The sequence below is a fragment of the Flectobacillus roseus genome, from assembly GCF_030056595.1.
Classification (GTDB): Bacteria; Bacteroidota; Bacteroidia; order Cytophagales; family Spirosomataceae; genus Flectobacillus; species Flectobacillus roseus.
This window is the reverse complement of the sequence record NZ_JASHIF010000002.1, coordinates 749,728-807,398: the sequence shown is the minus strand read 5'-3', so window position 1 is coordinate 807,398 and position 57,671 is coordinate 749,728. Positions and strand designations below refer to the sequence as shown.

The following is a 57,671-nucleotide window of genomic DNA, read 5'->3' as shown; positions in this document are numbered from 1 at the left end:
TAACTAAACCCTAACCCCTCTTTCAGTATAAATCTAGTAAAATGCTCTTTTGAGAAAAACTAGATCTAATATTGAAGGATGATGAAAAAACAATTAATGCTCCTAGGACTTCTGGGAATGACTTACCTCTCTTCTTATGCACAGAAAATTAATCGTAAAGCGGTTGTCGAACGACACACTGTTTCTGTTGCCTCATTTGACACATTAGCCTCACTCTCAGTCGGAAATGGTCGATTTGCCTTTACCGTTGATGCCACTGGACTCCAGAGTTTTCCCAAATATTATACCAATGGTGTACCGCTTGGTACACAATCTGTTTGGGGTTGGCACTCTTTTCCCAATAAAGAGAATGTCAAATTCGAGGAAACTTTAAAGGAATATACACTCAATGGACGCAAGGTTACTTACAGCGTGCAAGGAGCTAAAAATGCCAAGAGCAAGGAAGCAATTAACTATTATCGTGAAAACCCTCATCGATTACAGCTTGGGAATCTTGGTTTTATATTCAAGAAAAAAGATGGTAGCAATGCACAGATAACAGATATTGTGGTTCAAAACCAGCAATTAAATCCCTACACTGGGCAAATTACCAGTCATTTTACCTTGGAAGGTCAGCCCGTGACTGTGCTTACGGTTTGCGACCCAAATCAGGATATCGTTTCGGTAAATATTCAATCTGCTTTATTGAAAACTGGGCAAATTCAGGTTTTTCTAAAATTTCCTTTCCCTAGTAATCAATTTTTGGATAGCGGTACAAATTACAAAAATCCAGACCAACACCAATCAGCCATTGTGTCAGCTCAAAGTCAATCGGCAGTAGTAAAACATCAGTTAGATGCAGACCAGTATTTTGTCAGATTAGACTGGAGTAAAAATGCGACTATCGCAAGCCAACAAGCTCATGAGTTTATTTTAACGCCTAAAGTTGGAGATGGTACTTGGGAATTTTCAGCCAATTTTTCAGAAAAAAAACCTACGACAGCAAGTCATTTCCCTGCTATTAACCAACGTAATATCTCGGCTTGGAAAAGCTTTTGGAATAGCGGTGGCGCAATCGATTTTGAAGGAAGTACAGATGTCCGTGCAAAAGAGTTAGAACGAAGAATTGTGCTTTCTCAATACTTAACCAAAATACAGTGTGCTAACGAACAGCCTCCTCAAGAAACAGGATTAACGTACAACTCTTGGTATGGAAAACCGCACCTAGAAATGCACTGGTGGCATGGAATACATTTTGCCTTATGGGGAAGAGTAGATTTACTTGAAAAAAGTTTGGATTGGTATACAAAAGTGTATCCAAATGCTGTAGGAATAGCCAAACGTCAAGGCTACGATGGAGCAAGATGGCAAAAAATGACCAATCCTGCTGGAGAAGAATCTCCGTCATCGGTTGGAGCATTTTTGATTTGGCAGCAACCTCATTTTATCTATTTTGCAGAGCTAGTTCGTCGTCAGAAACCCACGAAAGCAACCTTACAAAAATACAGTAAATTGGTATTTGCTACAGCAGATTTTATGGCATCATATCCGCATTGGGATGAAGAAAATAAACGATATATTCTAGGAAAAGGGCTTATCCCAGCGCAAGAAAGATTTAATCCAGAAGAAACGTTCAATCCTACCTATGAATTAGTCTACTGGCATTGGGCCTTGAAAGTTGCACAAGATTGGCGCAAAGCTATGGGTTTGAAACCCAACGAAAAGTATGATAAAATCCTTCAAAATTTATCAAAACTACCTGTAAAAGATGGCGTATATCTAGCCACCGAATCGGCACAAGACTCTTATACTAATCCTAAATTTTTGACAGATCACCCTTCGGTTTTGGGAGCTTTGGGTATGCTTCCGCCAACACCAATGCTCGATATGCCGACAATGCAACGTACTTTTGACAAGGTTTGGGATGTATGGCAATGGCATGATACATGGGGTTGGGATTTCCCAATGGTTGCCATGACTGCCGCGCGCCTAGGACGACCAGAAAAAGCCATTGACGGATTGATGATGCATATCAGAACCAATACTTATTTGCCAAATGGACACAACTTTCAGGACGAACGTCTACGTTTGTATTTGCCTGGAAACGGTGGTTTACTCGCAACGATCGCCATGATGTGTAACAGAGATGATTTACCAGCTGGTAAAACTTCGTTTCCAACCAATGGACAATGGAAGGTAAAATGGGAAGGTTTCAAAAAAATGCCATAGGAAGTATGAGGCATTCCTAATTGAGTGAATTGAGATTGAGTGAATGAGTGATTATTATAAAATTTGTATTCTAGCAGTAGAGACGCAATGACTGCGTCTCAAGCAGAGTCAGACATCAGATAGTAGTATCCAAAAAGCGGTCGAAAATTGTTTTTCGACCGCTTTTTAATGAAGCCGTTTTACTGTTTGTCACGGGTGAATAAATTCACCCACTAATTGGAATCTTCAGTCATGAGCTAGGCATGTAGTTAATTATCACACCAAATACCCGTTAAGCCTCAAGCATCTTTTTTTCCTCAAAATAACAATAACGCCCTCGTTAGACGTAAAACATTGCGTCTCTGCAAGTAAAATACATATTCAAAATAATCACTCATTCGCCTAATCACCAAACCACTCAATAAGGAATGACTCATGTATATCCCCGATAGCACATCTAATTGGCTGTCTGGGTGTATTTTAGACAAAAATTTGTACTTTAAAAAGTTATTAATTAGAATCAAAAAACATTATTGAATTATTCCAAGATTTTTCATCACTAACAGGATGAAGCATGATGGTTATAGATTGGATTTCTAGTTATTTTACACCGAAAATACAAGTAAAGTATTACCAAACCATCGAAATACAAGCTGAATAATAACCTTTTAAAAACCAATTTAATCCTATGGGAAAACATATACCTTTAATGAATAACAAGTCAATTAATTTACTACATACAAACAAGCAAATCTCTTTGGTTTGACGTGTAACCACCCTTTAGCTTCCTTTTAATAAATTTCTGTGATGAATATATCTGCTGTTTCTTAGTTACGCAAAAGTAAATCTACGGCAATTGTGTCATTATAACACTATTTAATTACACCTAATAATTTTAACCCTTAATGCTGGTGCTAACTGCCCGTCAGTGCCTATGCCAGCCAATCATTCAAGAATTATACAGTAAACTAATAAATCCGATAGAATTAATCTATTAAATCAGTAAATCTCAAATTAAACAATAACGCATGATGCATCGATACTCTATTCGCTACTGGCTGGTACTGAGTGTGCTCATCAGTACTTTTCTAGGTAGTTGTACCAAAGAAGAGTTGGATATCTACAAACGTCCTGAGACACTAGAACCTCCTATTTATCAAGTGCTCACCAAGAGAGGCAACTTCAAAACCTTATTGGGAGTCATAGATAAAAGTGGTTACCAACGTACACTATCTAGTGCAGGTTACTGGACTTTTTTTGCTCCAAATGATGACGCTTTCAACAAGTATTTTACCTCAGCTGGTCTTAGTCTCAACGCTTTAGATTCAACAAAAGCCCGTGAAATTGTTCAGGGCTTATTGGTATTTAATGCTTTTGACAAAAACCGCTTGGCAGATTATCAGGCACCCACTGGATGGCAAGACTCACGTGCATTTAGACGAAAAACCGCCTATTACACTGGATTTTACGATGAAAAATCGTTTGATGGAAATTCATTCAAGTCTGTAGCAACTAACCGTCAAAACGGCAGTTACATTGTTGGAGACAACAACAACAAACATATTTCTTATTTTACAGATGAGTATTTGAGTGCTCGTGGTCTTACTGCCGCCGACTACAATTATTTTTATCCCAATGTAAACTACAGTGGTTTTAACGTAATGAACTCTAAGGTGGTAAATGCTGATATTTTTGCTGAAAATGGTATGATTCACGAAATTGATGACGTTCCTACAGTACAACCTTCCATTGATGAGTATATCAGAAACAAACCTGAGTATAGTGTATTCCGTAACCTCATCGAAAAATATGCAGCTACCTACGGATTAAATGATGCGATGACTATCAAATACGCCAACCTGACAGGCAAAGGAGATAAGATTTACGTAAAAAACTACAACAAACAGGCTAGTTCAAGTAAGTATTTAACATTCGCACCCAATTGTGAAAATTTTTCAAAAATCGCTGAAAATGATGCTCAGTTAGATATGTGGAGTATTTTCGTCCCTACTAACGATGTACTGACGCCTTACATAAACAGTGTGTTATTGGAGAACTACAAATCTTTAGATGCGATGCCTCCAGGTATCATCATCGATTTGATCAATGCGCATTTGTTTCCATCAACTGTTTGGCCAACAAAATTTCAAAACTCCTTCAATGCTTTGGGAGAGGAAGCGCGTTTTAATGCAAATGCTAACGTAGTAGAAAAGAAAATCTTGAGTAACGCCATGTTCTACGGAACAAATAAAGTTCAAGAATCTAACCTTTTCTCATCAGTATATTCAAAATCATACTTAGATCCAAAATACTCGATGATGACTCGAATTTTGGATATGGACTGGAAAAATACGATCCTGAACCCGAGAGTAAACTATGTTTTATTCATGATTAGCGATGACCTGTTCAAGGCAGCAGGGTACGATTATGATATATCGAAATCTGTAGCTAACGTTGCTAACAGTGAATGGGGTTATACAGCGCCGGGCACAACAACTCGTACATCAGGAACTTCGATTTTGGCTAACCTTCAGCGAATTGTAGCTACTTCGGTGGTTTATACACCAAACAAAGAATTGGACAACCTTTCTGGATCTGGCGTCATTGATGCCATCAACGGTGAATATATCCGATTTGATGGAAACAAAGTATATTCAACTGGTACTAAAACTGCACCTTTATCGGTATTAGGTAGTAAAACAGCTTCTAACGGAAAAGTATATTATACCAATGGAGTTTTAAACTTCGCACCTGCAAATACTACTGTTGCTGATCCAATCGGGAAAGATTTATCAAACTTAGCCCCTACCCTAAATTCGGACTTTGGATACTTTTTCGAATACTTGAAAAACTCGTCCTTATATACTGCTGCCACTTTTGCCATTTCAAATGTAAGTGAAGGTACTTTCTACACACTGTTTATTCCTAACAATGCGGCTATTCAGGCAGCGGTGAATGATGGTGTTTTGCCTGGTACAGGAACAGGTGCAACAAAGACGCCAGTATATAACCCAACTAGTTTATTGGATAAGAAAAAAGTAGAAGATTTTATCAACTACCATATTTTGAACAAAAAGGCTGTGGCAACAGACGGTAAAGAATCAGGTGCGATGGAAACGCTCCTAAAAGATGCGAACGGCGATGCCGTGAATGTCACTGTTTTGAACAGCAAAGGTGCAATGAGTTTATCAGATGCTAAGTTGCGTAAGGCCACAGTGATTGTCAACAAAAGCAACAACTTGTCGAACCGCGCAGTGATTCACTTGATAGACAATTACCTAAAGTCGAACTAATTCTCCAACCAAACTTACATAGTGAATAGCTATGTTCACAGCCAATGAAAATATTAACCAAAATACTCTTAATATGTGGCTTGGTGCTGACAGGAGTTAGCTGGAGCCATGCCCAATCCCCCAACCTATTTACGGTTCGAGGGAAAGTTGTTGAAGCGAAGGATAGTTCGGCGGTAATCGGTGTAACTGTTGCTGAGCTTGATAGAGATAACCGTATCGTCAAAGGTGTTACTACCGATGTTGAGGGCAACTTCGTTATCAGAGTTTCAAACCAGAATAATACCCTTTCATTTTCAAGTATTGGTTTCAAAACTCAAAAAGTAGCCATCAAGGGTCGTAGCAATATCAAAATCTGGATGGAATCTAGTTCGGCAGACTTAGATGAAGTTGTTGTTACAGCCAAACCAACAGATAATGGTTTGATGACGGTTTCTGAGAGAAATACGACCATTGCTGTGGCAAAAATCGATGCAAAGGTATTGGAAGATATGCAAGGAACCTCTATCGACCAAATGCTTCAAGGACGTTTGGCAGGGGTAGATATTACAGCTGCCTCTGGTGACCCAGGTACAGGGATGCAAATTCGTATTCGTGGTACTTCATCTATCAACTCTTCTGTCGACCCGATGATTGTAGTTGATGGTATGCCTTACGAAACATCCATTCCGTCTGACTTCAATTTCGGTACTGCTGACGAAATGGGTTATGCTTCACTTTTGAACCTTGCTCCTTCGGATATCAAAAATATTGCCGTGTTAAAAGATGCGGCTGCTACTGCAATGTGGGGCTCACGTGCTGCCAATGGAGTTGTGGTTATTAATACCAAACGTGGTGCCATTGGAACACCGAAAGTAACTTACACTTTTAAAGGCTCTATTTCAAAGCAACCAAATGCCATTCCAATGCTTTCGGGTGATCAATATTCGATGTTGATTCCTGAATCATATATGAATAGAAACGGGATTCCTTTGAATACCCAAAACATCAAAGAATTCCAGTATGACCCTAACGATCCATATTGGTATAACAACTATAGTCAGAATGTCAATTGGGTAGATGCTATCACACAGTTGGGATATTCTCAAGACCATAACGTATCGATTATGGGTGGTGGTGAGAAAGCTAAATATTATGCATCAACAGGTTATTTTAACCAAGTAGGTACCACGATTGGAACGGGATTAGATCGTATCAATACTCGTATCAACTTGGACTATAACGTTTCAAATAGAATCCGTTTTAAAACTGACCTTTCTTTTACGCACTCTGTAAACAATCGTAACTATGTGTCTTCTTTGACAGGTAATAAAGATTTGGTTCGCTCGGTAGCTTACAGTAAAATGCCAAACATGAGTATCTATGAATACAACGACTTGGGACAATTGACAGGAAACTTTTTCTCTCCATTGACCAACATTCAAGGTACTTTTACAGGTTTGACCAATGCCACTTATAACCCTGTTGCCATGGTAAAATCTGCTAAAAACATTATTACTTCAGAACGTATTATTCCTCACTTTCAAGTGCAATATGACCTTGCGCCGGGTAGATGGGTAGCTACTTTTGATGTCCAGTTTGACATCAATAACAACAAGACAAGCTCGTTTTTGCCACAGGTAGCCACTGGACAAGCTTTTACGAGTTCTTTTGTAAACGTAGCGACAGATGGCGATGCGGATGGTTTTGCGGTAACTACCAAGTCGACTTTGATTTATACCCCAAAAATCAAAAACACCAAGCATGATTTCACTTCGCTTTGGGCATTGAATACCTCTGATGTAAAATCGGTTTGGCAAGAATCCTATGTAACCAATACCGCTTCTTCGGATTTGACAGATGCTTCAAACCCTGCACGTTTGACTACTTCCAGATTAGCTTCTGGGGTTTCACAAACGCGTAATGTAGGTTTACTTTGGAATGTTCACTACGGATTTTTAGACCGCTATATCATTGATTTGGGTCTTAGAGGAGATGGTAACTCACGCTTTGGCCCAGACTATCGCTATGGTTTGTTCCCAAGTATTTCGGCCAAATGGATTCTTTCCGACGAACCATTTATGCGTCCTTTAGAACATATTTTTGAGCACCTTGGTATCCGTGCTAGTTACGGTCAAAGTGGTAATGCACCTCGCTATGACTATTTGTATTATGGAAAATACAATACTTTGGGTTGGTCATATTTAGGAGATGCAGCTGTAGTTCCACAAACCATGCAATTAAACAATCTTCGTTGGGAAAGAATCATTGGCCGCAACCTAGGGGTAAACATTATTACTTCGAAAAGAAAGCTAACGTTAGATGCTGAATTTTACCAAAACAGTACTAAAGACTTATTCTTCGAAAACTTACAAATTCCTGCTTACACAGGTTTTAGTAACGTCCAAATGAACGTTGGTACAATGGATAACATGGGTTGGGAATTGAACTTGATGTACAATCCATACAAAACCAAAGACTGGAGTGTTGATTTCAATTTCAACATCGCTCGCAATATCAATGTAATTCGTGAAATTTCTGATTTGTATCCTCGTACAGGTGGTAATGCTACCTTGAACGGCGCTTATTTGACGTATATGCAAGTAAACAATCCGTTTGGATCTTTTTATGGATACCGCTATTTAGGTGTTTATAAAGACAAAGCCTCTACAGTAGCCAAAGGCAAAAGTGGCGAACCAATCGTAACACCAGATGGACAATCAGTATACATGAGATTCAATTATCCAAATACTGATTATACTTTCCAACCAGGTGATGCCATGTATGAAGATGTCAATAAAGATGGTAATATCAACTACATGGACTTAGTATACTTGGGTAACTCAAACCCTGCTTTCACGGGTGGTTTTGGAGGAAGTGTTTCTTACAAATCTTTCAAATTGACTACATTCTTCAACTTCCGTAGTGATTATGATGTAGTAAATGCTACCAGAATGAATACAACCAATATGTATGGTTTTGGAAATCAAAGTACCGAAGTATTGGCACGTTGGAGAAAAGAAGGAGATGTTACGATGGTTCCTAGAGCATTATACAACTCTGGTTATAACTGGTTAGGTTCGAGTCGTTATGTAGAGGATGCTTCATTTGTTCGTTTCCGTACGGCAACTTTCAGCTATACATTCCCTAAACAAGTATTGAAGACTTTACACTTTACAGCGCTTCGTGCTTACGCAACGGTAGAAAACTTGATTACTTGGACAAAATACACAGGTCAAGACCCAGAAGTTCAAATGAGAGGTAGTGATCCATTCAGAGTAGCAACGGATAACTCGATGACACCTCCTGCCAAAACTGTTACATTTGGTTTTGCAGCAACATTCTAGTGTAGATTCAACCCTTTATTATATAGAAAAATGTTGAAAAAAGTATTTATACAAACCATCGCCCTGAGCGCTCTTTTGCTAACTACCTCGTGTGATAGTTGGTTGGAATTGCGACCGCAAGACGGTATTGTTCAAGATCGATTCTGGAACAATAAAGAACAGGTTGCGTCAGCAGTTGGCGGTATTTATGCATCAGTGATTGATGCACTTCCAGAAAAGGCTTTTGTTTTGGGCGAAATTCGTGCTGATATGATTAGTCCTTCATTTCGTATCACAAACAACGAATTGGATATTCTCAACTCAAACATTTTGCCGACGAATGCTTTGACAGACTGGAGAGATTTTTACAGAATTATTAACTACTGTAACACGGTTATTTCATTCGCTCCAGCCGTACTTGATAAGGACAAAACCTATACAACTGAGGCGCTAAAAGCTCATGTGGCAGAAGCTAAAGCCATCCGTGCATGGATGTACTTTTACATCGTCCGCTTGTATGGAGATGCTCCTTTGAAAATCACTGCAACCAGTAGCGATGATGAAATTGTTCCTATTGCCAAGTCGACTCAAAAAGAAATTCTAGCTCAAATCGAGAAAGACTTACTCGAAGCGGAGCCTGATGCCCCAACTACCTACGGTACGAAGGAAAAAGATCATAGTCGTGTGACAAAATACATGATAAACACCCTTCAAGCTGATGTGTATTTGTGGATGGAAAAACCAACAGAAGCATTGGCAGCAACTAATAAAGTGATTAGTAGCGCCAAATTTGGTTTGGTTTCTAACCCTGCTACTCGTAGCAATGCTTGGTTCAGTACGGTCCGTTCAGGTAACTCAAATGAAGGGATCTTTGAATTGGCTTTCGGTAGTGATTACACCATTCGATTTGGTATTACCAACTATCCAATGTATGCCATTTTTGGACTAGGAAACTCTTCTACCTACAGACGCTACCAAGCTTCGGCATATGTAAATGAAGAAATCTTTACGGAAGATTTACTTGACCCGACCAACTACGACACACGTGCTGATGAGTCTTCATTGACCATGACGACTGGAGTTATTAGAAAATATGATCGTGCGGCTGGTGAAACCCCGTTTAATGTAGTAATGTATCGCTATGCGGATGTTTTATTGATGAAAGCCGAGGCTTTAGCTATGTTAAATAGAGGAACTGAAGCCCTCGCCATTGTTAAACAAATCCGTACAAGAGCATGGGCTATTGTTCAAACAGAACAGTCTCCAGACCCTGCCAATATCGATGGCGCTGGTGGAGTACTCGACTATATCTTAGAGGAAAGAGCTCGTGAATTTGCCTTTGAAGGAAAGCGTTGGTTTGATGTATTAAGAAATGCCAAACGTGCCAACTACAAACGAATCGATTTGTTAGTCAACCTTACGGCAAGAAGTGTTCCTTCTGAACGTCAGCAATCAGCCATAGCAAAAATCAAGGACCCCAACAGCCATTATTTACCGATTTACCAATACGAAATTCAAACGAATAAATTATTGGTTCAAAACCCATTTTATAAATAATGCGTCTGTCACTCACAAAAAACTCCATTGAGATTATGAAAAATATCATACAATCAATTTCGGCATTTATCCTAACTCTCACGTTAGGAATCGGCCTGTGGGGATGTGCAGATATTACTATCGTAGAAACAACCACTGGCGATGCCAACCTTTATAGTTACCTCCTTAAGTATCCTGATAAGTATGGAGACTTTGCCAAAATTGTAGAAAAAGCAGGATATGATAGTTTCCTAGATGCCTATGGTGCTTATACTATGTTTGCACCCAACAATCAGGCAGTACAGAAATACTTGACAGCTGCTGGTAAACAAGCGGCAAGCTTAACAAAAGAGGAAGCTCAAGGTATTGTAAAACTCCATGTCATCAGAGATACCTTGACAACAAGTTCGTTCAAAGATGGAAAACTACCTTTAGTAACCATGTACGGACAATATTTACTGTCTGGTGTTAGTAACTCTGCTGCTGGCTCGAGTTATACCTTGAACCGTCAGGCGAATGTTATTGAAACCAACATTAAGGCAGGTAACGGGATGTTACATGCAGTTGACGCTGTGTTGACACCAGCCACTAAATCAATTGCAGAATTAGTAACAAGTAATTCAAACTATTCCATCTTCGCACAAGCACTCAAGGAAACTGGCTATTATGACAGCTTGAACGTATTGAACGACAATTTGGATAAAAGATTTACGACCTTAATTGCTGAATCGAATACGATTTTGAGTAAAGCAGGTTATACAGATTTTGCCAAATTAAAAGCAAGATTCTCGCAGACAGGTAACCCAAAACTTAAAACTGACAGTTTGAACATTTACGTTGCTTATCACATCTTGGTTGGTGCCAAATACCTTGGAGATATTATTACCGCAACTTCACATTTGACTAAAGTTAGTACTGAGCCAACTGTAGTTAGTTCAAAACTAGACGGTCAAACGATTCTTTTGAATGATGATGTATTTAATGGAGTTCGCGAGCCGGGTATTGAATTGGTTCGTTCAGAAAGTGATAATACTGCCACCAATGGCGTAGTACATGCTGCCTCGGGACATTATAATATCAAATTGCGTCTTCCAACAAGAATTGACTGGGATGTATGTGATTTTCCTGAAATGAAAAAACTTTCAGCTTATTATGGAAAGAAAACCTACAGCTTCCCTGTGGGTACCGTAATACAAGATATCCAATGGGCCAATTCAGGCTTTCCTCCAACCTATGTAATCGATGCCACTGCTGCAAAAAAAGATTATTTGCAAGTTCCTATGGGTGTGCCTAGCCGTAACCTTTGGTTAGATATGAAAACCCCAATTATTCCAAAGGGTCGCTACAAAGTGTGGATGTGTTACCGTCGTCAACGTACCTCAAACAGTTTTACAATTACTTGTACAGGTGCCATCGATGGTGAGGTATTAACAAGACCATTCTTGTTTATAGACCAAGTGCCAACACTCGGTGCTGGAGAATTAGAATCATTAGGTTGGAAAATCTATATGTCACCAGGTACGGACATCAATGCCGCTGGTAGATTATTGGGAACTGTGGACATCAAAACTACTGACAGACACATGTTTAGATTGCAAGCCATCAATGGTACGCATTCACCAAACAACATCGACATGATTCAGTTTATCCCGATTTCTCAAAATCAGATTTCTCCACGTCATTTGCCAGATGGCTCTCTGGTTAGCAATTAATTTTTCAACACTTTAACTTGTAAAAAAATGCGTTTAAAAAATATATATATCCTTTTTCTCATGGTTTGGAGCTTGGGGATGGTCGCCTGCAAAAATTGGGATGACCGTCTAGTTTCTCCAAGCGACTCATTAGGGAAAAATCTCTTTGAGCAAATTAGCGCACAAAGTACTCTGAGCACGTTTAAGGATTTACTCATCAAAACGGGCTATGATAAAGTGTTGAGTTCTTCGAACAATTATACCGTTTTTGCACCAAGCAATGATGCTTTGAATGGATTGAGCACAACTATTTTAAATGATACTTCACAATTGAAAGCTTTTGTAGGGAATCATATTGCCCTCATGAGCCACAATGTTCCAGTAAGTGATGCTGCTTCTGAATCTTTACAAATGGTAAATGGCAAGTATTACACATTGAACAAAACAACTTTGGGAACAGCCACGATTGCTTCTGCAAATACTTTCGCGAGTAATGGCGTTTTACATACGCTTTCTCAATCTATTGCGGTATTGCCTTCTTTGTGGAAATACATCAACACAAATCAAACGGGCTCACTACAAAATACAGCAATTGCCAACTTGACTTTTCAGGTTTTCAATGCGAATAAAGCCACTATTGATAGTATTAGCTCAACTACAGGTCAACCCATTTATCGCGCTGGTACAGGATTAGAAACGGTAAATGCCTTTACCCAAAATGTATATGACCTCAATTTGGAATCTAAAAAGTACACCTACTTTCAGTTGAAGGATGCATCATTTTTGGCTGAGGTAGAGAAGTTGAAACCATACTTCAAAACAAGTACTACAGATAGTACCTACCGTCAATCAGCTTTTGCGACAATCAAAGATTTAGTATTTGAAGGAAACTATTCAATCGACCAAATTCCATCTGTATTAAAATCAAAATTTGGCGTAAATGTTACCATCGATAAATCATCGATTAGTCAAACGGTAAAAGTGAGTAATGGTGTCGTGTATGTGTTGGACAAAATCACAGTTATTCCAACGGAGAAGTTCCCTACCCTAGTCGTCGAAGGAGAAAACTTTGTAGAGCGTATGCCTGTTTCAATAGGTTCGGCCGTCATTGCAGTTCGTAACCGTTTGAATCCTGTGACTAACCTTATCTCAAACTCTGTATCAGTTATCGGTCATGGTAACTCAGGTTTTTGGTTACGCTATCAGCTCAACGATGTACCATCTATCAAATACAAAGTGTATTGGGTGGTGATCAATGACTTGTATAACTCCAATACCGCAGTAGCCGAAACTGCAGGTTTTGCCATTAACCAAAAATTAGCGATGGCGTCTTTGAGTGCAACCACTTTTGCCTATCCGGCTGCAGCACTTCCTGTAAAAACTTACACTGAACAGTTGCTAGGTGAATATACGGTAAACTCTTTCGGAAAGCTTAATATGTACTTGGTTGCCAACGGTACCAATGCCATGAGTCTGGACTATATCAAATTAGTTCCTTCATTTTAAAAGGAACTAACTCATTTGACGATAACGACATTTATCCATGAAATATATCAAAAATCCATTCGCAGCAATTCCCAAAGTGACCCTCATGACACTGACGGTTTATGGGACTATGCTTGCACATTTCGATGCTGTTGCACAGGAAAAAAAGCCCACGGAGGTGGTAAAAGTACATGTGCAATACAAAACCCAAATTAACGGGGTAGTTCTTAGCACTGCTACAGGAAAACCTGTACTTGGGGCTCGAGTTTTTTACAAAAACATGACCTCTACAATCACTGGAGAGGATGGTAAGTTTACGTTGACAGTTCCAAGTTCGTCTGTAGCGGTCAACGTGGAATGCCCAGGTTTTGCCTCTGTCGAGATACCTGTGGCAAAAAGATCCAAGTTTAACGTGTACCTGCAAGATGTATTGGGAACAGAGAGTAATATCACCCTCCCAACGGGTACTATTTCTGAGCAACGTTCTTTGGGAGCAGTCGCTTCCTCTGCTGCGGCAGAAGCATGGTCTCAGCTTACCGAATCTGCGGATACCTATATGCAAGGTAGAATCGCAGGCTTGAATAGCACACGCTTCTCAGGGTCAACTAATATTGGTTCGTTTTTCACGATTCGTGGTTACAACTCTCTTCAAGCAAGCAATCGTCCTTTGATTGTGGTTGACAACGTTATTTATGATTCTGGTATTTACGGAAACTCCTTAAATAGCAATTATTTCGACAACCCTTTGAGCTATATCGACATCAGAGATATTAGCAATATTTCGGTTTTGAAAGATGCTTCAGCAGCGGCATTATACGGTACGAAAGGTGCGAATGGTGTAATCATGATTACGACCTCTAGAGCTAAAGAATTAGGAACTAAAATCGACTTTGCACTTTACGGAGGCGTCAATATGGCTCCAAAAGGCTTGCCAGTAATGGGCGTAAATGGCTACAAAAGCTATCTTTCCGATTTGTTGTCAAGTCAGGGATTGAATAGCAATCAGATTTCGGCATTGCCATATATGAATGATAATATTTCAAACTCTGAATATTACACCTATCATAATAATACCGATTGGCAAAAGAAAGTATATGCAAGTAGCCCGTTAACCAATATGTTTTTGAAGGTAACAGGCGGTGATAACATTGCCAAATATGCCCTTTCTGTCAACTATTTGAGTAATAAAAATGGCGTAATTGGTTCGACTCTAGAGAAATACAGCACTCGTTTCAATGCTGACATGAACCTGAGCCGTAAACTAACTGCTGCTGCCAATTTGAGTTTTGCCTACAACGAAGCCGAAACTAAGGATTTTGGATTTGCTTCTAAAACTAACCCAATTTATCTAGCATTGGTAAAGGCTCCATTTTTGACGGACTATCGTGTATCATCTCAAGGGATTTTTTCTCCTGATTATGCAGATCATGATGTTTTCAATGTTGGCAACCCGATTGTAGCGGCTAAAAACACTTTGGGAGGCAATAAAGCATATCGCTTTTTTGGAGTATTAGATTTCAAATATGCTGTGAATGACAACTTAAAAATAGGAACTAATATTGCTGTTACTTTTGACAAAATCAAAGAAAACAGATTCATTCCTAATTATGGTTTAGTAGCTGACACTTTGAAAAACACTTTGGCTCTCAACCAGCTGAGCTCACAAACCAAACGCCTTTTCAATATTTCAAATGAAACTTTTGTGAGTTATGATAAAACTTTCAAAAATGTTCATGAATTATCGGCTCGTTTAGGGGTAAGATTTATCAGTTCACGAGTAGAACAAGATAAGTTATTGGCATATAACTCTGCTACTGACCAATTGATTAGTGTTGGAAATGGATTGGTATTGTACAACAATATTGAAGGAGGAATTGGAACGTATAACTGGCTGAATACCTATGGCTCGGTAAACTACTCCTATTCTGACAAATATTTCTTGGGCTTGAACGTAGGAATGGATGCTTCTTCAAGATTTGGAAAAGAAGCTTCAACCTTCAAAGTGGGAGGAACTCCAATCGCTATTATGCCATCGCTTTCAGCAGCATGGTTGCTTTCAGCTGAGCCATTTTTAGCTAATGGTCCATTTGATTTATTAAAACTTCGTGGTTCGATTGGTCGAGTTGGAAATGATGACATTGGTAACTATTCTTCAAAACAGTTTTACGTAGGTCAAAACCTTTTGGGTTTACAAGGATTGGTTCGCGGAAATATTGCGAATCCAAGTTTGAAATGGGAAACTGTGGCGAAATCTAACTTAGGCTTAGATCTAGCTGTGTTGAAAGAAAGAATCAGTTTGAGTGTGGATGTTTTCCAAAACAAAACCTCAGATATGATTGTAGCTGAAGTGCTTCCTACAACGGCTGGTTTGGGATATGCCTTAACGAATAGCGGCGCTATGACGACCAAAGGTTTTGAGGCGAGCATCAATTTCAAGGTTTTAAACAAATCTTCAGTAAAATGGGATTTGGGCGTAAACCTTGCACACGCCAAGTCTACAATCGACCAATTACCTAACGGCAACGCTGACATCGTTACTAATATCGGAGCTGGAAATATTGTTACTCGTGTAGGCGATGCTCCCAACTCTTTCTTCGGAATCATCTACAAAGGAGTATATGCAACTGATGCTGAAGCAGCTGCTGAAGGTTTACAAACTCGTTTACCAGATGGAACACTTCGTGCTTTCCAAGGCGGTGATGCAAGATTCGCTGACCTAAACGGTGATAAAATTATCGATGATAAAGACCGTACCATTTTAGGTAATCCAAATCCTACAATTTATGGTGGTATCACCAACAGAGTTGTGTACAAAAACTGGACTTTGGATGCTTTGGTAAGTTTTGTTTCTGGTAATGATGTGTACAACTACACTCGTCGCAACATCGAGTCGGGAGACTCTTACAACAACCAATCACGTGCTGTGGAAGGTCGTTGGAGAGGCAATGGTCAGGTGACAAATATCCCAAGAGCTACCTATGGCGACCCATTGCAAAATAGCCGTTTCTCAAGTAGGTGGATTGAAGATGGTTCTTATATCCGTCTTCGCTCGGTGGGCTTATCGTACAATTTCAATGTTGACAAGGGTATTATAAAATACTTAACGGTGTATGCTAATGCCAACAATGTACTGACATTCACCAAATACTTGGGTTATGACCCTGAGTTTAGTGCTACCAATTCTGTGATTGGTCAGGGAGTTGACAATACGCTTGAACCGATTCAAAAATCTTTCAATTTGGGCGTGAAACTCGGTTTGTAGCCTTAATATCTTTCGGGAAAATTTTAATTTGACAAAAAATGAAATCAACGATAAGAAAAATAACGCTGAACATTGGACTAGCTACTGGTGTGCTTTTGGGTATGTCAGGTTGTCAGAAAATGTTCGATTTGGCACCAGAGGAAGCATTAAGTACCAAACAGATGTATCGTGACATTTATGATGCAGATGCTGCCATTATTGGTCTTTATGGTAAATTCTCTACTCTAGCAAAACAATATGTAATTCTCAATGAATTGCGTGGAGATTTGTTGGATGTAACAACCAATGCTGACTTGTCTTTACGAGAAATCAATGCTCATGCCGTTTCTGAAACCAACGAATATGCCAACCCTAGAGCCTATTATGAGGTAATTTTGAACTGTAATGATATTTTGAAAAACTTCAAAATCATGCTAGATCAAAACAAAATCAAACGCGCAGAATATTACCAACGTTCGGCGGATGTATTGGCTCTTCGTAGTTGGATTTATCTTCAGTTGGGTATCCACTATGGTAGCGTCCCATACGTGACTGAAAGTGTAGAAACAGTAGATGATGTTAAAGCTTTGGCAACGAAATCTCGTTTGCCATTGGCAGAAATTGTTAAACAGTTAATTAAAGAATTAGAAGCTATTCCTTCTAGCTACCTCGACCCGTACACCTTGGATAACACGCTGGTTTCGGCCAACGTGGATGGATATTCTCCGACAACTTTCTTCATTGAAAAACACTTGTTGTTGGGAGATTTATACCTTTGGGATCAGCAATATACCAAGGCGGCATCGATGTACAAGTATATCATGACAACCTCTGACCGTTTGGGTTTTGAAGCAACAGATATAAATGTTTGGTATCATTTGTACAAAATTACAAGAGGTCAAATTTCTTCAGGAATGGGTCCTATCGCCGTAAGTTACAACTCTGATATCAACGATATCAATAACTTATTGGATAACAATACAACTGGCTGGCGCTCAATTTTTGCACGTGACCGTTCGAATACCAACTACAACAGTACCTCAAACACTTCGAGTATTTCTCGTGATCCTGAGTGGTTATGGTTGTTGCCGTTCGACAGTAAGTTTTTACCAGAAAATCCTTTTGTAGAATTGTTCTCAAATGTTGGAGGAAAATATTTATTACAACCCTCAAAAGCGGCAATTGATTATTGGAATGGACAAACACAAACCAACAATTTTGCTTACGATGCACGTGGCGTAATGTCTTACAAAAACATCAATGGCAATCCAGTCGTGTTCAAATATTTGTACAATTTTATGAACCCAAACTCTTCTGGCTCTATTTACTCATTAGTTGGAAAAAGTTTGCAAGAGAAAAACGGACGTTGGTTTTTGAACCGTGCTGCCAATGTACACTTAAAATTTGCTGAAGCTGCCAACCGTGATGGTCGTCGTAAGTTGGCTTATGCCTTGGTGAACGCAGGCGTTGCGAGCACGTACAACAATACTGCCATCTCGGACAAAACCAACTTGATGAATACATTCGATTCACCTCCGTATGATTTTGATGCTCGTAATGGCGACGCTCCTACTCGCTATCGCTCATCATGGCACTTGGCAACAGGGATTCGTGGACGTGCGATGGTCAAAAGTAATACCGTAGAAGGTGACAGTACTTTGGCTATTGAAAACTCTATCATTCAAGAAGGCGCTTTGGAATTAGCATTTGAAGGACACCGTTGGGGAGATTTGGTTCGTGTGGCTCTCAGAAGAAATGACCCTTCATTTCTAGCAAATAAGGTTTACGATAAACTTCGCAAATCGAATAATCCAAATGCAGAAGCTGTTAGATCTCGATTGATGAACAAGGATAATTGGTTTCTTCCATTCAAAATTCAGTAGTTGTTGATTGTTATTCGTTAACAGTATATCTGTTAGTTTGGAATGCATAATAACTACTAGTTGAAAGGCTCAATATTATTTACATCTAAACCTAATTACCAACCCTAAATAAAAAGCCCCCATTCACGTAATGTGCTTGGGGGTATTTTTTTTGAGTACTGTTTTGCCTAGTCCAAGTCTAAGTCTTGAACTAGTAATCTATTACCTTTCCGCCCTTGTTGGTGTTTTTCACCAACAAGACTCGCGTCAGCAAATCGCCCAACTTAACTATCTTCAAAATAATCAGTTAAGACACCAAACTCTTGATGTTCATATGGTTTGTTGCTAACTCAAAACTCGTTGGAGATAACTCCAACGAGGGCAAAATGCAATATCATTTCTCAAAAATCTCTTTCAAATTATGTAGCCCCGTTGCCAAATCTCCACCAATTTTTTTATCCATTCTTAAAAAAACTAAGAGCAAATTGAACGGGTATTTCATTTTGCCATGAAATTGCCAGTAGACTTTGGTTTGAGATTCTCCACTATTTTTGACGATCATCTGGGCGGTAGCCTCTCCTTTGAAGGGTTTCAAAAACCGTAATTCTGAAACAATTTTTACATTTTCTTCTATTTCCAAAATCTCTTGTTCTCCACTCCCTACATTCTTCATAGGACTATCCCATGCCGATACAAAACCCACTTGACCATCGGAGCCTTTGTAGGTTTTGGTCATATTGGGGTCCATTTTGGCCCAAACAGAAAAGTGGTCTTGATTTTTGAGCAATTTCAGATACGAAAAAACCGATTCAAGGGGTTTTTGTATGATTACCGAGCGAGAAACGGTGTATTCGGTTTTCATCAACAAAGCAAGACCTAGCCAAAGTGCAAAGAAACTGGCCACGCCAATCAGGATAGTAGTTAAGGTTTCCATAAAGCAATTAACATTTTGGTGAAAAGCTATAATACAATCAAAAGAGGTTTGAGGTTATGCCTATTTACTCGGTTAGCATAACAATGCTTAAATTGATTATTTTAAATTATATCTCAAAGCAAAATTCTTATTTTTTATACCTTCCACAAAACCAGAAAGGTCATGATGATTACCATGACCTTTGCTTATTTGCACCAATATGAAAATCCATTTGGACTTTCCCCCACCAGAGGTGAGGGAATTGCCCTTACATAATTTATTTAATAGTAAAGTTTCCAACACTCACCCACGTATGGGTAGGTTTGTCATATTTTAAAGTACTATCTGGCCATTGAATGTATTGATTCATGCCCAAATACTCCTCTATATTTCCTCTTTCAATTAATTTATTAAAAAGAAATTGCCCTTTTTCTTTTACCTCCTCCTCTTTCATGTGTGGGGTATTTACAATTTCTTCAAACTCAGTAATCTTATGTGTTTCTGGGTCTAATTTCATTTTCCCTAATACACCTCTTCGGTACACTGGACTCGACCCTACTGGTCTAATCATAAAAAAGTAAGCATATCCATTATCGGCCTCGAAGTAATTTTGTAGATAAAAACTAGGTAAACTTTTGATGTAGAAAGGTCTGTATTTAGCATCAAACTTGGTTTGATTATTGGAATATGGCGCAGGAACATAAACATAGGTAATCATATCTGTCAGTAAAGAATCTCTTTCACTTTCAGAGAAATACTGTAAAGGCTCTTTCTTGGAACCGCATTGTGTGAAGAATAGAAGGATAAATGTGAAGGCAAATAAATGTTTCATATTGGTTTTTGTTTAAATCATCCCGAGTCAAAGTGTTTGACTCGGGATGTACTTTATTATTTTTCAGAAATTTGAATCTTTCTTAATTCCAAATTATTTGATATAAACAACTGATTGTGGAGTAAATTCAGTCCAACCTGCTGTCCAATCTGTATCTTTGAATGCACCAACGTAGTCAGTTTTGTCAAAGAATGAAGGAAGAGTTGAAGGCAAATTGAAACCGATTAATGTTTCAGCTGTACCAGTTGTCAAAGTAAATGTAGGACGACCAGTAGACCACAATGTTGTGCTGATACCAGTTTTAGAGAAATCAGTCAAGATTTTGTTACCTGATTGAGCCTTGAACCAGTCAGTTGGAGTCTGAGTACCAATCAAAATTGCAGGAGCAGCAGTAGTTTGTTCTGTATCAGATACTGGGAAACCTTTAGGGTTTGTAGCAGCACCAGTTCCCCAGTTGTTAGTACCCCAGTTAGCAACACCAGCCAATACGATGTTTTGCAATACGATGTCACCTTTTGCGGCGTTACCTTTTGCATCACCTCTTTGGCTATCGATATAGATACCGAAAGGATAACCTGTGAAGAATGAGTTATAGATTTTCAATTTGTTGTTACGACGCAATTGAGCACCATTTTGGAACAAAGTAGAGATTGAAGTCTCAGCATTTCCTTTAGCACCGATGATTGACATGTTAGCAAAAATCGCTGAAGTATAAGGCGTGTTATTTGAACCGTTAGCATCGTTGTCAACTTCGAAACCGTTAGAACCTGATTGGTCAGCTTGAGTAGTACCACGAATACCGATACCGTATTGAACATAACCTGAGAAACCGTTATCGTTATCAAAGTCATCATCCAAGCCTTTGTAAGCTACTAAGTGTTTACAGTTTACTGTACCACCAAACCACTCGAAAGAGTCATCCAAACCAAATGATGCCTGAACGTAGTCGATTGTAGTTCCGTTACCTACAGAACCCATTGTCAAAGAGTTAACCTCTTGGTTCGGGTTGATTGGAACACCAGCGTATTCGATACGAACATATTTCAATGAACCAGAGTTATCTGCTGCATCTGAACCACCGTGGAAACCACCGTAACCACCTTCTAATTGTCTGTCGTTACCGTTATCTGGCAAGTTGTTTGGAGCTTTACCACAAATGATAATACCACCCCAGTCACCAGCTTCACGTTCACCTACGCTTCTTTCTGAAGTAAATACGATAGGGTTTGTAGCAGTTCCGTTTGCGATTAATTTAGAGCCACGTTGAACCAACAAAGCACCCTTAGTAGCACGGTCACCAATAACTACTGTACCAGCAGGGATAGTCAATGTAGCCGTTTTAGTGATACTTCCGAAAGTAGTTTCTTCACCTACTCTAACAAAACCAACCAATTTGTAGATTTTTGTAGCATCCCAAGTGATATTACCTTCTAATGTACCTTTTACCTCAACAATAGTTTTTGGTGGAACAGCAGTAACAGTAACTGGTAAAGTTGTCAAAGTTGAGTTTTGGTTTTTCATATCAGTTACCAAAACTGTAAAGTTTACTACTGAGTTTGCAGAAAGGTTGTCGATTTGGTAATCTTTTGCGTACTCGAAAGTTTTCTCTCCATTTTTTGTTACTACATCAAACGCAGCACCGTTTTTCAATACAGTGATAGTTTTGATACCTTCTGGAGCGTTGATAGAAGCTTTCAATTGAACTGTAGTACCAGGAGTACCAGCCAAGTTAGAAGCCACAGTTAAAGTTGGAGCTGGTCCAATTTCTTCGTCTTTTTTACAAGCGTTTGTCAAAACAGCCATTGAGAGCATTAAGGCAAATACCTTAACTGCATTCATTTTGAAGAGTCTCATTTTTGGTAAAATTAATTGTTTAAAATTGAATGATTTATAATGGCAAACAAGTAATGCCGCCAGTGTTTCAAAAGGGCATACCACCAATATCTAGGGAAAGAAGGTAAGAATGCCAGAAAAAAAATTCGAACTTTTGCTATCGGTACTCAGGTAAAAAACTCATATCTCCTCCTGAATACCGATAGTTTACAGCCGATTACTATTTAATTGTATAAACTACACCCAGTGAGTAAACACTGCCTGGTTTGTAAGATTGAATAATCTGGTCTTCGTTTTTATCAAACTTATTATCCTGATTTCCATCTTGTAAGATGTAATTTGTCTGGTTTAGGATGTCGGTAATACCACCTTTGATGATCAAGTTTTTACCAATACCTTTTGAGAAAGTTAAGTCAACAACATTTCTTGGCATTTCGTACCAGTCTGGATAGGCAAATCCGTAGTTGTTACCTACTGCATAGATACGTTTTCCGATTACGTTGAATAACAAGTTTACTTGTAAATTCTTCTTGGTATCGTTGTAATTCAAACCTGCATTGATGATGTAAGGTGATTGACCTTGCAAAGGACGATTATCAGATTGAGTAGACGCTGTAGAAGGATTCAACGACACACGGCTATGAATAAACGCAGCGTTAAACACTAAGTTAAGTTTTTGAATAAATGGAGATTTTGACACATTTTCCAATGATTTTCTTGCCTCTAATTCAATACCTGCACTGTATGCACTCTTGGCGTTATCAAAACTCAAGTTAGGGTTTGAACCACTAGCAAATACAACCTCGATTGGAGTTTCGAAGTATTTGTAAAATGCGGCAATACTCAATACTTCTGCTGGTGTAGGATAGTACTCATATCTGAAATCCACATTGTGAATATTAGCATTCTTCAACTGAGGATTACCTGAAATATTACGATTGTTTACGAAATCATAGAATGAAAACGGTGCAACTTCTCTAAACTCAGGACGGTTGATGGTTTTTCCGTATGCTAGACGCAACAAAGCTTTTTCAGAAAAGTTATACGTCATGTTTACAGATGGAAGCAATGATGTCTGGGTATTATTATAATTCAATGGTGCGCCTACTAAGTCAAATGAATTCAATTTCTGCGCGTTGTTTTCTACTCTCAAACCTGCAATTACGTTGAATTTCTTCGTTAAAGAATAGTTTCCTGAGATATACGCAGCGTACAAATGGTTGTTAGCGGTGTAAGAGTCATTAGGGTTGGTTTGTTCGTCTATTTTTACACCATTGGTACTGTTGATATTTTGTGGGGCGAAAATTTCCTCGATAGGTAAATTACCAATGTTGAATAACGAACTGTTAGCTTGTACGTAAGCTAAGTTACGAGCTTTAAAGGTACGTTCTTTACTTTCGGCATAAACACCTGCCTTCAACTCTAGCTCTTTGTTCTCTTCTGCTTTAGCACCTTTTTGCAAGATAACTTTTTGTACCAAATTCACTCCTCCAGTGATAGCATTTTCGTCCATGATAATATTGGTACGACCTAAGTTGAAGGTTTGAGCCGCTCCTTGTGGTACTAACAAATTTCTTTGTCCGTTCGACACATTATATCTAAAACGCTTGTAATCAGGCTGATCACGGAAAGATTGATTATAACCAACAACCCAGTCAACTTGTGTATTCTTATTATTGAATTGGTGCTTACCAACCAATTGTCCAGTATAAATACCACGGTAGATTTGATCAAATGAACGGATATTCCAATCTGTACCGTTGTCGAAACCAAGACGATCTACAAACTGAGAATTACTCATTTGGTTAAACAAGTTCTTGAATTCAATCGTATGGTTTTCACCAAATTTCACTGCCCAGTTGTGCATTACGCCCAAACGAATAGCATTGCTGTATTGCGTATCTTGAAAGTTAAAAATCGGGTCTGGCTCTCCAGTACTCTGAATACGGCTATATCCGTAATCGTTGCGAGCCATATTATAAAGCGTTCTTGTATTTGAGTAGTTGATCGCCGTAATATTACCAATTCTGTATTTTTCTTTTTCAATTTTGAATGCACCTGTCAAAGTAAATCTCAGATCAGGTAAGGCTGTAGATTGAACAGGAGTCCAGTTGTTTTTAAGAGATTGACCAATTTGTTGCAAACGAGTTGGGTTTGCACTAATCAACTCTTGACGGTTAGCTGGGAAGAATTTTGGTAAATCGCTGTAACCATCGTTGAAACCTGTCCAGTAACTTGAACCATGTTGTGGAGAAAAGAAGTTTTTTCCAGTTGTACCATCTCTGTAACCTCCTCCAAAATCAATGGTAATACTATTTTGTTCAGGAATTGATTTTGTAAAAATTTTCACAACACCCCCTGCAAATTCGCCAGGAAGTTCAGCAGCAGGGCTTTTGAATACCAAAATACGGTCAATTTGGTTAGAAGGAATGATATCAAATGAAAATGATCTAACGTCAGTCTCCATAGATGGCGTAAACGTGTTATTCAACATTACACTGTTGTAACGCTCGTTTAGACCTCTAATATTGATAAATCTGTCTCCAAAAATCGTTACACCAGGTACACGTTTCACTACCTCAGCAGCGTTACGGTCAAGTGTTTTTCCGATTTGAGCAGAAGAAATACCACTTACGATTTGTTGTGCTGCCTTAATTTCTGAAATTACTGAAATTTCGGTGTTTGTAAGTTTCTGTCCAACAACCTTTACCTCGCTTAAGGTTGAGCCTTCTTCTTGAAGTAAAACATTTACTTCTGTTACCTTCTCAGCTAAAACTTGAACCTTCTCAATCACCTTAACATTAAAACCAACAAACGAAACCTTCAACGTGTATGTACCAACTGGAACTCTATTCAAGGAAAAGAATCCATTGATATCAGCCGCAGCCCCTTTGTTTTGTCCTTCAATGATTACGGTTGCTCCTACAAGATCCTCTTTGGTAACGGCGTCTTTGATGGTACCACGAATAGTACCAAATTGTTGGGCAAGCGAAAAAGTAAAACTAGATAAGAATAACAGTGCAGTAAAAAGTAATTTGTGCCTCATATTGGAATTGATTAAGAAACGATTTTGGGTTGAGTGGTTTATTCCTGCGTTTCTATTTGAATGATGGCACAAAAGTAAGTCGGTCATTTAACCGCAATATTACCTACCGATTAAACATAATTGAACTTATTATTACGGATATATTATCAATATTAAATAAATGTCAAGCCAATTGAGTGAACAGGGAAACTCATTTATCAGCTCTTAAAATTCGCTTTGAACGTTAGGACTTGATAATAACTTACAAAAGTCTGAAAACAAACTACAAAAACCCTAGAAAGTGGCATCATCCGTTTGCATCAATTATTTACCGTTAAAAAGAAAATACCTTTTCAGGGCATTTTTAGACCTCTTTATCCCTAAATTTGAAAAAAAATTAAACAGACAAAATGGAATTATTGCATCACATCCTTGGAGATGATTTAGGAAAAGCATTTTTGATTATTGGAAACCTTGTACTAATTGAAAGCTTATTATCAGTAGATAACGCCGCTGTTTTGGCAACCATGGTGATGGACTTGCCTAAAGAACAAAGAGAAAAAGCCTTAAAATATGGTATCATTGGAGCCTACATATTCCGTGGTATTTGCTTATTGTTTGCGGCTATGCTCGTGAAAGTTTGGTGGTTAAAACCTCTAGGCGGACTCTATCTCTTGTATTTGTGCTATGATTATTTCAAAACAGAGAAAACTCCGGAGCATGAGGATGATACCTTAAATAAAAAAGAAAATTGGGTTTATAAACATACCATCGGTCGCTTCGGTATCTTCTGGTCAACTGTTATCATGGTCGAAGTGATGGATTTGGCATTTTCGATTGATAACGTCTTTGCTGCAGTAGCCTTTACAGATAACATCTATCTTATTTGGATTGGGGTATTTATCGGAATTTTGGCAATGCGATTTGTAGCTCAGGCATTTGTACGCTTGATGGAGCGATATCCTTTCCTCGAAACTTCGGCTTTTGTAGTAATTGGTGTGCTAGGATTAAAATTGGCGCTTTCAGCCGTATGTCATTTGTACCCAGACAATGCATTCTGTCATTTTATGGAAGGCGAAACTGCCGATTCTTATATTTCTATATTGACTGTAGCCATTTTTGCGATTCCGATCATTACTTCTTCTGTGTTTAATTTCCCTAAACATGAAAAGTAAAAGTTGAGTCATCTTTAATTTAGCGATTGAGTGATTATTTTTAATAGGTATTTTACTAGTAGAGACGCAATAATTGCGTCTTAATAATTATCATTTGAAAAATAGTATCAAACATGATTCATCCCGAATTATCGGATTGGGGTTATTCTTCAAGTTTTCAACAAAAAAGCGGTCGGAAAATATTTTCCGACCGCTTTTTTGTTGCTACCATACTAGATTTCACTCGGTTTTAGACGCAATCATTGCGTCTCTAATGCTAGTATAACAATTTTAACATAATCACTCATTCGCTAAATCACTCAATCGCTAAATTAAGGAATGCCTCATATTTCCACGTTATGAGTATTTTTTTAAAAAATTGACTTTTGACAACAGTTAAATAACTTAAATCAAACATTTATGGCATTGCCCAAGTCAAACGAAACAACGAAATCCTATTTAATCCCTTTTATATTAATAACAGTATTATTTTTTCTGTGGGGATTTGCACACAATCTCAACCCAATTTTGATTCCACATCTAAAGAAAGCTTGTCAACTTACCGACCTTCAGTCAGCCTTTATTGATTCTGCCTTTTTTGTTGGATATTTTGTGATGGCCATACCAGCGGGTTTGGTGATGAACAAATACGGTTATAAATCAGGAATCATTCTTGGTCTTTTGATTTTTGCTGGAGGAGCATTTTTATTTTACCCAGCCGCAGGAACACGCACGTATGGCTTATTCCTTTTTGCATTGTTTATCATCGCCAGTGGTTTGACATTCCTCGAAACGGCAGCAAATCCTTACGTAACAGTTTTGGGTGATGAGCATACAGCGACGCAGCGATTAAATTTATCTCAATCCTTCAATGGTTTGGCGGCTTCATTGGCGCCATTAGCCGGTAAGTTCTTTATTTTGACTGACACAACCATTTCAGAAGAGCAGTTAAAGACTATGTCGAGCAGCGAGATAGATGCACTTTTGACACACGAAGCACAAAGCGTTCAAATCCCATATATCGTTATTGGATTAGTGGTTTTGAGCGTGGCTGCGATTTTATGGAAAACGAATTTACCAGAAATCAAAGAAAGTTCAGACGAAAATAGCGCAACAGAAAAAGGCAGTATTTTCAAGCAAACCAACTTAATGTTGGGCGTTTTGGCGCAATTCTTTTATGTTGGAGCACAGGTTTGTGTATCGAGTTTCTTTATTCGTTTCTTGGGTAAAACAGCAGGAATTGGAGAAAAAGAAGCTGCTGGCTATTTGGCTTTTGCCTTATTGTGTTTCATGTTAGGACGCTTTTTGGGTACATTCTTGATGAAATATATTGCCCCAAATCGTTTGTTGGCAGTTTATAGTATTTTCAATATTGGTCTTTTGGCTGTTGCCATTATGATTGGTGGATTTACCTCTATCTATGCATTGATTGGCGTTGAGTTCTTCATGTCGATTATGTTCCCAACAATTTTCTCCTTGAGTATTCAGGGTTTAGGTTCTCAAACCAAATTGGGTTCATCTTTAGTGATTATGTCGATTGTTGGAGGCGCTATTTTCCCTGTAATCATGGGACGTATTTCTGATATTAGCTCAATTCAAACAGCTTACATCGTTCCATTGGCATGTTTTGTTGTAGTGCTTTTCTTTGCGTTGAAAACAAAATCATCGAAGGGTGCCATTGCAAATGTAGGACACTAATAATTGTAGATTTGGGATGTTTGATTTTGGATTTAAAATTTTCCAAGAACGATCTTAAAAATCTGAGATTAAAATTCAAGCTTAGGTACAGACCAAATTAATAATAAACTTTTGACTACTTTACACGATTTGTCGTCGTGTTGACAAACATAAAATAGTAAAACATGAATAAGAGATTTGCCTTGGCGCTTGATTTAGTGAACGATGAGCAGTTGATAGCTGAGTACGAAAAATATCATGAAGCGGTTTGGCCAGAAATATTGCAAAGTATTGCTGGTGCTGGAATTACCCAAATGGAAATTTATCGTCTGGGCAACCGCCTGTTTATGATCATTGAAGTGGATGATTCTTTTTCATTCGAAAGAAAAGGACAAATGGATGCCGAAAATCGCAAAGTTCAAGAATGGGAAAAATTGATGTGGAAATATCAAGATGCATTACCCATGGCACAACCTGGCGAAAAATGGTTGCTCATGGACAAGATTTTTGATTTGAAGGCGCAGTTATCTCAATAATCGAAAATCATTTTATTTTACAAAAAACGAGTCATGCCTAATTGAGTGAATCGTGATTATTTTAAGTAATTGAGGTGCAAGAGTTGAGTATTAAAGCAATTTAGGCTCATCATATTAGTAACATTAAGGCGTTCGAAAGTAGTTTTTCGAACGCCTTTTTTGATACTATCTTTCAAATAGTACCTCAGTCGATGAAATTATTACGTCTCCACAACAGTAATATAATCAGTCAATTTGGGATGCCCCATAATAGTTGGCGAACAACCTGCATGCGCTAAAACTCATTCATCAAATCCTGAAAACGGTCGACATATAATCCAACATGATAACCATCAACCAAGGCATGATGCACATGAATAGAAACACTCATGCTTTTTTGCCCATCTATTTCGGTCATTTTACCAAAAGATATTTTCGGACAGCTATCTGGAAAAGAAAAACTTCTTGCATGAGATATTGACGTAAAATCAAGCCAAGGAATGGCAGAGTAATGAATCACGTTTTCGCCCGAGACAGCAGGCATTAATCCAGTAGTACTATGAACTCTAGCAATTTCATTCTTCGCGTTTTGATAAAACTGTTCTTCTGACTCATCATAATAAACATGCCCAAATCCAAAAGTACCATTAGGACGGCTAATAGTTGGAGAAGCGTTTATAACGTCGAAGCAGTAAGGATTTTGGTCAATGATTCGATATCTAAAATTTTCTATTTCATTGGCTGCTTTTAAGGAACGGTACAAGTAATACCAGAAAAAAGATTGTCCCTTTTCTTTGGCATTTTGATAGGCAATAGTGCAGTCTATTTTTACAGTTACCCCGTAAAATGGCTCTTCAAATTTTGAGAAAAAAAGGTAGTGTTCCTTTCTATCCCACTCCTCAAGATTAATCAATTGTTTCATAGATTTTTGACTTTTCAGTTAATTAGAAAACTTCATTTGAACCAAAGTTGATGCTCATAGCTCCTTCCGTTCGGTCTTTTCTCTTAACTTTGTTTTTCTTCTGCAAAAATCTAAAGAAGCAAATACATTAAAAAGGACATTTGTCCCAAGGCAAGATGTTACGAACTAATCAAAAGTTTTTAGATTTCATACAAGGCATATACGATAGTCCACGAAATCAGAATCATATTTTTCAAAAATCTTTTCAAAAAGGGCAAAAACTACTTTTCCAGCACCAAACCACTCCTAATGTTCTCCTGATTCAAAGTGGTATTACAAAATGTTTTTTTAACGAAGAAAATGATAAAGAATTTATTGTAGAGTTTTTGGGAAAAGGTGAAATCGTTGGAGAAATTGAGAGTATCAGACAGATGCCTTGTTTGTGTAGCGTAGAAGCTATCACCGATGTTTCAGCACTTGTGATTCCTAGTGCTTATTTTCAAGAATTATTGGGGCAAGATTTACAACTAAACAAATTATTACTTGAAGCCTTTGCCGAAAGAATTGTGAATACATCAAGTAGGGCAGCGTTTCAACAATTATACACGGTAGAACACAGTCTATCAAAGCTACTGGAACTTCAACAAAAGCAAGAAATTCAACTTTCAAAGGAAGAAATGGCGGCCTATTTGGGTATTTCGGTAAGGAGTCTTAATCGGAGTTTAAAAAGTATGAAGTTGTAAAACTGAGGTTTTCTACATTTCGGGTTGTATTGAATAAGTAATTCTTTGAATGAACCTATTTGCTAACAGCAGAAACTCAATAATTGCGACCGAAGTTAAGTCATATCTCACAGGACATTCAACAAAAAAGCGGTCGAAAATTATTTTTCGACCGCTTTTTTGATGAATACTTACTAGATTTTACTCGGCTTAAGACGCAATCATTGCGTCTCTACTGCTAGAAGACAAATTTTAAAATAATCACTCACTCGCTCAATCACCACTCACTCAATTAAAAATGCGTGATATTTATCCTCATCAAATATGCTTCAAAGGGCCATTTCCTCCTCCTAACTGATAATCTTTTCCTCCTTCGATAGACTTTATGACGTACTCGGTTGCTCGTTCGACTGCGTATTCTACACTAAATCCTTGTGCTAAGTTTACTGCGATCGCCGACGATAATGTGCAACCTGTTCCGTGAGTATTGTTTGAATTTACCTTTTTATGATCTAAAAAGAAGATTTCCCCAGTAGATTTGACCAGACAATCTGACAATACTTCCTCTTCCAAATGACCGCCTTTTAGCAAAACACTTTTAGCGCCAAATTTCAAAAGCTCCTTAGCAGCTTCAGGCATTTGGTCTTTTTCTTTGATTTCTTTGCCTAATAACCAACTAGCTTCTGTAAGGTTGGGTGTTAGCACAGTGACTAAAGGAAAAAGTTGCTCTATCATCAATTGTATACCTTCGTCGTCCAGTAATGGATGTCCGCTCGATGATAAAAACACAGGATCGAGTACGATTGGGATTTTAGGAAACTGACTTAATATATCGATGACTTCTTTTACAATCTCAAATCGGTGAAGCATACCGATTTTGATAGCAAGAGGTTTTATATCTGTTAAAATTGCCTCTACCTGTTCTCTTACTGCCTGTGCTAGAACAGGATAAATACCACTCACTCCTAGGGTATTTTGAACTGTAATGGCAGTAATCGCTGTACAGGCGTAACCACCCAGTGCTGCAATGGTAATCAAATCTGCCTGAATTCCTGCGCCAGAGGATGGGTCAGAACCAGCAATGCTTAAAACAGGAAAGTACGTTTTCTTCATAACAACAAATATACAAATTGCCTACACAGCATAAGACACAATCTTCATACTAATTGTTTCCGATGGTTTTACTTTCTAGGAAAATTTATTTTTGTTGTCGCTATTTTACTAATTCTTGTGTAAGAGGTGATTAGAATATCCCTTATTTGGGACAAATAGATTGCATTGTTTCGAGCGTCTTATCTTGATTTTTGAATCTGTAACCTCATAAGCTAGTTTTATAACCTGCGATTCCAAGACCTTAAAGTGGAAGCATATTCTTCGAAGCTACCTGAACAAATAGTGCTGAGATGAGAGGAAGTTTTTTAAAATTAGTAGGCTGAAACAAATCCATACGCCAATCAAGTCTTTCTATGACTGCTATTAATTGAGGGTTAGAGGAAAAACTCTTTTTGATATTATGCCTTGTCAAAGGTTTTACTTCGCCATAGGCGCCATCGCTGAAGTAATAAGAAAAAGAACTTAAATCTGTAGCATTTTGTACTCTGTAAACCCAAAGTCCTTCTGTCGAAACGACTTCATAAGTTCTATTTTCTGTAAAACGCCATTGTCTTCCGTTTAATTTATACCCGAAGGCATTTTCGGAAGAGTATATGGTTTTGGAACCCTGATTTTTTAAACTAACAGTAGCAAATCGCTCGTGAATTTTTGAGTTTTCTGGTCTAAAGGCTTTATTCTCAATGAAATCCGCAGCTGTCAAAAAGACACCATCTTGGGCTTGAGAGGCAAGCGATATGAGTAAAAAAAGTAGCGTATAAAATTGATTCATGGTTCTCAAATTTGTTTTCACAAAGGTGAAAATCCAAACTCAACCCATGATTAACGAAAGATTAATTGAATATTAAATGAGATTTGAAAATCGGAAGACTTGGTAATGATTTGGTAATATTGAGTAAAAACGTTACCAGTTACGGGTATATACGATTATTGGTAATTTTGATGTAGCGCAACCCTTGCGGTTGCCACGTCGAATGTTTCAATCGCAAGGGTTGCACTACATCAAACGAATTTAGGGAATTGAATCTTTTGGTATTACCTACTGAGAAAAAACCTCCTTAATCCTCTTTTCTGCATAGCCAGGTGAAGTAGTCATACCCTTCCCTCCGATTCCTGTGGCAATATAAATTTTGTTATCAAGTTGATGCTCATAGATACCCCCATCAGCCGTTTGCGAATAATATCCAGCCCAATAATTTTGAATATTCCAATTAGGAAGTTTCATAATACGCTGTGCTTCTTTTAGTATCAACTGGTTGATGTCCATATCAATACCAAAATCAAGCGTGGCATTTTCATTTACCCCTGCATACTCATGCGAATCACCAATGATAATCGAACCATTGAAAGCTTGTTTAAATAGAATATGAATTCCCCAAGCGTTATAAGGCTTTTGCCACTCTGGTTGTGAAATTTGAGGATATGAAGCACAAGATTTGAAACTATCATACCGACGAATACTTAGTCCTGACAAGATATTACCTTTTATTTGAACATCTTTCAAAGGATAGGTCGACATCATATTGAGCTTGCTTACCTTCATGCCACTGTTTTCAAACAAGGTTGGAAACAAAGCTTTGAAATCTCGACCATTACAAATGGCGACTTTCTCTGCATAAAATTTCTCTCCTTTAGCACTCACGACTTCACAGATTCCATTTTTGATTTGACAGTCTACGATGGTAGTATTATTTACAAAATCCAAATTCCATTTTTTGATGAGAATTTCACGCACACGGTGCACCATCGTTCGGGGTTCTACAGAAAATTCATTCGGAAAAAATAACCCTAGCTTGTAATACTCGTTTTGTAACATGGGCATACGCTCGAAACAAACTTTTCTGTTCATGAGCTCACAAGCATATCCTCTGATTTTGAATAATGCACGTGCCTCCTCCAACAACTTTGCCTCATCATCATCCGAAGCAAAATAGTACGAACCATTTTTGCGGGCAGTTATATCCGTCAAATCTTGTAAACTTTGGTAAATTTCCAAAGAACGACGACCATATTCAAACCAAGTATCAAGCGCTTGACCAGAGGGTACTACTTGTCCAAAATTTCTCACCGTGGCTTCCATCGGCTCTGAGTCTTTTTCAATCATCAGTACCGATTTACCCATTTGTAAAGCATGGTAGGCATGGAAAGTCCCAAGATTTCCTGCTCCTACTACAATCAAATCATATTTTTTCATTGGTTATAATTTTAGGGGCAATAGGAGTGTTGAATTGAGAATTAGTGCTGTACGAAGGATTTCAAACATTTGCAGATTGGGAATTTCTGCTTTCGGAAATAAAGTAAAGTACCTTTATTTTTTACAAAAAGAAGATTATACTTCCGAAATACAACACCCAATATCCGAAATAAACAGTTTTCATAATCCTTCGTGCAGTACAAGTTATGAATATAAAATACGGATAACCAAAATTTTACATTCACAATTCACCACTCACAATTCAGCATTAATACTTATCTGCCTCTCAAGTTTTCTCTATTACGATACGAGGCTCTTTTCTGAAATCTCTTCTATGATTGGTTTCAAGGCCAATAGATTTGGCAATAAGCCATCATTTCTATGGATATTTAATTGGCTACGTGTATGTGTACCGTTAGTTACACCCAAAGACAAACGTACACCAGCACGCAATCCTGACTTGAGGTCAGATGGAGTGTCTCCAATATTAATTACACGTTGTGGATCCTTTACACCTAATACCTCCATGGCTTTCTGAATCATGTACGGTTCTGGACGACCTTTAAGTACATCATCTGGCGTAATGGAAACATTGATTATGCCTGTTCCGTCACTTTTGTAATGTTGGTCAAGACCTTTGAGCCAGCCTAATTTTCCTAAGATAATATTGGCCACTTTTCTGTAGAAACCAGTTGTTAAAGCAATTTTTATATCTTGACTTTTCAGATATTCGAAGATTTCTAAGCATCCTTCAGTTGGGAAAATATCATGTTCCAGATAATGATCCTCCAAAATCGAGCAAAACTCTGTGTACGATATATCTACATACTCCGACAATTCTGGATGCTTTTCACCCAATAATTCTACCCACAACATCTCAAAAACTTGTCGCTTGGCATAACCTTGTAAGGCCAAAACTCGCTCAGGCGTTACACTCAATCCTGTACGGGCCGCCGCTTGCATAAAGCATACTTCTACCTCATGGCGGTCGGTAACTGTAGTTCCTGCCATATCAAAAACGACTAACTCAATAGGTTTCATAAGAGACGAATATTTTATTATTAACTAGAAACATCTATCAGAATGGCGGTGCCAAGTCTGTACTTCAAAGGTAACAAGAGTACTTTTAAGCAAATATTAAATGTCCGTTAAGCCTAATTAATAGACTGAATTACAAGAAGTTTTATTTGTATCCTTGCCAAAAAAAGTTCTTGGCTTGCCAGAAACTTTTTTGATAGTCAATTTGATCAATCACCTGAACTTTCGTCACATAATACTTTATTAAATATCTCATTTTTCATGCGTGCGAGTTTACAATCATTATTAAAAAAGAGTTCTCCTTTATTTAGAGGTATATTTTTGGGTACTATGGCTTTTAGTACTTACTTCTGTATGTATGCCTTTCGTAAGCCATTTTCAGCAGCAACATATTCAGATTTGACCTTGTGGGGTATCGACTACAAAATTGTATTGGTAGTGGCGCAGGTATTGGGCTATGCTACTGCCAAAGGTATGGGTATAAAAGTCGTGGCAGAGGTAAAGCCACATCAAAGAATGCTGTATATCATAGGAATGATCTTGTACGCTGAAATTTGTCTTTTGTTATTTGCCCTTGTACCTGCCCCCGACAACTGGATGTTTATGTATCTCAATGGTTTGGGCTTAGGAATGATTTTCGGTTTGGTTTTTAGTTATTTAGAAGGTCGCAGAATCACGGATTTATTAGGTGCAGGCTTAGCGGTTAGTTTTATCGTTTCTTCAGGTATTATTAAATCAGTATCCAGATGGGCTTTATCTTTTGGTATAGATGAGTTTTGGATGCCATTTGTGGTTGGGCTTTGCTTTTTCCCAGCGCTAATAATATCTGTTTGGTGCATGAATTTGGTACCTAAACCCGACGAACAGGACAAATTGGAACGTGTAGAAAGAGTGCCGATGTTTGCCAAACAACGTCGAAAATTCATGAAAAAATATGGGTTAGGTATGGTCTTATTGGTCAGTATCTATGTTTTGATGACCATTTTTAGGGATATACGAGACAACTTTGGAGTAGAGATTTGGCAGGAATTAGGTGTGACTGACATTAAGATTTTCTCAGAAACCGAAATCCTGATTGGTATCGCCATTAGTCTTATGACGGGCGTAGCATTCTTAATCAAAAATCATAAAAATGCGCTATGGTTCAACCATGGATTGATTTTCGGAGGTTGCATACTTATGCTATTGGGTACTTTATTGTACAATGGAGGCTCGATTACAGGATACTGGTGGATGGTCTGGAACGGACTCGGGCTGTATATGGTTTATGTACCTTTTAATGGAATATTGTTCGACAGACTATTAGCAGCGCTCAATGAGCGTGGTAACGTTGGATTCCTATTTTACACCGCAGATTTTTGTGGATATTTAGGAAGTGTTTTTGTATTACTTATTAAGAATTTCGGGAAAAATCCTATTTCTTGGCTCGATTTACTCAATGCTTTTGCCCAACTTTTACCAACACTTTGCATAGTATTAGTAGTCTCATCTTACTTTTATTTCAATCAAATTTTTCAACAAAAGACAAAATCAGGCTTGCGTTTCTTGGGGGCTTAAACTCCAAGAAACAGCAATTAATTGCCGATTTTCTCAATTTTATCTACGCTTAATACTTTACTAACACAAACAGCGAATATAGCACATATTACACCTCTAAAGTTTAATCAAGCTTAATACTAGCTTGAAGGTAAGGTTATTTTTTGATTGTAGGTTTGCATCGTTTTTCAAAAGGAAATTTCAGCGAATCCTTGGTTTTGTCCTAACCCATAAAACTCAAATCCCTAGATTCGTTTTACCCAATTTCTTTCCTCTATCACAAAACAAAACACACAAATCAAATGAAAAAACTTTTACCCATGCTAGGGAGGTTCCAACGTAATTTTACGTGGTTTATGACTTCAATGTTTGTCCCAGTTTTAGTGCTTTGTTGCTCAATGACTACAAGCGGACAAATCTCTGGTAAAGTAAGTGCTGCAGACGACAACTCTCCACTTCCAGGAGTTTCGGTTCGTGTAAAAGGTAGCGAAAAAGGTAGTTCAACTAGCGCAGATGGTGGCTACAAAATCAATGCAAAACCATCTGATGTTTTGGTTTTCAGTTTTATTGGTTACGCTTCACAAGAAATTGCAGTAGGCAACAAAACAACCATCAATGTTAGCCTAGCACAAGAATCTAAGATGCTCCAAGAGGTTGTTACGACAGCTTTGGGTATTTCGAAAGATAAAAGAACGCTTACCAACTCTATCCAATCCGTTCAAGGCGTTGAGTTGATCAAGGCTCGTGAACCAAATGCTATCAACTCATTGAGTGGTAAAGTAGCAGGTTTGACAGTTGGTGCTTCCTCAGAAATTTTGGGTCGTCCAAACTTAGTGTTGCGCGGTAATACCGATCTTCTATTTATCGTAGATGGTGTACCTATCAACTCTGATACTTGGAATATTTCGGCAGATGATATTGAAACTTATTCGGTATTGAAAGGGCCAAACGCGGCAGCTTTGTATGGTTTCCGTGGTAAAAATGGTGCAATTTTGATTACAACGAAGAAAGGTTCTAAAGATAAACGTGGTTTTTCCGTTGAGTTTAACTCTTCAACGATGGTAGAAAGTGGCTTCAACGCTATTCCGAAAGTTCAGGATTTGTATGGACCTGGAGACCACGGAGTTTATGAGTTCGTAGATGGTCGTGGTGGCGGTAAAAATGACGGCGACTACGACATCTGGGGACCAAAATTTGAAGGTCAATTGATTCCTCAGTACGACTCGCCAGTGGTAAACGGTGTTCGTCAAGGTACGCCTTGGATTGCTCGTGGTAAAAACAACTTGACTCGCTTCTTGCGAGATGGTTTGCAATCAAACAACAACATTGCCATTTCTTCAAGTACTGAAAAAGCTGACTTGCGTTTTTCATTGTCAAATAGCTACCAAAAAGGCATTGTGCCAAACACACAGTTGAATTCTATCAACTTCAACATGTCGGCAGGTGTTAATTTCTCGAAAAAACTTCGTTTGGAATCTAACATCAACTTCAACCGTCAGTCGACACCAAACGTACCAGATGTAAACTACGGACCAAACTCTTTGATTTACAACATGGTAATTTGGGGTGGTGCAGACTGGGATGTTGACCAATTGCGTAACTACTGGCAGCCTGGCAAAGAAGGTATCCAACAGATTTATGCTGAATACCAACGATACAACAACCCATATTTTGTAGCTTACGAATGGACAAGAGGTCATTACAAAAATGATATCTATGGTTATGCTTCATTGAACTACAAAATCAATGATAATTTCGAATTGACAGGTCGTACTTCAGTAACTTCTTATGATTTATTCAGAAATGAAAAATTACCATACTCTGCCACTACATACGGTCGTGAAGAAGCTAAAGGTGATTATCGTGAAGACAAACGTACTTTGTTTGAAAACAACACTGATATCTTGTTGAAATATAGCAAATTGTACAACAATGCCTTTGATGTGAAAGTATGGGCTGGTGCGAACATTCGTAGTTTTAGCTATCGCTCAAGTTTTGTAACGACTGACTATTTGAACACTCCGGGTGTGTACACTTTCGCAAACTCACTTCGTCCTGTGAAGGCTTATAGTTTTGCCTCAGATATGGAAGTACAAAGTGCTTATTACTCAGCTGACTTAGGATACAAAAGCTATATCAACTTATCTGCAACGGGTCGTGTTGACCACCTTTCTACTTTACCAAAAGGTAACAATACTTTCTTCTATCCATCTTTTGGTTTGAGTACTGTAATTTCCGATTATGTGACATTACCATCTGCTATCTCATTCTTGAAAGCACGTGCATCATATGCAAACGTAAAAGACGGTTTGACTCGCTCAACAATTGGTTCAACTCCTAGTGGCTCGTTCCCTGTAGGTTATGGTGTTGACTATGCTTCTTCTTATGATGGTCCAAGTTATGCCAACTCAGTAGGATATACTATCGCACCAGGCTATAATTTGCTACCTTCATCTTCATATTCTGACAAATTGGATAATGCAAGCTTAAAGCCGAATACTACTGAACAAATTGAAGCAGGTCTAGAGTTGAGTTTCTTGAAAAACAGACTTTCAGGTGAAGTTACTTACTTTGTCTCGAACGATGGTCCACGTATCTTCAACCGTGATTTGTCACAAACTACAGGATATACCAATGCTATTGTAAACGGTATTCGTACTCAAAAAACAGGTTGGGAAGTTTCGTTAAAAGCAACGCCAGTAAAGACTCAAGCTTTCAAATGGGATATCGTATTGAACTGGTCAACTTATAAAGAAGTATTGAAAGAAATCTACGGAAACATTTCTTCATTGCCTTCTAACTACTTTGTCAGCGGAAACCCTTCAAACATCAACCTAAACATTGGCGACAGAATCGATCCTGTAATTGTATCGGCTTATGCTCGTACTACTGATGGTAAAATCATCAACGATGCAGGTGGTCGTCCGATTGTTTTACCTCGCTCTACTTTCCAAGGTTATGCCAATCCAGACTGGGTTTATGGTATCAACAACAAGTTTAGTTACAAAAACTGGTCAATGAATATCCTATTAGACGGTCGTGTTGGTGGCGTAATCGAAGACTATATCCGTCGTCAGTCATTCCGTGGCGGACGTAATATCGAAACAGTTGAAGGTGCTTTGGGGGCTGCTCGTGAGCAAGATGTAAAAGGCATTAAATCTTACATTGGTGAGGGTGTAAAAATCGTAGAGGGTACACCAACTTATGACCCAACTACTGGTGCAATCACTAACATGAGCCAATTGAAGTTTGCTTCAAACGACATTAAGACATTCGTACAGGATTATATCAGCCGTTATTATTCAACCTCTGAAGGTAACATGATGAGTAAGACTTTCTCAAAAATTCGTGAGATTACGATTTCTTACAACGTTCCTGCTCAATTGTTGAACCGTACTCCATTCAAACAAGCATCTGTTTCATTTGTAGGTCGTAACCTATTCTACTTCGTAGATAGCAAACACTCAGGTGTAGACTTAGACCAATACACAGGTTTGAGTACAAGTACAGGTCTTCAAACGCCAACTATGAAGCGTTTCGGGGTAAATCTTAACCTAGTATTCTAAAATACTTGGATCAAGCGATTAGGAGTGATGAGTTGGGAGTAACGAGTGATGAATTTTAAATACTAATACTGATTTTCAAAAAATTAAACTCAAAACTCATTACTCTCAATTAATCACTAATATCTAACTTTTAGCAGTTTTAAATTCTTTAGCATTTACAACAATGAAAAAATATATAGCAGCACTTTGCGTGGTTGGTTTACTTTCGAGCTGTAATGATTATGCAGTTTTGGAGAAAAACCCCAACTTACCAACCTCAGTTCCAGCTGAACTTACCTTAAGAACAGTTCTTAGCAACATGAACGAAGGCGCATGGAACGACGCCATGCGTAGCAATCAATTTTACTGTTCTAACTATAACTATTACAGCAGTAACGAATACAACTGGTCAGCAGCCTCTTTGCAATTTACAACGTTGAAAAACGTCATCAAAATGGAGGAAGAGGCTATCCGTAGTGGGGCAAAAGCGGTGAATCCATATGCAGCAGTTGGTAAATTTTTGCGTGCATATTACTACACAAAAATGACTTTGGCCGTTGGTGATTTACCAGTAAAAGATGCCTTAAAAGGACTAACAGTTGACCAACCTACTTACGACACACAAAAGGATGTTTTTGTACAAGTATTAAAATGGTTGGAAGATGCAAATACAGACCTTACAACCTTGATTGCTGCAAGCGACAAGTCATTGACAGGAGATATTTATTACAATGGTGATTTAAGCAAATGGCAAAAAGCCGTTAACACTTTGAAATTGCGTGTTTTGGTTCATTTGAGTAAAAAAGCGGATGATACTGATTTGCAGGTTAAACAACAGTTTGTGAACACCATCAGTAACCCGACTAAGTATCCTTTGATGACTTCAAATGATGAAGCATTACAGTACGTTTGGAGTAGCAACAACAAATACCCTCGTAACCCTGATAACTTCGGTAACAACGCTACGCGCGAAAATATGTCGAAAACTTATATCGACATTTTAAAAGAAAACAACGACCCTCGTTTGTTTATCGTGGCAGAACCTGCTGAAGCAAAAATTAAGGCTGGTATTCCTGCTACAAGTGTCGCTGCATACGAAGGTGCAAGTTCAGGCGAAGATTTGGCAGATATGTCAACAAAAGTATTGAAAGGAGAATACTCTTTCCAAAGCCGTAAGCGCTATTACAGCAACTATGTAGGTGAAAACACTTTCATTTTGAGTTATTCTGAAATGTGTTTTAACATTGCAGAAGGTATCAACCGCGGTTGGGCAACTGGAAACGCGCAGAACTGGTACGAGCAAGGTATTAAGTCTTCAATGTCGTTTTATGGTGCTGCTTTACCAGCTAATTATTTGACTCAATCTTCAGTGCAATATAAAGGAAACAATACTGACGGTTTGACTCAGATTTTGAAACAAAAATATGTAGCATTCTTCCAAAACTCAGGATATGAGGCATTTTATAACCAACGTCGTACTGGTATTCCAAGTTTCTTGATTGGACCAGGCACAGGTAATGGTACAAAAATTCCAAAACGTTTCCAATATCCTCAGTCAGAATTTACCACCAACAAAACAAACGTTGAAGCGGCACTAAAACGCCAATTCACAGATGGTAAAGATGACATCAACTACGATTTCTGGATTTTGAAATAGTATTAAATTCTTATATGGTGAATTCATTAACCTGAAGAGTATAGTCGGAGGAAAATTGGGAGTTCATAAAATGTCGCATAACAATCGTTATCGAGTAATAACCTCCAACTGAGTGGTTAATGATGCGTAGAAATAGTGAAGCCCTGCTTCACTATTTTCTTTTTAAGGGGAATTGAAGTTTCTGATTGTAGATATTGGATGTTGGATTTCGGAAATAAAAATTACTCAATAATTCACTAACTGATAACTCACTACTAAAATGAAAAACAACCCAGAACAAATCGTAGAGGAAATTTTCGCCTTATTTGACCAACAAGGTGGCAACGAATACATTGGCGAACCAGTCACTATTCTTGAGCATAGTCTTCAGGCTGGTCAACTAGCACTTGATGCCAAAGAAGAACCCTTAGTGGTCTTAGCCTCTTTTTTTCATGATATTGGACATCTTCTTCCTATGCAGGAGTCCGAGAATATGGAAGGAATGGGTCATTTGAGACATGAGGTTATTGGCGCCGACTTTTTAGTCTCAAAAGGTTTGCCTGAAAACATGGCTATTTTGGTAAAAAACCATGTGCAAGCTAAAAGGTATTTAACCTACAAACATCCCAAGTATTACGAGCAACTTTCGGAAGCAAGTAAAACAACCCTCAAATATCAAGGCGGTGTCATGACTCCCGATGAAGCTGAGGCTTTTGAAAAACACCCTCTTTTCAAAAAAAGCCTGCAACTAAGAGCTTGGGATGAACAAGCTAAACTTACCGACTGTGAGGTACAACCATTAGATTTTTACCGAAAACTTTTATTAGAATTTCTCGTTACACAAGTATAGTTAAGATGTTATTGGTTAATTGTATATCAGTTATCAGAATATAATCATAATCAAAAGGCTTTCGTCAAATACCATATTAGATATACTATTAATTTAATCTTTCCTCCAACTTAGCCGAAATAAAATGCTTTAGGTTCACAAATAGAAAAACCTTTATATAAATGAAAAAAATAAGTGTACTCCTGTTATTAATCTTGTGGGTGTTTACTTCACAAGCCCAACACAAAACCGAAAAGGTTATCTTGATTACCACCGATGGATTTCGTTGGCTAGAGGTATTTAATGGCTTAGATACTGCATTGCTCAATCAAGAAAAATATACCAAAAGCAAACGCGATCTAGTTGACCGCTTTGGAGGTCCTCCGCAAGCCAGCAGAGCCAAAATGCTTCCATTTCTCTGGAATACCATTGCCACTAAAGGTCAAATTTATGGCAACCGTCAGTATCAGAACTTTGTCAATATCACCAATCAACAATGGTTTTCTTACCCTGGTTACAACGAAATTTTGACAGGTGCTCCCGATGACGAACGTATTACAAGCAACGACCACATAGATAATCCAAATGAAACTGTTTTAGAATTTCTACATAAAAAGCCTGCCTACAAAGGCAAAATCGCGGCTTTTTCTACATGGGATTGTTTTCCGTTTATCATTAATGAAAAAAGAAGTAAAATTCCTGTAAACTCAGGTAAAGAGTTGGTAAAAAATCCAAATTCGAGAGAAAAACTACTCAACGAAATTCAGGAAACTACCCCAAGCACAATAGCAGATCGTCACGATTTTATCACTTATTTTCTTACTAAAGAATACCTTTTAAATAAAAAGCCAAAGGTTCTATTCATGGCTTTTGACGAAACTGATGATTATGCTCATGCAGGTAATTATGACGCTTATATCAAAGCTGCTAATAATTTTGATCGCTATTTAGCTGATCTTTGGAAGACAGTTCAGTCGATGCCTGATTATAAGGATAAAACGACACTCATTATTACCTCAGACCACGGACGAGGTCAGTATCCCAAATCAGGTTGGACAGATCATGGTTTTAGAACAGCCTATTCGGACCAAATTTGGTTTGCGGTTATAGGACCTGATACTCCTGCAAAAGGCGAAATAAAAACTGCTGGGCAATTCTATCAAACACAGTTTGCCAGTACACTCGCCAAGTTTTTAGGAGAAAACTATGCCCCAAATGACAAGGTAGGTAAACCCATCGAAGAAGTAATGAACAAGTAAAAAATAAAACCCTCGCACTGGTTCAAGTCTTAGACTTGAACCTTTTTTTGTGATAGTTTTCAAACTACAATCATCCAACACACGAACCTTTACTTCCGCTCGATTTTATAAATTCTTTACCAATATTTTACGGCTCAGAAATGTTAATCTACACTTAATATAAGAGTAATGATGAGGTAATTTCTGGTTGATAAGTTTGTGTCAAAATTTGAGAAACCCAATTTCTTATCATCTCAAACGACAACATTATTAGTCCTAGATTAATTACTTATGATCGACATTTCTCTTAAAGTACTGGTAGTAGATGACGACCCAGATATCTTAGAATTACTCCAATACAACCTTGAAGGCGAGGGTTATCAGGTGTTCACGGCAGAAAACGGAAAAATTGCAGTAGAAAAAGCCAAGCAACATATCCCTGATTTGATTGTGATGGACATTATGATGCCGATTATGGACGGAATCGAGGCGGGACGCATTATCAAACAAATGCCAGAGCTAAACAAAACGTATCTTTTGTTCTTGACCGCTCGTGCTGAGGAGTATTCTGAAATCGCTGCTTTTGACATTGGTGCCGACGACTACATTATCAAGCCTGTAAAGCCAAGAGCTTTATTGAGCCGTATCAAAGCCATGTTGAAACGTGAACTCGCAGAAGGTACAGGTACAGAAAAAATTGTTATTGAAGATTTAACTATCAACAAACAAAACTATTCTATTGCGGTAAATAACAACTCTTGGGTATTACCGAAAAAAGAATTTGATTTATTGATGTTCTTCGTAACCAATCCCAACAAAGTGTATTCTCGCGACGAAATCCTTTCTAATGTTTGGGGTAGAGGTATTCACGTAACTGAAAGAACCGTTGATGTGCATATTCGTAAAATCCGTGAAAAAATTGGTGATGATTACATCAGAACAATCAAAGGTGTAGGGTATCTTTTTGCCAACGCCTAAAAAGAAACAAAACCGAGTATCCATTCCTACAAAACTTTACTATACCAACAGATTAGCCAGTCGTTTTTCAAAACCTTTCTGGTCTTCCTCTATCTAACCTGCCAATTATTACTGGCTAGTTTGTTGGTTTTCTCTCATTATCGCCTCCTCTGCAACAATTAACAAAAGCATAACATACACACAACCATAAGGTTAAAGTAATTCCTCAATTTTGGTCATAGTTAAAACAAGGCAGAAAATGCACTAAACGACTATCCCTAAATATCGTTTCTGTCTTCTTGAATTGGATTAGATACGTATATGAAAACACCAGCTCAATATAAAACCATTATCATTTCAGATTTACACTTAGGATCTGAAGGCGCAAAAGCCAAGGAAGTTGTGGCATTTTTGAAATCAACTTCTTGCGAAACGCTTATCATGAATGGCGACATTATCGACGGCTGGCAACTCAAAAAAGGAGGTTCTTGGAAAAAGAAACATACCGCATTTTTTAGGGTAGTGCTCAAAATGATTGAAGAACATGGTACCAAAGTAATATATCTAAGAGGCAACCATGACGATTTTCTTGACCAGATTATTCCTTTTCAATTAGGAAAGCAATTTAGTATTAGAAAAGACTTTATTCTGAAATCTGGGAAAAGGCAGTTTTTTATCACGCACGGCGACATTTTTGACTCCGTGACATCCAATATGAAGTGGTTGGCACACCTAGGTGATATAGGTTATACCTTCCTTCTGGGCCTTAATAAGCTCTATAACCGTTATCGCGCATGGAGAGGTATGCCATACTACTCCTTTTCACAAAAAATCAAACAGCAAGTAAAAAAGGCCGTCAATCACGTGTCGGATTTTGAGGAAAAACTAGCTGAGTTAGCCCTAGCAAACGACTGCGAAGGCATTATATGTGGGCATATCCACAAACCAGAAATTAAAGCCATTGGCGAAGTCACCTATATGAACTCAGGCGACTGGGTTGAGTCATTGAGTGCACTCATTGAAACACATGAAGGAGTATGGGAACTGATGTATTACGCCAATGAAGCTCTGCTTTTAAGCGAAGAGGATACCAACGAATTGATTTTAAACGAGAACAAAAACTAATGCTTATCTCAATAAGCATGATACCAAAAGCCACGAAATGAGTAAATTTTTGTTTGTTGTACAAGGCGAAGGTAGAGGTCACTTGACTCAGGCGATCTCACTTTCTGAAATATTAACTTCGGCTGGTCACGAAGTGGTAGCAGTATTGGTGGGCAAAGGTAATAATCAAAAATTACCTTCCTTTTTCCAAGAAGCTATTCAAGCACCTATTGAGACTTTCCCAAGCCCATCGCTCGTTTATGGACAAGGAAAGGCCTTGAGAGTTTGGGATACCATTAGCACTCATTTACTTAAATTTCCTTTGTATTGCAAAAGTGTGAAGTACCTGAAAGAGCAAATTGATTACTACCAGCCAGATGTTGTAATCAACTTCTACGAAATGATTTGTGGTTTGTATTTCAGCACCTATCGCCCAAATATCCCTTGTATTTGTATTGCGCATCAGTATTTGCTATTGCATGAGCAATTTGACAATATTTCTAAACATTGGTTTGACCGTTTTTTACTCAACTTCAATACCAAAGTAACAGCTTTGGGTAGTACGCAAAAATTAGCATTGTCATTCGACAAAATGGAGAATGATCTAAATCGTAATATTGCTGTAGTGCCACCTTTGTTGCGTACAGAAGTGAAAAAACTTAATCCAACAAGTAAACCATTTGTTTTGGCATACATAACACATCACAAATTGGCGGAGGACATTGCCAATTGGCACGAAAATCACCGTGATGTGCAAATCCATTGTTTTTGGAATAATCCAGATTTTTCAGATGAATGGGCAGTAAGAGAAAACCTTACTTTCCATCAAGTAAACGCCGAGAAATTTTTGACAATGATGGAAAATTGTTCGGGGTTGGTTTGTACGGCTGGTTTCGAATCAGTGTGTGAAGCCATGTATTTGGGCAAGCCTATCATGATGGTTCCTGTTCCAAATCATATTGAACAAATGATTAATGCGCACGACGGGCAGCGTGCTGGCGCTGGAATAGCCTCAACAGAATTTGATTTTTCTAAATTCTTAGCTTATTTACCTCAGCATCAAAGCATTCAAAACGAATTTATCGACTGGCAACATCAAGCCAATCGCCTTTTCCTGCATTATCTCGAAACCCTGACACAAAAACCAACTCAAATTTTCACTTTCAAACCCTCAGGTTCAAGACTTGGCTCTTGGTGGAGACAGTTGGCTTTTAGATAGTAACCTTAATTAGCACTCTCTCAAAATCCCGTAACGAGATACAATTCGTTACAATATCTTTAGCATTTAGAATAGTTATCATCAAAAGCCAACTTCTTTGAGGTTGGCTTTTTTGTGACCCTACAATAAATTTAATATTGAACCTACCGACAGAATTATAACTTTGCAGAGAATATTCGTCCAAATTTTACATCAATTAGACTTAATAGAGTAGCTTTTTGCTGATGGAAGACAGCCAAAAGCTGAAAGCTATTTACAAAATATCACCAATATGAGTCCATTTTAATTACATAGTTAAATGGAATTTAGTTTAAAAGGCTGTGATTGATAATCACAGCCTTTTTTGGTAAGCCTACTTGACCAATACAATCTTTCCAATATGTGCCGATGATTCCATTAATCGATGTGCTTCGGATGCTTGGGGCATTGGGAAACTCGCAAAAATGGGCACTTTGAATAAGCCTTGTTCTAAAATCGGCCACACTTTTCCATAAATTTCAGTAGTCAAACTTGCCTTGAAACTGACTTCTCTTGCACGCAAAGTGCTGCCTGTAATTGTCAGTCGCTTTTGCATCATTTTCAGAATATCAATCTGGACATTCTTTCCTCCCATAGCATTGATATACACCAATCGCCCGTCAGCTTGTAATAAATCTATATTTTTTGAAAAATAATCACCCCCAATCATATCCAAAATGACATGGATTGACTCCTCTTTTAACACTTCTAAAAAGTCCTGCGTTTTGTAATTCACAAAACCATCTGCGCCAAGTTCTAAACACGCTTTTCCCTTTTCCTCATTGCCAACAGTTACGAAAACCTTTGCACCAAAAGCCTTCGCCAACTGAATCGCACTTGTACCGATTCCACTACTTCCTCCATGAATCAAAATGCCTTCACCAGCTTGCAAGTTTCCTCTTTGAAAAACATTATGCCAAACCGTGTAGACTGTTTCTGGTAAACAGGCTGCTTCTTCCAAGGAAAAACCAGTAGGAATGGGTAAACAAACCGACTCATGAACATTCACCTTTTCGGCATATCCTCCACCAGCAACCAAAGCACAGACCTCATCGCCTAGCTTCCAGCGAGTTACCTTTTCTCCTATCTCAATAATTTGTCCTGCAACCTCCAAACCAGCGATATCGGCAGGCGCTCCTTCGGGTGCGGGATAATGTCCCTTTCGCTGCAATACATCTGGACGATTGACACCCGCAGCATATATTTCGATAATTACCTCTTCAGCACCACAAACAGGATCGGGATATTCGGACCAAATCATATTTTCGGGTGCACCAAACGCAGTTATTTTTATAGCATTCATGTTGTTGATTTTTGAAGTGAATAAATGCAAAGGAATCAATTTTTTGGGTTTTGGGAATCGGCTGTGTGCTTTAGGTGAAAACTGGTTCAAATACGAGATTCTGCGAGTTTTTAGTTCAAGACTAAGTTTTGGACTCAATTTTTGGACTTTTTTAATCTGTGGACTTTTTCACTCTGATTTCGTGTCAATTTTGATAACCGATACGCTATTAACCAATAACTTCCCTCTACCTTAACAATTTAATAATCTCCTAAAATTTGAACTTTTTCAAGAAACCAGTAGTTTTATATTCAAATACAAAGCAAAAGCGTTTTGTGATTTGTTAAAACAATTAATTATTAGTCAAGCAATTACAAAAACTACTTTTGCATATATTATTTACTAAAACAAATAAAAATATGGCAAAACAAAGTTGGAGTGCACTAAACCGCCACACAAATTGGCGAGCACACAAAGCAAAAAAACAAGACAACCCTCGCTACATGCACACGTTTCAGAAAGGCGAAAATCACAATCCAGAAAATGACAAGGTATCGTATGACTGGATTTAAGATGAAAAAATGAGTTGCAACCCGATCTTAAGATTGGGATTTTTTGTTTTTAGAGGGTTCTATTTCCCTAAAAATCACGCAGTTTTGCTAAATATTCAAATTCCTCCTCAAGTTTTTCTGTCAATCTTTCAAACAAACGAAAATACGCCTGATACTTTGCATGATTGTCTGAATTAGGTAACCATTCTTGGTCAAAATTCAATGATGCTGTCGCCGTTTGCAAATCGCTAAAAATTCCCATTTGTGTCAGTGTTAACAAAGCAATTCCTTGCCCAACTCCATCGTAGGAAAGATTTGCAGTGATTCTTTTACCGAAAATATCAGATAACATTTGAACACATAAAGGGTGCGAAGCAAAACTCCCATTAATTCGAATTTCGTCAATTTCTCTAAACTCTGCCAGCATTTTTCCAATACTGTACACTCCAAACAGGATACCCTCCAAAGTCGCGCGTGCCAGATGTGATTTAGTATGGTTGATATGTAAGCCAAAATATGAGCCTCTAGCATTGGCATTCCAGATAGGTGCTCGCTCGCCTAGCAAATAGGGCAAAAATACCAATCCATCAGCACCTAAAGGAATAGATTCTATGCGTTGAAATATTTCATCTAACACTTCTTCGATGTAAGCGTGTTCTGAAAAATCACCGAATTCCTTTGCGAACCATTCAAACACCACCCCTGCGTTGTTGCCTGGACCTCCGCTGATATAACAATTGTCGGTCAACAGATAATTAAAAACTCTTTTTTGTTGGTCTTTTAATAGCTCTTTTCCTGCAATCCTGACCGCCGAACTGGCACCAATAGAAATTACGGCTTTTCCTTCCGAAATAATCCCTGCACCAAGCGTTGCCAAGCAGCCATCTGTTGCCCCAAGGATAATTTGAGTATCTATAGGAATACCCCAAGACTTTGCAATTTCGGGTTTAAGTGTCAAAGTATTGTCCATCACTGAACTAACTTCGGAGAGTTGGCTTGATGAAATATGGGCAAAATTCAAGGCTTCTGTCGACCATTTTTTGGCCATAATATCAAATAATCCTGTCGACGAAGCCATACTTTCATCCACACGATATTGTCCAGTCAACTGAAAAAGAACATACTCTTTTAGCGAAATATATTTAGCCACTTTTTCAGGAAAAATACCCGTATTGGACTCCAACCAAGCTATTTTCATCAAAGGCGACATCGGGTGGATGGGCGTACCTGTTTGTGCATACAGACTAGTATCAAGTCTACTATCTTGAAGTTTTTTGACTTGGTTTTGTCCACGATTATCTGCCCAAATAATAGCTTGACCCAAAGGAATTCCTTTGGCATTGACAGGTAAAACACTGTGCATCGAACCACTGAAACCAATCGAAATTATCTTGATTTTGTTGGGAAGCACAAATTCATTGATTAAGGTTTTGACAACAAATAAGGTCGTAATATACACCTGTTCAGGGTCTTGTTCGCTCCATTCTGCAAAAGGGTGAAAAGTAGGATACGAACCTTGTTTTTGATACAAAGCTTTCCCACTCAGGTGATACACCTGCACTTTTACAAAGGTTGTATTTATATCAATTGTAAGAATGGCTTCCATAATTTTTTCGTATCGATTGTTGAGAAAGAATGTGTGGTCTATATATGGATTTTGCGATAATCTCTTGGCGTGTATCCTGTGAGCTTTTTGAAAGTAGTTGAAAAATGCTGTGACGAATAAAAACCAGTTTCTAAGGCAATATCAGTCAAAGATTTATCACTACTTTTGAGCAATCTACTTGCCTCTGCAATACGGATATTAATAAGGTAGTTGAGAGGAGAAAAACCTGAAAAGCGTTTTACTTTTTCCGAGAAAGCTGTATTTCCTAATCCTGCCAAACCAGCCATTTCCTCCAAGGTCCATGGGTGTTCCAAATTAGCTCTTAGGGTTTGTTCCAACTGTAAAAAAGTCTGTGAAAAATCTTGGTTATTTCGTTCGGTTTTACCCAAGGTTCTTGCCCAAGTAATCAGAATTTCATCTACAATTTGAGGCACTCTGGTACGATACCCAAAAGCTTGTTCGTGTACCTCCTGCCCCAATTCCATGATTAATTGTCCGATTGCAGGATTACGAGGAATGATTGGCTTGGCATTCGACAAAAACAGTTTTGAAATAACCACTTGTTCACTGTATGAGATTTTGCTCCAATCACCCAAAATCAAATGTCCCTCCTTAGTCCAATGACTCGGCAAAATACTCAATTGCATAAAAGCACCAATCTCCAAATATCCCCTCGGATTGCCGATAGGCTGCCAAGGTTGCACTATTAAAGAATCGTTGGGATACAGTGGGTAAGTTTTATGGTCTAAACTCCATTCGTATTTTCCTTCTGTAAAACTAAAAATACCTATTCCTTCTCGCTGACCAACCTCCCAAGAATCAAGAATAATTTGCTGTACTTTCTGTGAAAGCAAGCAAGACACAAAGGGAAATTCCTTTAATTCGGGCGATTCGTTTTGTATATAGTAAAAGTTGGAATTCATGAGATAATCACAAGATATGGCTGAAAAAACCATCATGTAATTTAGGCAGGTTCATTGGTATTGGACATAGCAACGAGGCACAATTTTTTACTTTTCTACTAAAAATGAAAGAAAACAGTATTCTTAAAGCAGAGGATTTTAGTTTTCGTCTTATAAAACCCTCATTTCTAAATAGTTCGAGTTTCAATTACAGAATTGTGACCAAATAAATATTTAAAATATTTAACACCGAAAAAAAATGAAAGTTTTAAACAAAATAATACAAGAAATTTGAGCAGTAGATTTAAGTATTCATGCAGAATGAGATTCAAGTTATGTGTTTAGGGACAAGGCAACAGGCACAAGGCACAGAGTGTTAAAATGCTTTTTTACAAAGCCCACTACCGAAAGCCGATACCTGAAAGCCGAAAGCACAATCTTAAATTTTATTTTGCCCACTAACTTATAACGGATATACAATTCACGAATAACGTTTTACAAATTACTGAGTACAGTACACCTTATCATTTATAAACAAAATATCCCGAAACTTTTAACAAATAAACTTATGCAAATTGGATTGGTAGGCTTAGGCAAAATGGGTTTTAACCTTGCGTTAAATTTACATAGAAATGGATTTGAGGTAATAGCCAACGACGTAAACCCCGATTTTGTAACTCAAATTGCGCAACAAGGTATCTCTACAGCTTCTAGCTTAGGAGATTTGACGACCCAACTTACAGGCAGAAGAGTCATTTGGTTGATGGTGCCTGCTGGTGAAATTGTAGACGATGTGATTGAGCAATTAATTCCTTTATTGAACCCTTCAGACATAATAATAGATGGCGGAAACTCTTTTTACAAAGATTCTTTACGTCGTTACGCACATTTGAAAGACAAGGGTATCGACTTCCTTGACTGTGGTACTTCGGGCGGCACCAGTGGTGCTTTGCAAGGCGCATGTACCATGATTGGAGGAGATACCGATGTCTTCAAATATGTGGAGGAAGTTTTTCAAAAAATATCTATCCAAAACGGTTATTTACATACTGGTCGTGCAGGAAGTGGACACTTTACTAAAATGGTTCACAATGGTATCGAATACGGTATGATGCAGGCGATTGCAGAAGGCTTTGAGGTCTTTGAACGTTCGCAATTTGATATTGATTTCCAGAAAACAGCCGAATTATTCAATCATGGCTCGGTAGTGAGGGGTTGGTTGATGGAATTGACGGCAAATGCTTTTGCAAAAGATCCACAATTGGACGCAATTAAAGGAGTAATGCACTCTTCGGGCGAAGGAAAATGGACTCTCGAAACGGCTTTGGATATGGGTGTACCTACGCCTGTTATTGCCCTTTCAGTGATGATGCGCTATCGCTCTCAAATGGAAGATACATTCTCTGGGAAGGTTGTCGCGGCTCTTCGCAATGAATTTGGAGGTCATGCCGTAGAGAAAAAATAGTCGCGATAAGCATCTGTAGAATTTAAAACTGAATGCTTATGGCGCATTATTATGCGGGTATTGATTTGGGCACGACTGCTACAAAGGCGGTGGTCTTCAATCAAAATGGTGAAGTTTTGTATCAGGTGAGTCGGGAATATCCGATGTATCACCCTCAACCAGAATGGAGCACCCAACACCCACAAGATTTACTTACAGCAACAAAGGATTGTATTGAAGATATTCTTGCCAGATTTGAAGTTCGATTTATCAGTTTTAGCGCAGCAATGCAAAGCTTGATTTTGGTAGATGAGCACCATCAAGCGATGACAGATTGCATGATTTGGGCAGATAATCGGGCGGCAGATATAGCAGATACCTTAAAACACAGCGTAACAGGTCAGCGATTTTATGATATTTCGGGCATACCGATACATAGTTTTTCGCCTATGACCAAGATTGCATGGCTCAAGGAACATGAACCAGCCTTGTTAGCTTCGGCTCACAAGTTAATCAGTGCCAAAGAATATATCTGGTTTCACCTAACCCACGAATACACAATTGATACGACCCTTGCCTCAGGAACTGGGCTGATGGACATACATTCGTTGCAATGGTCGGAGGAAATTTTGAACTATCTTAGTATCCAAAAAACACAATTGTCTATAATAGTAAAATCAACCCATCGAGCTTATTGTAAGCAATATGGTCTTGAATTAGTAAGTGGTGGTGGCGATGGGATTCTGGCTAATTTAGGCTCTGGAGCTATTACTCCCGACAAAATGGCGCTTACAATAGGCACAAGTGGAGCGGTTCGAGTGGTTTCGAGTCAACCATTTATCGACTCTCAAATGAGGACACAATGTTATCATTTGTTTGATACAGAATACCTCAAATTAGGAGCAGTAAACAACGGCGCAGTGGTTTTACAATGGCTTAAAAATAACATTCTTGAAACTGTTGAGACATACCAAGAATTATTTGAAAAAGCAGAGCAAGTACCTGTAGGTTCCGAAGGATTGTTATTTGTGCCCTATATCTTGGGTGAAAGAGCACCCATTTGGGATGCCAAAGCCAAAGGCATCATGATTGGCTTAGATATGCAACATACACAGGGACATATCATTCGAGCAAGCATGGAGGGTATCTTATTTGGTTTAAAACAGATTGCAGAGGTATTAGTCCCTCAAAAAGAAACATTATCCAATATGACTTTGATGGTCAGCGGAGGCTTTGCCAAGAGTAATTTTTGGTTACAAATGACCGCCGACATTTTTCAAATGAAAGTAGAAGTCAGTAATACGATTGAAAGTTCAGCTTGGGGTGCGGTGTTACTAGGCTTCCAATCATTTGGAATAGAGTACAAAAACGAAATAAAAAACGAAATAGTTTTTTATCCCAACACTGAGAACAGTCCTGTATATCAACAAGGGTTTGAACGATTCAAAAATGTTTACACACAATTTTTGAAAGTTTAGCTTACATAACCAAACCCATTTCGAATTTAGCTATCACTATCTATCCCCCCTAATAAACGAAAAGGCTTAATCTCACGATTAAGCCTTTGTATTTTTATCTAAATGCCAACACATCTTTGTGTTTTTTGAAAACCTTTTTCAAAAAATGGTCGACATACTCAACCGTTGGGTCAAACCACGGTGTAAACAAACAAAAAGAATGTGGAGAATCTTTAAAAGTATGTACTTCTGAATAAATATGATTAGCCTCCAAAATTTTACGATAATCGTCTCTTCCTGCGTGCATTCGGTCTACACTACTATTAATGAACAAAGTGGGTGGCGTATTTTTTCCTGTATAAGTCAAAGCAGAACCTTCTTTCCAAAGTGCAGGATTTTGGTCCTTACCGTATCCAAACCAGTAGGTAGCGGCTGAGGTTCTTTTGGAATCGTCTCCCTCAGCAGATTCTGGATGAATAAAAGCCACAATGCCATCTATGTCGACAATCGCCTGTACATCACTCGAAACTCCTGTAATACCTTCGTTTGCCTCAAAAGTCTGAACCCCATTGGTATTACCCACCAAAGACGCCAGTTGTCCACCAGCCGAAAAACCCAAACTTGCAATCTTATTTGCATCTACATGATATTGTGAAGCATTGGCACGAATCCATCTTACCGCAGCTTTCAAATCTTGTACCGCAGCAGGATATAATGCCTCTGTAGAAAGTCTGTACTCAGCTGTAAAAGTAGCATAACCCAAAGAAGCCAGCTTTTGAGCCAAAGGAATATGTTGTGCCCTATTGCCAGAACGCCAACCTCCGCCATGAATAATCAAAATAGCGGGATGTGGTTGATGATTTTTTTCTTTTGGGTAAAAAGCGTCCAATTTTAATTCCCTATCACCAATTTTGGCATACACCACATCACGTTTTTCTATAACGTTTGTATACTGATTTTCAATAACTAAAAGCGCATTGGGATGCGTTTTTAGCGTTGTCTTTAAGGCCGAATAGCTATTATAGGAATTGTCCCTCACGCCCGTGACTCCGATGGTCGATTGAGCCCATGAGGAAATAGATAATGAAACGGAAAGAGAAATGGTCAGTAGAGTTTTCACAATATTTATAAATATTTAAAGATTTTTTACTCTTATTTCAACAAAGATAGAAAATCTTTTATTTATCCAACCAGAACTTTGATAATTCTTGTATTATTTTTCCTGCAAAAATCTCTGATTTACTGTAGGTTAAGGCTTCTGTCTTGGTCAAACTCTTCGACCATTTTACACGTTTTGTTTGGTTTGCACCTGTTCCAGTTGTATTGTATTCAGCATAAAATACGGTATTTTCAGTTGAGGGTCTGCCCCAGTTATTCCACCCTTCAGGTACTATATGACTGCCTACTTCGCAATCGATAAAAACAGTTTTGGCAAAATCTCTCCAAGGTCTACCCAGATACACTTTGGTCACGTTGGCATCAGCAGTGAGTTTACAATTTTTGAAAACATATCCATACACCACCCAATCAGGTGTCGAGGCCGCAGAGACATAACCATCTGCTTTTGAGTGAATATGGCAACGTTCGAAAAGTGCTGTAGAAGAGCCAAAAATAAAATCGACAGTCCCTTCAATATAGCAATCTTCAAAGAGTTGTCGAGAGTTTTCACCAGAAGCAAAAATGGTATCTTGATTTCCTAAAAAGCGACAATTCTTAAAAACGCATCTATCTCCTTCGACATGCAATGCCACGGCTTGCCCCACCCTTCCTGCAGTGTTTTCAATGGTTAAGTTCTCAAAAGAAAGGTTATTGCCCATAACTCTCAAGGTATAAGAATCAAAGGTTTCCATTTTACCTTTTCCAGAATAATCATTGTAGCTGATAATGGTGCTATCCTTATCTTCGCCAACAAATTTGATATTGGTTAAGGTGCTAGGGATATCCAATTTCTCTAGATATTTACCTTTTTTGATTTTTATAGTGATGCCTTTAGGAAGATATACCCTGATAGCATTTATGGCATCTTGAATATATTTAAAATCGCCAGAGCCATCTTTTGCTACCACCAAATCATGCTGAACTTTTAGGGCTTGAGCATTTACGCTACTAATACTCAGAGAAAGAATGAAAGCAATAGAAGTGAAGATTCTTGAGAACATACATTAATTAGATTACAGGTTTTTACACGAATTTCTTTTAAAAGAACCTGTAAGTATTTTTTTACTGGAAAGTACCACTTGTAAAATGGTGAAGCCCTTGAATAGTATGATGCCAGACTTGGAAATGTTGAATGAGTAATGTACGAAAGTTTGACTATTCCTTAAAATAAAATTGGTGTAGCGACAACCCTTGCGGTTATCATGTTGAAAACGCGAATGATTATTTGTTATCCTTCATCATTGGAAGTGGATAGGTGCAAAGAATTTTATTTGTTGTTTTACTTTTTTCGAATAGCGGGCGACTTAAGTCGCCCGCTATTCGAAAAAATATCTACGCCGTTTTGACGAGTCCCATTGCTGGGTCTGTGAAACTTGATTGCCCTGTTTCGACATGCCCAGCATATCTTCTTAAAAAGATAGAATCGTCTTTCACTTTTACAGAGAAATCATACCAATTGTGACTTTTGGTAAGATTCAGCACTAATTTTTGAGATTGACCAGCGGTAAGATTTATGGTTTTCAAACCTGTTTCATACGACTCGTCAATAACTTCGACAACAATAGCAGTCTTGGAAATATTCTCTAAATTTAACACAACGTTTCCAGTCAAAGCATGACTCTTTGAGGCTGACTCGTAGGTTAAACTAGTTTTTAGAGAATCTGAGGCATTTCCTTTGAAAGTTCTAAAAAAACCATTTGGGGCATAAACGTCTACTGCATATTGTCCCGACTCTGATTCAGATAATTTCCATGTATCATTGAGTTGGTCACCTGCTTTTATGGCATAGTCTCTTGCCAACATAGACTCATAACCCAAAGATTTTCCTTCGGCATCTTTCTTTAGATAAGGAATCGTCGAATAGGCTTTGAAAGGTGAACCTTTGGTCTTCTTGCCAAAAACGGTCGTGCCTGCCTTCATTTTCAATTCAAAAACATCACCTTTTACCTGACCATCTACGTACAACTCGTAAGGAATTGCACAAGCAGGTCGGATACCCTTTTCTTGCTGAGGCATCCATTTTGCTACCTGAGGATTTTGATTGATGGCCTCTTGTTCAGCTTCAGTCAAAACTTTATAGCCCGATGGCAATTCTTTAAACTGCGCTTGGTGAACGGCCTGAATAAAGGGTTCTTTCTCGACAAAATTAGGTAGTGGAATATTCTCACCATTATAAGGTTGAAAAACAGAGGTCAAATCCCCACAGACTGTTCTTCTCCATTCGGTGATATTGCTTTCTTGAATACTCTTTTTTGTTTTTTTCGAAACAAATTTTTCCAAAAATTGAATTACAGAAGTGTGGTCAAAAACCTCCGAACATACACGTCCGCCACGAGTCCAAGGAGAAGCAATCAAAAGTGGTACTCTAAATCCCAAACCAATAGGTCCTTTACGAATATCCTTGTAAGGGCGCTGTTGCTCATGAGTAATATTTACGCGCTCGACCGAGGCATCTATACCTTGCGAAACCTTTCCAGAATCTTGCGCCTGATGGTCGGGTGCTACGTAAGGAGGAATATGGTCAAAATAACCATCGTTTTCGTCATAAGCCAAAATGAAAATCGTCTTCTTCCAAACTTCAGGATTTTTGGTCAAAATATCCATCGCCTCCGACAAATACCAAGCCCCATACCAAGGCGCCCCTGGATGATCCGAAAAGTTTTCAGGCGCTACCAACC

General features: G+C 38.3%; 38 protein-coding genes (1 of these 38 running past the window's edge). 23 read left to right on the top strand and 15 right to left on the bottom strand.

Annotated elements, in window-relative coordinates; all coding sequences use genetic code 11:
- The first annotated feature begins 81 nt into the window (after positions 1-81).
- From QM524_RS03470 to QM524_RS03435, 8 genes are all read left to right on the top strand, one after another.
- Entirely contained in the window at positions 82-2,208 is a 2,127-nt protein-coding gene (locus QM524_RS03470; RefSeq protein ID WP_283343505.1) for a hypothetical protein, read from the top strand.
- A 1,007-nt stretch (positions 2,209-3,215) separates the two neighbouring features.
- Entirely contained in the window at positions 3,216-5,480 is a 2,265-nt protein-coding gene (locus tag QM524_RS03465; RefSeq protein WP_283343504.1) for a fasciclin domain-containing protein, read from the top strand.
- Between the two features lie 44 nt (positions 5,481-5,524).
- Positions 5,525-8,803, top strand: coding sequence for a SusC/RagA family TonB-linked outer membrane protein (locus QM524_RS03460; protein ID WP_283343503.1), 3,279 nt, complete (start codon positions 5,525-5,527; stop codon positions 8,801-8,803).
- A gap of 30 nt (positions 8,804-8,833) precedes the next feature.
- The gene (locus QM524_RS03455; RefSeq protein WP_283343502.1) at positions 8,834-10,339 is read left to right on the top strand and encodes a RagB/SusD family nutrient uptake outer membrane protein; all 1,506 of its coding nucleotides are present in this window, start codon (positions 8,834-8,836) and stop codon (positions 10,337-10,339) included.
- A 35-nt stretch (positions 10,340-10,374) separates the two neighbouring features.
- A complete protein-coding gene (locus QM524_RS03450) occupies positions 10,375-12,030 on the top strand; it encodes a fasciclin domain-containing protein (protein ID WP_283343501.1) in 1,656 nt (551 codons plus the stop codon).
- 27 nt (positions 12,031-12,057) lie between these two features.
- The gene (locus tag QM524_RS03445) at positions 12,058-13,515 is read left to right on the top strand and encodes a fasciclin domain-containing protein (protein ID WP_283343500.1); all 1,458 of its coding nucleotides are present in this window, start codon (positions 12,058-12,060) and stop codon (positions 13,513-13,515) included.
- Positions 13,516-13,552: 37 nt separating this feature from the next.
- The gene (locus QM524_RS03440) at positions 13,553-16,756 is read left to right on the top strand and encodes a SusC/RagA family TonB-linked outer membrane protein (RefSeq protein WP_283343499.1); all 3,204 of its coding nucleotides are present in this window, start codon (positions 13,553-13,555) and stop codon (positions 16,754-16,756) included.
- A 38-nt stretch (positions 16,757-16,794) separates the two neighbouring features.
- Entirely contained in the window at positions 16,795-18,618 is a 1,824-nt protein-coding gene (locus tag QM524_RS03435) for a RagB/SusD family nutrient uptake outer membrane protein (RefSeq protein WP_283343498.1), read from the top strand.
- A 373-nt stretch (positions 18,619-18,991) separates the two neighbouring features.
- On the opposite strand, the gene QM524_RS03430 is transcribed toward QM524_RS03435, so the two are convergent.
- The 4 genes from QM524_RS03430 to QM524_RS03415 all read right to left on the bottom strand — a co-directional run bounded on the left by QM524_RS03430 (position 18,992) and on the right by QM524_RS03415 (position 25,221).
- Positions 18,992-19,531: an SRPBCC family protein gene (locus QM524_RS03430; RefSeq protein ID WP_283343497.1), complete on the bottom strand. Its 540-nt coding sequence runs from the start codon at positions 19,529-19,531 to the stop codon at positions 18,992-18,994.
- Between the two features lie 256 nt (positions 19,532-19,787).
- Positions 19,788-20,342 (bottom strand): hypothetical protein, encoded by a 555-nt coding sequence (locus QM524_RS03425; RefSeq protein ID WP_283343496.1) that lies wholly within the window; start codon positions 20,340-20,342, stop codon positions 19,788-19,790.
- A gap of 93 nt (positions 20,343-20,435) precedes the next feature.
- A complete protein-coding gene (locus tag QM524_RS03420; protein WP_283343495.1) occupies positions 20,436-22,196 on the bottom strand; it encodes an Ig-like domain repeat protein in 1,761 nt (586 codons plus the stop codon).
- 199 nt (positions 22,197-22,395) lie between these two features.
- The gene (locus QM524_RS03415) at positions 22,396-25,221 is read right to left on the bottom strand and encodes a TonB-dependent receptor (RefSeq protein WP_283343494.1); all 2,826 of its coding nucleotides are present in this window, start codon (positions 25,219-25,221) and stop codon (positions 22,396-22,398) included.
- Positions 25,222-25,610: 389 nt separating this feature from the next.
- Between QM524_RS03415 and QM524_RS03410 the strand changes: the two genes are divergently transcribed.
- The 3 genes from QM524_RS03410 to QM524_RS03400 all read left to right on the top strand — a co-directional run bounded on the left by QM524_RS03410 (position 25,611) and on the right by QM524_RS03400 (position 28,567).
- Positions 25,611-26,375: a TerC family protein gene (locus QM524_RS03410; RefSeq protein ID WP_095163671.1), complete on the top strand. Its 765-nt coding sequence runs from the start codon at positions 25,611-25,613 to the stop codon at positions 26,373-26,375.
- Positions 26,376-26,774: 399 nt separating this feature from the next.
- The gene (fucP, locus tag QM524_RS03405) at positions 26,775-28,052 is read left to right on the top strand and encodes an L-fucose:H+ symporter permease (RefSeq protein ID WP_283343493.1); all 1,278 of its coding nucleotides are present in this window, start codon (positions 26,775-26,777) and stop codon (positions 28,050-28,052) included.
- A gap of 164 nt (positions 28,053-28,216) precedes the next feature.
- On the top strand, positions 28,217-28,567 hold the full coding sequence (locus QM524_RS03400; RefSeq protein ID WP_283343492.1) for an L-rhamnose mutarotase: 351 nt from the start codon (positions 28,217-28,219) through the stop codon (positions 28,565-28,567).
- Between the two features lie 274 nt (positions 28,568-28,841).
- On the opposite strand, the gene QM524_RS03395 is transcribed toward QM524_RS03400, so the two are convergent.
- Complete coding sequence (locus QM524_RS03395; protein WP_283343491.1) at positions 28,842-29,468, bottom strand: chloramphenicol acetyltransferase; 627 nt, start codon at positions 29,466-29,468, stop codon at positions 28,842-28,844.
- 155 nt (positions 29,469-29,623) lie between these two features.
- Between QM524_RS03395 and QM524_RS03390 the strand changes: the two genes are divergently transcribed.
- Positions 29,624-30,190 carry a Crp/Fnr family transcriptional regulator gene (locus QM524_RS03390; protein WP_283343490.1) on the top strand — a complete coding sequence of 189 codons (567 nt, stop codon included), beginning with the start codon at positions 29,624-29,626 and terminating at the stop codon, positions 30,188-30,190.
- Positions 30,191-30,487: 297 nt separating this feature from the next.
- Here the strand turns inward: QM524_RS03390 and thiD are convergent, their stop codons facing one another.
- From thiD to QM524_RS03370, 4 genes are all read right to left on the bottom strand, one after another.
- A complete protein-coding gene (gene thiD / locus QM524_RS03385; RefSeq protein WP_283343489.1) occupies positions 30,488-31,282 on the bottom strand; it encodes a bifunctional hydroxymethylpyrimidine kinase/phosphomethylpyrimidine kinase in 795 nt (264 codons plus the stop codon).
- A 241-nt stretch (positions 31,283-31,523) separates the two neighbouring features.
- Positions 31,524-32,051 (bottom strand): hypothetical protein, encoded by a 528-nt coding sequence (locus QM524_RS03380; protein WP_283343488.1) that lies wholly within the window; start codon positions 32,049-32,051, stop codon positions 31,524-31,526.
- A gap of 267 nt (positions 32,052-32,318) precedes the next feature.
- Positions 32,319-33,473 carry a TIGR03364 family FAD-dependent oxidoreductase gene (locus tag QM524_RS03375; RefSeq protein ID WP_283343487.1) on the bottom strand — a complete coding sequence of 385 codons (1,155 nt, stop codon included), beginning with the start codon at positions 33,471-33,473 and terminating at the stop codon, positions 32,319-32,321.
- Positions 33,474-33,773: 300 nt separating this feature from the next.
- Positions 33,774-34,514, bottom strand: a complete 741-nt coding sequence (locus tag QM524_RS03370; protein WP_283343486.1) for an HAD family hydrolase — start codon at positions 34,512-34,514, stop codon at positions 33,774-33,776.
- Positions 34,515-34,772: 258 nt separating this feature from the next.
- Between QM524_RS03370 and QM524_RS03365 the strand changes: the two genes are divergently transcribed.
- From QM524_RS03365 to QM524_RS03330, 8 genes are all read left to right on the top strand, one after another.
- Positions 34,773-36,068 (top strand): DUF5690 family protein, encoded by a 1,296-nt coding sequence (locus QM524_RS03365; protein ID WP_283343485.1) that lies wholly within the window; start codon positions 34,773-34,775, stop codon positions 36,066-36,068.
- Positions 36,069-36,349: 281 nt separating this feature from the next.
- Positions 36,350-39,613 (top strand): SusC/RagA family TonB-linked outer membrane protein, encoded by a 3,264-nt coding sequence (locus QM524_RS03360; protein WP_283343484.1) that lies wholly within the window; start codon positions 36,350-36,352, stop codon positions 39,611-39,613.
- Positions 39,614-39,776: 163 nt separating this feature from the next.
- A complete protein-coding gene (locus QM524_RS03355) occupies positions 39,777-41,249 on the top strand; it encodes a SusD/RagB family nutrient-binding outer membrane lipoprotein (RefSeq protein ID WP_095163661.1) in 1,473 nt (490 codons plus the stop codon).
- Positions 41,250-41,508: 259 nt separating this feature from the next.
- Entirely contained in the window at positions 41,509-42,078 is a 570-nt protein-coding gene (locus QM524_RS03350) for an HD domain-containing protein (protein ID WP_283343483.1), read from the top strand.
- A 161-nt stretch (positions 42,079-42,239) separates the two neighbouring features.
- On the top strand, positions 42,240-43,316 hold the full coding sequence (locus tag QM524_RS03345) for an alkaline phosphatase family protein (RefSeq protein ID WP_283343482.1): 1,077 nt from the start codon (positions 42,240-42,242) through the stop codon (positions 43,314-43,316).
- Between the two features lie 270 nt (positions 43,317-43,586).
- Complete coding sequence (locus QM524_RS03340; RefSeq protein ID WP_095163658.1) at positions 43,587-44,273, top strand: response regulator transcription factor; 687 nt, start codon at positions 43,587-43,589, stop codon at positions 44,271-44,273.
- 300 nt (positions 44,274-44,573) lie between these two features.
- Positions 44,574-45,377 (top strand): UDP-2,3-diacylglucosamine diphosphatase, encoded by an 804-nt coding sequence (locus QM524_RS03335; RefSeq protein ID WP_283343481.1) that lies wholly within the window; start codon positions 44,574-44,576, stop codon positions 45,375-45,377.
- A gap of 37 nt (positions 45,378-45,414) precedes the next feature.
- Positions 45,415-46,575, top strand: a complete 1,161-nt coding sequence (locus tag QM524_RS03330; protein ID WP_166576691.1) for a glycosyltransferase family protein — start codon at positions 45,415-45,417, stop codon at positions 46,573-46,575.
- A gap of 352 nt (positions 46,576-46,927) precedes the next feature.
- Here the strand turns inward: QM524_RS03330 and QM524_RS03325 are convergent, their stop codons facing one another.
- On the bottom strand, positions 46,928-47,896 hold the full coding sequence (locus tag QM524_RS03325; RefSeq protein ID WP_283343480.1) for an NAD(P)H-quinone oxidoreductase: 969 nt from the start codon (positions 47,894-47,896) through the stop codon (positions 46,928-46,930).
- A gap of 398 nt (positions 47,897-48,294) precedes the next feature.
- On the opposite strand from QM524_RS03325, the gene QM524_RS03320 reads away from it, so the two are divergent.
- On the top strand, positions 48,295-48,447 hold the full coding sequence (locus tag QM524_RS03320) for a hypothetical protein (RefSeq protein ID WP_283343479.1): 153 nt from the start codon (positions 48,295-48,297) through the stop codon (positions 48,445-48,447).
- A 67-nt stretch (positions 48,448-48,514) separates the two neighbouring features.
- On the opposite strand, the gene QM524_RS03315 is transcribed toward QM524_RS03320, so the two are convergent.
- Positions 48,515-50,032 carry a gluconokinase gene (locus tag QM524_RS03315; RefSeq protein ID WP_283343478.1) on the bottom strand — a complete coding sequence of 506 codons (1,518 nt, stop codon included), beginning with the start codon at positions 50,030-50,032 and terminating at the stop codon, positions 48,515-48,517.
- A gap of 38 nt (positions 50,033-50,070) precedes the next feature.
- Positions 50,071-50,955, bottom strand: a complete 885-nt coding sequence (locus tag QM524_RS03310; protein WP_283343477.1) for a helix-turn-helix transcriptional regulator — start codon at positions 50,953-50,955, stop codon at positions 50,071-50,073.
- A gap of 547 nt (positions 50,956-51,502) precedes the next feature.
- On the opposite strand from QM524_RS03310, the gene gnd reads away from it, so the two are divergent.
- Both gnd and QM524_RS03300 read left to right on the top strand, forming a co-directional pair.
- Positions 51,503-52,399 (top strand): phosphogluconate dehydrogenase (NAD(+)-dependent, decarboxylating), encoded by an 897-nt coding sequence (gnd, locus tag QM524_RS03305; RefSeq protein WP_283343476.1) that lies wholly within the window; start codon positions 51,503-51,505, stop codon positions 52,397-52,399.
- A gap of 38 nt (positions 52,400-52,437) precedes the next feature.
- A complete protein-coding gene (locus tag QM524_RS03300) occupies positions 52,438-53,856 on the top strand; it encodes a gluconokinase (protein WP_283343475.1) in 1,419 nt (472 codons plus the stop codon).
- A gap of 94 nt (positions 53,857-53,950) precedes the next feature.
- Here QM524_RS03300 and QM524_RS03295 read toward each other — a convergent pair whose 3' ends face one another.
- From QM524_RS03295 to QM524_RS03285, 3 genes are all read right to left on the bottom strand, one after another.
- The gene (locus tag QM524_RS03295) at positions 53,951-54,955 is read right to left on the bottom strand and encodes an alpha/beta hydrolase (protein WP_283343474.1); all 1,005 of its coding nucleotides are present in this window, start codon (positions 54,953-54,955) and stop codon (positions 53,951-53,953) included.
- A gap of 58 nt (positions 54,956-55,013) precedes the next feature.
- Complete coding sequence (locus QM524_RS03290) at positions 55,014-55,994, bottom strand: pectinesterase family protein (RefSeq protein WP_283343473.1); 981 nt, start codon at positions 55,992-55,994, stop codon at positions 55,014-55,016.
- 331 nt (positions 55,995-56,325) lie between these two features.
- A protein-coding gene (locus QM524_RS03285) for a phosphocholine-specific phospholipase C (RefSeq protein ID WP_283343472.1) crosses the window boundary here: on the bottom strand, positions 56,326-57,671 show its 3' portion. The gene runs 1,210 nt beyond the window's last position; 1,346 of the gene's 2,556 nt are visible here — the last part of the coding sequence; its start codon lies off the right edge, out of view; its stop codon occupies positions 56,326-56,328.

What these genes read in the sequence shown, in the direction of transcription:
- QM524_RS03345 (WP_283343482.1), top strand. Translation starts at nt 42,240, where the DNA reads ATGAAAAAAATAAGTGTACTCCTGTTATTAATCTTGTGGGTGTTTACT.
- QM524_RS03310 (WP_283343477.1), bottom strand. Translation starts at nt 50,955, where the DNA reads ATGAATTCCAACTTTTACTATATACAAAACGAATCGCCCGAATTAAAG.
- QM524_RS03445 (WP_283343500.1), top strand. Translation starts at nt 12,058, where the DNA reads ATGCGTTTAAAAAATATATATATCCTTTTTCTCATGGTTTGGAGCTTG.
- QM524_RS03425 (WP_283343496.1), bottom strand. Translation starts at nt 20,342, where the DNA reads ATGAAACATTTATTTGCCTTCACATTTATCCTTCTATTCTTCACACAA.
- QM524_RS03365 (WP_283343485.1), top strand. Translation starts at nt 34,773, where the DNA reads ATGCGTGCGAGTTTACAATCATTATTAAAAAAGAGTTCTCCTTTATTT.
- QM524_RS03470 (WP_283343505.1), top strand. Translation starts at nt 82, where the DNA reads ATGAAAAAACAATTAATGCTCCTAGGACTTCTGGGAATGACTTACCTC.
- QM524_RS03455 (WP_283343502.1), top strand. Translation starts at nt 8,834, where the DNA reads ATGTTGAAAAAAGTATTTATACAAACCATCGCCCTGAGCGCTCTTTTG.
- QM524_RS03465 (WP_283343504.1), top strand. Translation starts at nt 3,216, where the DNA reads ATGATGCATCGATACTCTATTCGCTACTGGCTGGTACTGAGTGTGCTC.
- QM524_RS03415 (WP_283343494.1), bottom strand. Translation starts at nt 25,221, where the DNA reads ATGAGGCACAAATTACTTTTTACTGCACTGTTATTCTTATCTAGTTTT.
- QM524_RS03335 (WP_283343481.1), top strand. Translation starts at nt 44,574, where the DNA reads ATGAAAACACCAGCTCAATATAAAACCATTATCATTTCAGATTTACAC.
- QM524_RS03430 (WP_283343497.1), bottom strand. Translation starts at nt 19,531, where the DNA reads ATGGAAACCTTAACTACTATCCTGATTGGCGTGGCCAGTTTCTTTGCA.
- QM524_RS03460 (WP_283343503.1), top strand. Translation starts at nt 5,525, where the DNA reads ATGAAAATATTAACCAAAATACTCTTAATATGTGGCTTGGTGCTGACA.
- QM524_RS03290 (WP_283343473.1), bottom strand. Translation starts at nt 55,994, where the DNA reads ATGTTCTCAAGAATCTTCACTTCTATTGCTTTCATTCTTTCTCTGAGT.
- QM524_RS03320 (WP_283343479.1), top strand. Translation starts at nt 48,295, where the DNA reads ATGGCAAAACAAAGTTGGAGTGCACTAAACCGCCACACAAATTGGCGA.
- QM524_RS03330 (WP_166576691.1), top strand. Translation starts at nt 45,415, where the DNA reads ATGAGTAAATTTTTGTTTGTTGTACAAGGCGAAGGTAGAGGTCACTTG.
- QM524_RS03390 (WP_283343490.1), top strand. Translation starts at nt 29,624, where the DNA reads ATGTTACGAACTAATCAAAAGTTTTTAGATTTCATACAAGGCATATAC.
- QM524_RS03400 (WP_283343492.1), top strand. Translation starts at nt 28,217, where the DNA reads ATGAATAAGAGATTTGCCTTGGCGCTTGATTTAGTGAACGATGAGCAG.
- thiD (WP_283343489.1), bottom strand. Translation starts at nt 31,282, where the DNA reads ATGAAGAAAACGTACTTTCCTGTTTTAAGCATTGCTGGTTCTGACCCA.
- gnd (WP_283343476.1), top strand. Translation starts at nt 51,503, where the DNA reads ATGCAAATTGGATTGGTAGGCTTAGGCAAAATGGGTTTTAACCTTGCG.
- QM524_RS03340 (WP_095163658.1), top strand. Translation starts at nt 43,587, where the DNA reads ATGATCGACATTTCTCTTAAAGTACTGGTAGTAGATGACGACCCAGAT.
- QM524_RS03440 (WP_283343499.1), top strand. Translation starts at nt 13,553, where the DNA reads ATGAAATATATCAAAAATCCATTCGCAGCAATTCCCAAAGTGACCCTC.
- QM524_RS03410 (WP_095163671.1), top strand. Translation starts at nt 25,611, where the DNA reads ATGGAATTATTGCATCACATCCTTGGAGATGATTTAGGAAAAGCATTT.
- QM524_RS03420 (WP_283343495.1), bottom strand. Translation starts at nt 22,196, where the DNA reads ATGAGACTCTTCAAAATGAATGCAGTTAAGGTATTTGCCTTAATGCTC.
- QM524_RS03315 (WP_283343478.1), bottom strand. Translation starts at nt 50,032, where the DNA reads ATGGAAGCCATTCTTACAATTGATATAAATACAACCTTTGTAAAAGTG.
- QM524_RS03450 (WP_283343501.1), top strand. Translation starts at nt 10,375, where the DNA reads ATGAAAAATATCATACAATCAATTTCGGCATTTATCCTAACTCTCACG.
- fucP (WP_283343493.1), top strand. Translation starts at nt 26,775, where the DNA reads ATGGCATTGCCCAAGTCAAACGAAACAACGAAATCCTATTTAATCCCT.
- QM524_RS03370 (WP_283343486.1), bottom strand. Translation starts at nt 34,514, where the DNA reads ATGAAACCTATTGAGTTAGTCGTTTTTGATATGGCAGGAACTACAGTT.
- QM524_RS03350 (WP_283343483.1), top strand. Translation starts at nt 41,509, where the DNA reads ATGAAAAACAACCCAGAACAAATCGTAGAGGAAATTTTCGCCTTATTT.
- QM524_RS03375 (WP_283343487.1), bottom strand. Translation starts at nt 33,473, where the DNA reads ATGAAAAAATATGATTTGATTGTAGTAGGAGCAGGAAATCTTGGGACT.
- QM524_RS03435 (WP_283343498.1), top strand. Translation starts at nt 16,795, where the DNA reads ATGAAATCAACGATAAGAAAAATAACGCTGAACATTGGACTAGCTACT.
- QM524_RS03380 (WP_283343488.1), bottom strand. Translation starts at nt 32,051, where the DNA reads ATGAATCAATTTTATACGCTACTTTTTTTACTCATATCGCTTGCCTCT.
- QM524_RS03355 (WP_095163661.1), top strand. Translation starts at nt 39,777, where the DNA reads ATGAAAAAATATATAGCAGCACTTTGCGTGGTTGGTTTACTTTCGAGC.
- QM524_RS03360 (WP_283343484.1), top strand. Translation starts at nt 36,350, where the DNA reads ATGAAAAAACTTTTACCCATGCTAGGGAGGTTCCAACGTAATTTTACG.
- QM524_RS03300 (WP_283343475.1), top strand. Translation starts at nt 52,438, where the DNA reads ATGGCGCATTATTATGCGGGTATTGATTTGGGCACGACTGCTACAAAG.
- QM524_RS03325 (WP_283343480.1), bottom strand. Translation starts at nt 47,896, where the DNA reads ATGAATGCTATAAAAATAACTGCGTTTGGTGCACCCGAAAATATGATT.
- QM524_RS03395 (WP_283343491.1), bottom strand. Translation starts at nt 29,468, where the DNA reads ATGAAACAATTGATTAATCTTGAGGAGTGGGATAGAAAGGAACACTAC.